Here is a 57,671-nt window from a genome sequence, read left to right as displayed (position 1 = left end):
CCTCGACACCGGCCTCTACCGGGTGCGCAGCCGCACCCTGGCCGCCAGCGCCTCGCAGAGCCCGCAGGCCCAGCCCGGCCAGTCGGAGCGGCCCGGCGGATGGCCGGGCGGCGGCGCGGGCAGCGGCGGGCCCAGCGGCCCGACGGTCGGCGGCACCTCCGGAGTGCCCGGCGGCGCCCCGCCCATGCCGTCCGGCGCCCCCAAGATGCCGAGCACGCCACCTCCGGCGGCGGGCGCGGGCCCGCTTCCGTCGAGCCAGACGCGTCGCTGGGTGGAGATCAACGGACAGCGCCACCAGGTGACGAGCGCGGCCCTGGTCATGGGCCGCTCCACCGAGGCCGACGTGCGGATCAACGACCCGGGCGTCTCCCGGCGGCACTGCGAGATCCGGCCCGGAAACCCGTCCACGGTGCAGGACTTGGGCTCCACCAACGGCATCGTGGTGGACGGGAAGCGGTCCACTCACGCTACGCTCCGCGACGGCTCACGGATCCTCGTGGGCAACACCACGATCATTTACCGGCAAGCCGAAGGGTGAAGCGGGGGCAATGTCAGAGCTGACCCTGACGGTCATGCGGTTGGGTTTTCTCGCCGTGCTGTGGCTGTTCGTCATCGTGGCCGTCCAGGTCATCAGAAGTGACCTGTTCGGCACGCGCGTGACCCAGCGCGCGGGACGGCGCGGCCCCGAGCGGCCGGCCGCCGCACGACCACAACAGGCCGCCCCGCAGCAGCAGGCGGCGAGCCGCGGCGGCGGTCGCGGCGGACGCACGAAGCGCGGAGCCCCGACCAAACTCGTCGTGTCCGAAGGGTCACTGAGCGGTACGACGGTCGCCCTCCAGGGCCAGACCATCTCGTTGGGCCGTGCACACGATTCAACAATCGTGCTCGACGACGACTACGCGTCGAGCAGACATGCCAGGATCTATCCGGACCGCGACGGGCAGTGGATCGTCGAGGACCTCGGATCCACCAACGGCACCTACCTTGACCGGACCCGACTCACGACACCGACGCCGATTCCGCCCGGAGCGCCGATCCGCATCGGCAAAACGGTCATCGAGCTGCGGAAGTAGACGAACATGACGACCGGAGGGTGGGCACCGTGCGGATGTACCCCGAGCAAACGGGCGAGGTGCGCATGAGCCTGGCACTGCGATTCGCCGCCGGATCACACGACGGCATGATCCGCGAGCACAACGAGGACTCCGGTTACGCCGGTCCCCGGCTGCTCGCGGTCGCCGACGGCATGGGCGGCCAGGCGGCCGGCGAGGTCGCCAGCTCCGAGGTGATCTCCACCATCGTCGAGCTGGACGAGGACGTCCCGGGCTCCGACATCCTCACCACGCTCGGCAGCTCGGTGGCCCGCGCCAACGAGCAGCTGCGCGTGATGGTGGAGGAGGACCCGCAGCTGGAGGGCATGGGCACCACGCTCACCGCCCTGCTCTGGACCGGTCAGCGCCTCGGCCTCGTCCACGTCGGCGACTCCCGCGCGTACCTGCTGCGGGACGGCGTACTGACCCAGATCACCCAGGACCACACCTGGGTGCAGCGGCTGGTCGACGAGGGCCGGATCACCGAGGAAGAGGCCACCACCCACCCCCAACGCTCCCTGCTGATGCGGGCGTTGGGCAGCGGCGACCACGTCGAGCCGGACCTCTCGGTGCGCGAGGTGCGCGCGGGAGACCGCTATCTGATCTGCTCCGACGGGCTCTCCGGCGTCGTCAGCCACCAGACGCTGGAGGACACCCTCTCCAGCTACCAGGGCCCGCAGGAGACCGTCGAGGAGCTGATCCAGCTCGCGCTGCGCGGCGGCGGCCCGGACAACATCACGGTGATCATCGCGGACGTCCTGGACGTCGACGCCGACGACACCCTCGCCGCGGCCCAGCTCAACGACACCCCGGTCGTCGTCGGCGCCGTCGCCGAGAACCAGCAGCAGTCCGGCGGGGCCTCGCTGCAGACGCCGGCCGGCCGGGCGGCCGAGCTGCGCCGCAGCCAGCAGGCCGTGCCCCCGCAGTCCGCGCCCACCCCGCCGGAGGGCAGCTTCGGCCCGCCCGGCAGCGGTACCGGCGCCGCCGCGCCGCCGCCGCAGGACGGTGGATACGGCGGGGCGTACCAGGACCCGCCCCCGCGCCGCGGCCGGTGGATCAAGCGCTCGCTGCTGATCGCACTGGTGCTGGCGGTGATCGGCGGCGGTCTGTACGCGGGCTGGCGGTGGACGAAGACGCAGTACTTCGTCGGCGCGGACGGCGACCGGGTCGCCCTCTACCAGGGCATCAGCCAGAAGCTGGCCTGGATAGACCTGAGCAGCGTCCAGGAGCGCACCGGCGTCGAACTCAAGTACCTGCCGAAATGGCAGCGCGACGACGTGCAGGCCACCATCACGATGGACAGCCGCGAGCAGGCCGAGGACAAGATCGGCGCGCTCCGCAACCAGGCGGAGGTCTGCAAGATCGTCACCGACGAGCGTCCGTCGGACAGCGGGAAGAACAGCGACGAGATCGGTTCGCAGTTCGGCACCGCCAACCAGGACGACAAGGACAAAAAGGACGGCAAGGACTCCGAAAGCACCGATCCCGGGCCGGAGTTGACGGAAGAGCAGCAGCGGCTCGCCAAGCATTGCCGGATGCCGTGAGGGTCACTGAGCGATGAGTTTCAATCTCGGGAACACCACCATCTCCTCCGGTGGTCCGCCCAGCCGACGCAACACCGAGCTGGCGCTTCTGGTCTTCGCCGTCCTCGTGCCCGTCTTCGCGTACGCCAACGTCGGCCTCGCGATGGACGGCACCATACCGGCGGGCATGCTCGGCTACGGTCTGGGCCTCGGCCTGCTGGCCGGCGTCACGCACCTGGTGGTGCGCAAGTTCGCGCCGTACGCCGACCCGTTGATGCTGCCGATCGCCACGCTGCTCAACGGGCTCGGGCTGGTGCTGATCTGGCGCCTGGACCAGGAGCCCGCACTCAAGCCGTACAACGCCGCCCCGACCCAGCTGATGTGGTCGGCGCTCGGCGTCGCGCTCTTCGTGGGTGTGCTGGTCTTCCTCAAGGACCACCGCATCCTCCAGCGCTACACCTACATCTCGATGGCGGTGGCGCTGGTGCTGCTGACGCTGCCGGTCTTCTTCCCGCCGGTCAACGGCGCGCGGATCTGGGTCACCATTCCGGGTGTGGGTTCGCTGCAGCCCGGTGAGTTCGCCAAGATCGTCATCACCGTCTTCTTCGCCGGCTATCTGATGGTCAAGCGGGACGCACTGGCACTGGCCAGCCGCCGCTTCATGGGCCTCTACCTGCCGCGCGGGCGGGACCTCGGCCCGATCCTGGCGATCTGGTTGCTGAGCCTGATGATCCTGGTCGTCGAGACCGACCTCGGCACCTCGCTGCTGTTCTTCGGCATGTTCGTGGTGATGCTCTACGTCGCCACCGAGCGCACCAGCTGGATCATCTTCGGTCTGCTGCTCTCCACGGCCGGCGCCGTCTTCGTCGCCTCCGTCAACACCCACGTCGGCGACCGCGTGAACAACTGGCTGAACCCGCTGGAGCTGCAGAACGGCGGTGTCACCGAGACCGCCCAGGCGATGTACTCCTTCGGCTCCGGCGGGCTGCTCGGCTCCGGCCTCGGCCAGGGCTTCTCGCGGCTCATCGGCGGTATCGCCACCAAGAGCGACTACATCCTCGCGACGGTCGGCGAAGAGCTGGGCCTGGCCGGGCTGATGGCGATCATCCTGCTCTACGGGCTGCTCGTCGAGCGCGGCATCCGTACCGCGCTCGCGGCCCGCGACCCGTTCGGCAAGCTGCTGGCGGTCGGGCTCTCCGGGGCCTTCGCCATCCAGATCTTCGTCGTCGCCGGCGGTGTCACCGGGCTGATTCCGCTGACCGGTATGACGATGCCCTTCCTCGCGCAGGGCGGCTCCTCGGTCATCGCCAACTGGGCGCTGGTGGCGATCCTGTTGAGGATCAGCGACACGGCCCGCCGGCCGGCCCCCGCGCCCGCACACAATCCCGATGTCGAGATGACCCAGGTGGTGAAGCCGTGAACAAGCCCCTGCGTCGGGTCGCGATTTTCTGCGGGCTGCTGATCATGGCCCTGATGGTCCGGGTGAACTGGGTGCAGTTCGTCCAGGCCGAGGACCTGAAGAACCACGAGGGCAACCGCCGGGTCGCCATCGAGCGCTACGCCCACCCCCGCGGCAACATCATCGTCGAGGGGAAGTCGATCACCGGTTCCGCCGAGACCTCCGGCAGCGACTTCGCGTACAAGCGCACCTACAAGAACGGCCCCATGTGGGCGCCGATCACAGGTCGCGCCTCCCAGGCGTACGGCGGCACCCAGCTCGAGGAGATCTACGACACGATACTGACGGGCAACGACGACCGGCTGTTCTTCAACCGCACGATCGACATGCTCACCGGCAAGCCCCGCGAGGGCGGCAACGTCGTCACCACCCTGAACAACGCCGCCCAGCAGGCCGCGTTCAAGGGGCTGGAGGGCAAGAAGGGCGCGGTCGCCGCGCTCGACCCGCAGACCGGCGCGATCCTCGCCCTGGCGAGCACCCCCTCGTACGACCCCTCCAAGGTCGCCGGCAACTCCAAGGACGACGAGAAGAACTGGGTCGAGCTCAACAAGGACGACGACGACCCGACCCTGAACCGGGCGCTCCGTCAGACCTACGCCCCCGGCTCGACGTTCAAGGTCGTCACGGCTGCGGCGGCGCTGGAGAGCGGCAAGTACGACGTCGACAAGAAGACCGGCATCGAGAGCCCGCTCAAGCTGCCGCAGTCCAGCACCATGCTGGGCAACGACAAGATCAACCCGCTCTGCGACAAGGCCACCCTGCGCAGGGCGATGGAGCTCTCCTGCAACGCCACCTTCGCCGGCATCAGCGACGACGTCGGCAACAAGGGGATGATCGAGCAGGCCGACAAGTTCGGCTTCAACGAAGAGGTCTTCACCCCGGTCCGCGGCGTCGCCTCCGTCTACCCGGAGGACAACCGCCCGCAGAACGCCATGGCAGGTATCGGCCAGGCGTCCAACCGCGCGACGCCCCTCCAGATGGCCATGGTCACCGCGGCGATCGCCAACGACGGCAAGCTGATGAAGCCGTACATGGTCGACCGCCTGGAGGGCCCGCGCAGCACCGTCGAGCAGTTCCAGCCGGAGGAGATCGGCGAAGCGGTCTCCGCCCCGAACGCCAAGAAGCTCCAGGACATGATGGAGTCCGTCGTCGAGCGCGGCACCGGCAGCACCGCCCGCATCGACGGTGTGAAGGTCGGCGGCAAGACCGGTACGGCCCAGCGCGGCGAGGAGAACAAGGACAACCCGTACGCGTGGTTCATCTCCTACGCCAAGGACGACAACGGCTCCCCGGTGGCCGTGGCGGTGGTCGTGGAGGACAGCGAAGCGGCACGCGGCGACATTTCGGGCGGTGGTCTCGCGGCCCCGATCGCGGTGGATGTGATGAAGGCCATTCTCGACGGCAAGCGCTGAGCACGGTACGGCAGTTGAGCGTCACAGGGGCGTAATAGGCAACCGGATCGGCCACCTGGCACGGGTACCGTATGCCCCGAGACAGCGGGTCCGGGTCGAGCGGGCCGAGACGATACGGAAAGGCCGGAGATATGGACGAGCCCCGTCGCCTGGGCGGCCGGTACGAGCTGGGCCAGGTGCTCGGCCGTGGCGGCATGGCCGAGGTGTACCTCGGCCATGACACTCGCCTCGGTCGTACGGTCGCCGTGAAGACGCTCCGTGCGGACCTCGCGCGGGACCCCACGTTCCAGGCCCGGTTCCGCCGCGAGGCCCAGTCCGCGGCCTCCCTGAACCACCCCGCGATCGTCGCCGTCTACGACACCGGCGAGGACTACGTCGACGACATCTCCATCCCGTACATCGTGATGGAGTACGTGGACGGCTCGACCCTGCGCGAGCTGCTGCACTCCGGCCGGAAGCTGCTGCCCGAGCGGGCCCTGGAGATGTGCATCGGCATCCTCCAGGCGCTGGAGTACAGCCACCGCAACGGCATCGTCCACCGCGACATCAAGCCGGCCAACGTGATGCTGACCCGCGACGGCCAGGTCAAGGTCATGGACTTCGGCATCGCTCGCGCCATGGGCGACAACGGCATGACGATGACGCAGACAGCGGCCGTCGTCGGCACCGCCCAGTACCTCTCGCCCGAGCAGGCCAAGGGCGAGACCGTGGACGCCCGGTCCGACCTGTACTCCACCGGCTGCCTGATCTTCGAACTCCTGACCGTGCGCCCGCCGTTCATCGGCGACTCCCCCGTGGCGGTGGCGTACCAGCACGTGCGCGAGGAGCCGCCGACTCCGAGCACCTTCGACCCCGAGATCACGCCCGAAATGGACGCGATCGTCCTGAAGGCGCTCGCGAAGGACCGCGACTACCGCTACCAGTCGGCCGACGAGATGCGCGCCGACATCGACGCCTGTCTGGACGGCCGTCCGGTCGGCGCCGCCGCGCTCAGCCCCGCCGGGTACGGCCACGCCGGCTACGGCGAGGACCAGCCCACCCAGGCGCTGCGCCAGCAGGACTCCCGCACCTCGATGCTCCCCCCGGTCCGCGAGGACGACGGCGGCTACGGCTACGACGAACCCCGCGGACGCAGGCGCGAGAAGAAGAGCCACGTCTCGACGATCCTGCTGGTCGTCGCGGCGGTGCTGGTGCTGATCGGTGCGGTCTTCATGGGCAAGGCGCTCTTCAGCACGTCCAGTTCCGACGACGCCGATGTGCCCAAGCTGGCCGGTCTCACCCTGGAGGAAGCGACCGCCCGGGCCGACAACAGCGGCTTCAAGGTCACCGAGGGCGACAGCGAGCACTGCGAGGAGAAGAAGGGCACTGTCTGCAAGACGGACCCGGCCGCCGACTCCAAAGCGCCCCGGGACAGCACCATCACGCTGACCATGTCCGACGGCCCCGCCCCCGTCGAGGTGCCGGACGTCACCACACAGAACGTGGACGAAGCCAAGAAGTCCCTGGAGGAGGCCGGCTTCTCGGTCGAGGAGAAGGCCGTCTCCTCCGGCACCGAGGACGAGGGCACGGTCATCAAGCAGAACCCGGCGGGCGGCAGCAAGGCCCAGAAGGGCTCGTCGATCACGCTGTCCGTCGTGCGGACCGTGACGAAGACCGTCCCCAGCGTCGTCGGCAAGGACTACGAGGAGGCCAAGCAGCAGCTGGAGGGCCTCGGCTTCACCGTCGCCCAGCGCGAGAAGGACGACGACTCCCGCCCGGAGAACCAGGTCATCAGCCAGAACCCGGCGGCCGGTTCGCAGGCGGCACCGGAGAGTCAGGTCACCCTGGACGTGGCGAAGACCCCGGCGCCCGAGCAGGTCAAGATCCCCGACGTCACCGGCAGCGCGCTCAAGGACGCCCGCAAGGCTCTGGAGGGCGCCGGCCTCAAGGTCGAGGTCCAGGGCCCCGGAGAGGACGACGCCCGGGTGCTGAGCACCGCGCCCGGCGCCAACACCGACGTCCAGAAGGGCTCGGCCGTCCGCGTCATCACGATGCCCGGTGGCGGCGACCCCGGCGGCGGTGACGACGGCGGCTTCATCGGCGGCCCCGGCTTCGGCAACAGGTCGGCCGACGGCGAGCCGGGCGGCAAGGGCTGGCCGCACCGCCGCGACCAGGACGACTGACCGGCCGAGACCGCGCCGCACTCCGACGGCGCGGCGGCCGGACCGGACAGCACGAGGGGCCGGTGCGCACTCCCCAGCGGGGGAGGCGCACCGGCCCCTCGTCGTTTCGTCCGCACCCCGGGCCCGCCCGACCCGCCTCCTCGCGTACGGCGCGTCCTCTGCGCGCAGGGCGCGCAGGGCGCGCAGGGCGCGTACGGCGCGTACGGCGCGTAGGGCAGGGGCGGCAGGGGCGGCACGTACGGCCCGCGTCCGCCGCGTTGTGCGGTGCTCAGCGGGCGTCGTACGCCTCAACCCCCGTTCGCCGTACGGAGAACGGCGTGGCGCGCCGCGTCCGGCGGCCGGGCCGCGACGGGCGGCGCGCTCCGTTCAGCGCCGCACGGGACTCAACCGGCCCTGCCGCCCTGGTCACCGCCGGCAGCGTCGGTCTCGGACTGCTTGGCGCGCACCTCGGGGTCCAGCGCCGTGCTGCCCTCCTGGGCGCCCTCGGCGAGGTCCTCGCCCACCTCGGTCGCGGCGGGCGGCTCGACCAGCCAGTCCGGGTTGGCCTGACGCTCCCACCAGCGGTAGGCGGCGTACGCGCCTCCTGCCACCAGACCGACCAGCGCGAGCCGCTTCACGGCCCTGCCGGTGCGGGCGCGCCGGGCACGGCGCCTGGTCAGCTTGTCGACCTCGGCGGCCGTGACCTCGCCGCGCAGGGCCGCCAGCGCGGCCGTGGAACGGGCCACCGCCTCGTCCTTGGCGGGGAGCGCTGCGGCTCGGGCGGCCTCCAGCCGGGGCCCGGCGTACTCGGCGGCGTGCCGGGCCGCCTCGCGGGTGCGCTCCGCCGCCTCACGGGTGCGTCCGGCCGCCCTGGTCGCCGCGTCGTCCAGCGCCGGCGGCAAGGTGTCCCGGGCATGGCTCAGTCGCGGTGCCACATGGGCCTGGTACTGCTCTCGGGCACTGAGCTGGGCCTGCCGCGCGCTCAGCTGGGCCTGCTTGGCTCCGAGCTGCGCCTGCTGCGCCGCGTGGCCGACCTTCGGTGCCACCGTGTCCTTGACGGCCTTGGCGTGCCGCATACCTTCCCTGGCGCTGCCGGTAGTCGCGGCGCGCACATCATCGATGCGGGTCACGGAACCTCCTCCTCGGTGGCGTACTTCGTCGAGCATGCCTGGCTGGAATCCCGCGGGACGTCAGACAGGGCGTCTCGATCACGTGCATCTCGATCGCCTGCCCCGCCTGCGCGGGTCTACGCAATACAGCTACCCATTGGATACCGATTGCCTCGCTAAGGGCGACAATGCCACGGTTCGCGCATAGGCGCGCTGATTCCCCCTCGGGTGCCCGCGCCCGACCCGGCATGGGAGGATCGACAGCCGCACAGAGGACTATGGAAGGTAGATCGTGGCTGAGCAGCTCTACGCCACCCTGAAGACCAACCAGGGCGACATCGAGGTCCGGCTCTACCCGGACCACGCACCCAAGACGGTCAAGAACTTCGTCGAGCTCGCCGAGGGCTCCCGCGAGTGGACCAACCCGTCCACGGGCCAGAAGACGACCGACAAGCTCTACGACGGCACGGTCTTCCACCGGGTCATCAGCGGCTTCATGCTCCAGGGCGGCGACCCCCTGGGCAACGGCACCGGCGGCCCGGGCTACGAGTTCGGCGACGAGTTCCACCCGGACCTGTCGTTCAACCGCCCGTACCTGCTGGCCATGGCCAACGCGGGCCCGGGGACGAACGGTTCGCAGTTCTTCATCACCGTCGCCCCGACCGCGTGGCTGACCGGCAAGCACACCATCTTCGGTGAGGTCACCGACGACGCGGGCAAGAAGGTCGTCGACACCATCGGCGCGACCCAGACCAACCCGCGCACCGACCGTCCGGTGCAGGACGTCGTGATCGAGTCGGTCGTCATCGAGCGTCGCTGAGCGCGCTCCGGCGCCGCCGGGAACCCTGGCGCCCCATCCGTCCGTAGGACGGGTGGGGCGCGTCCTGTCGGCGGCGGGCCACCACGGTCCGGTCACCGTCCGAGGCGAAGGAAGAGCCATGGATCACCAGCAGGGCGATCACGGTCAGGGGCAACACCAACTGCCCGGCTGCTACCGGCACAAGGAGCGGGAGACCGGCATCAGCTGCACCCGCTGCGAGCGGCCGATCTGCCCCGAGTGCATGATCTCCGCCTCGGTCGGCTACCAGTGCCCGGAGTGCGTGCGCGAGGGCTCGGGGACGGGCCACTCGCCGGCCGCGAACCAACCGCGCACGGTCGCCGGCGGGCTGCTCGTGTCGGACACCCGGCTGGTCGTGAAGATCCTTCTGGCGATCAACGTGACGGTCTTCGTCGCGGTGTTGGCGGTCGGCGACGATCTGGTGAGCCGGCTGGCGATGATCGCGTACGCCATCGACCCGGGCACGTTCTCCATGGTCGGCGTCGCGGACGGCCAGTGGTACCGCCTGGTGACCTCGGCCTTCCTGCACCAGGAGTTCTGGCACATCGGCTTCAACATGATGGCGCTGTGGTTCCTCGGGCCGCCGCTGGAGCAGGCGCTCGGCCGGGTGCGTTTCATCACGCTCTATCTGCTGTCCGCGCTCGGCGGCAATGTGCTCACCTACTGGCTGATGGCACAGAACGTGCTCTCGCTCGGTGCCTCCGGCGCGATCTTCGGCCTCTTCGGCGCCACGGCGGTGCTGATGCGGCGGATGCGCTCGGACATGCGTCCCATCGCGGTGCTGCTCGGCATCAACCTGGTGATCACCTTCCTCCCCGGCCTGAACATCGCCTGGCAGGCGCACCTCGGCGGCCTGATCGTCGGCGCGGTGGTGGCGTACGCGCTGGTGCACGCGCCCCGGCAGAGCCGGACGGCGGTGCAGTACGGCACCTGTCTGGCGGTGCTGGCGCTGCTGCTCGTCGCCTGCGTGGTGCGCACCTCGATACTGCTGGGCTGAGCCGTCGCGCGGGGTGGGGACAGCCGGGTTCGAATGGCTGTGTGAACACTCTGTGCACATCTCTCCCCAGGAGTTATCCACAGCGGGTGAGCGATCTTGTGCATGAACCTTCGAAGACGGCTGCCACCTCGCACAGTGGTGCGTTTCTCAGGGACTTTCAGGCACGAGGAAGCCCCGGCCGAGGTACCGACCGGGGCTTGGTCCAGCGTCACGCGCCGAGTTATCCACAGATCTTCGGAACTTTTCCCAGCCCTGTGGACGAACTGTGGATAACTTCAGGGACGAAGCTACTTCCACTGAGTGGAGACCACGAACCCGACACCGATGAAGCCGAAGCCGACCAGGATGTTCCAGTTGCCCAGCGGGTCGATCGGGAACTTGCCCTCCGTCACATAGAAGACGACGATCCACGCGAGGCCGATGGCGAACATCGCCAGCATCAGCGGCGCGACCCAGCCCCGTCCCGAGGAGAGATCGATCTTCGTCTTCTGCGGCTGCCTGCTCCCCTCGGACGCGGGGCGGTCCTTCTTCTTTCGGATTCGTGACTTCGGCACGAGGAGATCTCCTGTCGATGCGCTCCGACCGCGCGGGCTTCATACTGCTGCGGTCCGTTAGCGTAGTGCTTCCGGGTGGGAAGGAGACAAGGGTACGGTGACCACTTCGGCCAGATCGATCGCGTCCCTCTTCCGACCGGCGCGGCTCGCCACCATCGGCATCTTCGCCCTCGCGGGAATGATCTTCTGGGTCAGTTTCAACACCGCACAGGGCACCAATATCCGCAGCGACGAGTCCATGTTGAGGTTCTCCGACCTCATCGACGAGCGTAGCCGCGAGAACCGAAAGCTGGAATCCTCCACCGCGAAGCTTCGCAAAGAAGTGCAGGGCCTGGCCAAACGGGACAGCGGCGGAAGCGCCGAGGAGCGCAAGCGCCTCAGCGACGTCGAGCGCAACGCCGGGGCGGCGAAGGTCGCCGGCAAGGGGCTCACCGTGACCCTCACCGACGCCCCCAGCGACGCCACCGCCCAACTCCCCGGCTGGCCCGAGCCCGAGCCCGACTACCTGGTGATCCACCAGCAGGACCTCCAGGCCGTGGTGAACGCGCTCTGGCAGGGCGGCGCCGAGGGGATCAAGGTCATGGACCAGCGGCTGATCTCCACCAGTGCGGTCCGCTGCGTCGGCAACACCCTCATCCTCCAGGGCCAGTTGTACTCACCGCCGTACACGGTCACCGCGGTGGGCGACCCGGAGAAGCTGAAAAAGTCGCTCGACACCAACAAGACGATCGACATGTACAAGAAGTACGTCGACGCCTACGGCCTCGGCTGGAAGGTGGACGAGCACCGCAGCACCACCCTCCCCGCGTACACCGGTGCGGTCGAGCTCCACCACGCCGAGCCCGTCGAGTAGCCGGCCTCCGGCGCGGCCGACCGGCACCGGCCGGGCACGGGCCGGCGCGCTCCCCGGCCGACGGCCGCGCGGGTGGCGGCAGGGGGCACGCGTCCGTGACGGACAGCACGTGGTCCGTTCTGTCGGGACAGATCCCCGAGCGCCGCGCCGCCACGTACTCTGGTCCCGGCGCGACCGGCGCGCTCGGCGATCACCACGGGCGGCGAGTGAAGGGACGGACGGGGTAGCTCATGTACGGCTGGATCTGGCGGCACCTGCCGGGGAACACCCTGCTGCGATCGGCGCAGTCACTCGTCCTGTTCCTCGCGGTGGTGTACGTGCTGTTCCAGTACGTCTTCCCGTGGGCGGAGCCGCTGCTGCCGTTCAACGACGTCACCGTCGACGAGAGCTGACGCGGGCATGCGCGCCGGTGGCACGGACAGGACCGACAGGGGAAGACAGCCCACATGAGCACACGGATTCTCGTCGTCGACAACTACGACAGCTTCGTCTTCAACCTCGTGCAGTACCTGTACCAGTTGGGTGCCGAGTGCGAGGTCCTGCGCAACGACGAGGTGCGCACCGAGCACGCCCGGGACGGCTTCGCCGGGGTCCTGCTCTCGCCCGGCCCGGGTACGCCCGAGCAGGCCGGCGTCTGCGTCGACATGGTGCGGCACTGCGCGGCGACCGGGGTGCCGGTCTTCGGGGTCTGCCTGGGCATGCAGTCGATGGCGGTGGCGTACGGCGGTGTGGTGGGCCGGGCGCCGGAACTCCTGCACGGCAAGACCTCGTTGGTCAGCCACGAGGGCGAGGGCGTCTTCGCCGGGCTGCCCTCCCCGTTCACCGCGACCCGCTACCACTCGCTGGCCGCGGCACCGGAGTCCGTGCCGGCCGAGCTGGCCGTCACCGCGCGGACCGAGTCCGGCGTGATCATGGGCTTGCGGCACCGCGAACTCCCCGTCGAGGGCGTGCAGTTCCACCCCGAGTCGGTCCTCACGGAGTGGGGGCACCTGATGCTCGCCAACTGGCTCGTCCAGTGCGGTGACACCGGAGCCGTCGACCGATCCCGCGGGCTGGCCCCCGTGGTCGGCACGTGACTCACCCGCACGACCCGTACGGCGAGCCGACCGACCTGGAGGACGCGGTCGGCCGGCTGAGCGACCCGCTCAACGACCCGCTGCCCGGCGCCGCGCCCCGCCCGCCGACCCCGCGGGCTGACAGCGCCGCGCACCGGGGCGGGCAGCAGGGCGGTACGGGTTCGCCCTGGTTCCGTCCGCAGCAGGCACGGGCCGAGCAGCAGCCGTACGCGGGCGGCTACACCCCCGCAGCGGCGGCTGCCGGGTCCTCCCCGGACCACAACTCACCACGCTGGCGCGGCCCGCAGGCGGAGTACGACCCGCTCAACGACCCACTGCCGGGAACGACGGGGGCACCGGGAACGACGGAGGCACCAGGGACGACCGGGGCGCCGGGTCAGGGGCGTCGGAGAACGCCGGAACGTTCGGCCGGGCCGCAGAGCGACACCGCACCGGGCCGCTCGCCCGACCCGCTCAACACCCCGCTCAACGACCCGCTCAACGACCCGCTTTCGGGCGCCGACGCCGACCGGCCGACCGGCGACGGTCCCCCGGCCGGGCGCGGCCGACGTCGGCGCGAGTACGAGCCCGAACGCGACGGGCAGCGGCGCACGCACACCCCCGAGGACCGGCCGGACCACGAGCCGCGCCGGCGTCGGGCCGCGCGGCCCGACGCTCGGAAGAAGCCGTACGAGGGCCAACCGCCCGCCGACAGCGAGACGATGGCGCTCCGTCAGGCCGAGAAGAGCGCGACCGCAGCGAGCACCGGTACGGCCGCGAACGGTGGCCGGAAGAAGGACGGGGACGAGCCGGACGACGCCGGCGGGCGGGTCGCCCGCCGGAAGGCGGCGGCCAGAGCCGCCAAGCAGCGCAGAACCGACCTCGGAACGGTCGCGAGCCGCGCCGTGGGTGAGTTGTTCATCACCACCGGCGTACTGCTGCTGCTCTTCGTCACCTACCAGCTGTGGTGGACCAACATCCAGGCCAACCAGCAGGCGAACAAGGAAGCCAACAACCTGGAGCGGTCCTTCGAGGCGGGCGACGGCGAGGAGCCGGAGGCGTTCGAGGCGGGCGAGGGTTTCGCGATCATGTACATCCCCAAGCTGGACGTACGGGTGCCGGTGGCCGAGGGGATCGAGAAGGGCGGAGTACTCGACCGCGGCATGGCCGGCCACTACGACAAGAAGTCGGGCATCGAAACCGCCATGCCCTGGGACAAGAAGGGCAACTTCGCGGTCGCCGGCCACCGCAACACCCACGGCGAACCGTTCCGCTACATCAACAAGTTGGACGAGGGCGACGAGATCATCGTCGAGACGCGAAGCACGTACTACACGTACGAGGTGGCCAGTCGACTGGCCTCGACCTCGCCGCGCAACATCGACGTCGTCAGTCCCGTGCCCAAGGAGTCGGGCTTCACCAAGGAGGGCCGGTACCTCACGCTGACGACCTGTACTCCGGAGTTCAGCTCCAAGTACCGTCTCATCGTGTGGGGCACAATGGTCGACGAACACCCCCGGAACGAGGGCAAGCCGGACGCACTCGGCTGACCCCGGCGAAAGCGGCAGACGGACCGGCGGCACGGCAGCGCGTTCAGTCAACGGTGGGAGTGGAACAGTGACGGACGAGCGGGACGGCGCGGGGACGCCGGACGACTCCGCTGCGGACGGCCACCCGCGGACCCGGCGCAGGCGCCGCCGTCCCACCAGGAGCGCTGAAGTCCGCGCCATCGGCGGGGAGTCGACCCCCGGGCCGGGTTCCGGGCCGGGTTCCGGGCCGGGTTCCGAGGACATACCGGTCGGTACCCCGGACGGAGCCGCCGAGGACGTTCCCGAAGCCGCCGGGGCGGCCGAAGCGCCGGCCGCCGACCGTGACCGTGACCGTGACGACAACGACCGCGAGGAGAGCGGCGCGGTCGGGGGCAGCAGGGTCGAGAAGGGGCGCGTCGAGACCGCACCCGCCGCCGACGGGGACGACTCCGGCGGCGACAGCGACTCGGCACAGGACGCCGCCGTCACCGGGGGTTCGAGCTCCGACAGTGCGTCCGCTCCGGGCGACGGGGCGTCCGCTCCGGGCGACGAGGCGGCTTCCCGCGAAGAGGCGGCTTCCCGCGAAGAGACGGCGTCCGACGAAGGGACGTCCGGCGAGGAATCTGCGGCCGGCGAGGCCTCGGGCGGAACGAAGGCAGCGGCGCAGAGCGGGAGTTCGGCGGAAACCGCACCCAAGTCCCGCGCCGCACGCGGGCGTTCGCGCGGGAAGCTGGCGGCCGTGGTCAGCGTGAGCGGTGAGCTGCTGATCACCGCGGGCGTGGTGCTCGCTCTTTTCGTCGTCTACTCGCTGTGGTGGACCAACGTGCTGGCCAACCGCGAGGCGGACCGGGAGTCCGACCGGGTCCGCGACAACTGGGCCGCCGACCGCGACGTGGGCGCCAACGTCCCCACCGGTCCCGGCGAGTTGGACACCCGGGACGGCATCGGCTTCCTGCACGCGCCGGGGCTCGGCAAGAAGGAGATCCTGATCAAGCCGGGCACCGATCCCAAGGAACTGAACCAGGGGATCGCGGGCTACTACAAGAGGCCGGTCAAGTCGGCGATGCCGTGGGACGAGTCGGGGAACTTCTCGCTCGCCGCCCACCGCGACGGCCACGGTGCCAAGTTCCACAACATCCACAAGCTCAAGGACGGCGATCCGCTGGTCTTCGAGACCAAGGACACCTGGTACGTCTACGAGGTGTACTCGAGCCTTCCGGAGACCTCGAAGTACAACACCGAGGTTCTCGACGACGTCCCCAAGGAGTCCGGCGCCACTGAGAAGGGCCGGTACATCACCCTCACCACCTGCACCCCGGTCTACACCTCGAACTACCGCTACATCGTCTGGGGAGAGCTGGTGCGCACCGAGAAGGTCGACGCCGACCGCACCCCGCCCGGCGAGCTCGGCTGACGCACCCCGAGGCGCCCCGCCCGTGTCCGGGCCACCGGCGCAACGCTCCCGGCCCGATCCGCCGGAAAGCCAACTCCGTTCGCACGCCGTCGAGTTCGCCCACCCGGTCGCGTACGCCACGCGGCGCGTACGTCCCCGAGGCCGGCGTACGCCACCGAGCGCCTGTGCCAACCGGCGTGCGTACGCCACGCGACCCGTACGCCACGCTGCCCGTACGCCGGGCCCGGTCGGTTGCGGCGGGGCCCGCTGCGAGCGGGCCGGCGACGGCGGAGGCCGGTACCCGCCGCTGGGGCGGAGTACCGGCCGTTGCCCGCAGGGGCGGGAGACGCGGTCACGGGGAACGCGCGTCCCGCCTCTGCGGTGTGTGCGGGTGGATCAGGCGGTGTGGAGAGTGAGCCCGTAGCGGCTCAGGATCTCGTTCACCGGCTGGTACCAGGTGCGGCCACCGGCCGAGCAGTTGCCGTGCCCGCCGGAGGTGACGCCCTGGGCCTGGTCGCCGGAGATGAACGAGCCGCCGGAGTCGCCGCCCTCGGCGCAGACGCTGGTTCCGGTCATCTGGTGGACCGCACCCTGCGCGTAGTTGATGGTCTCGTTGTGGGCGAGGACGGTGCCGCAGTGCCAGCCGGTGGTGGATCCGGAGCGGCAGATCGAGGAGCCGACCGGGGCCACGTTGGAGCCGCGGACGAGCCGGTCCGGGATGGCGCCGTAGCCGAGCACGACCGGCTCGGTCCACCAGCCGCTGCCGACGTTCACCCAGGCGAGGTCGTCACCGGGGAAGGACGAACCCTGGAAGTGGCCGATCTGCGAGTTGTCCCAGCCGCGCACCTGCTGGCCCTGCGGTCCGCAGTGGCCGGCGGTGACGAAGCCGCCGTGCACGGAGAAGCCGATGGAGCAGCGGACGTTGCCGGTGTAGTACGGGTCGCCGCCGACCGTGCCCGCGGCGAACGTGCTCGGCGCCTCGGCCGCGTCGGCGCGGACCGTCACCGGACCGGCCGCCTTGGCACGCTTGATGAAGTCCTTGGTCGCGGCGTCCTTCTTCGCTCCCTTGACCAGGCTCACCACGACCTCGTTGGCGCGGGTGTCGACGCCCCAACCGGCCACCTGGGAGGGGGCGTTCTTCTTGGTGACGAGGGCGTCGATGTCCGCCATCGCCCTGTCCAGGGTGCGTGCGCTGTACTTGGCCGACACCGTTTCGGCGCCGGTTCCGCGTACGGCGTCGGCGCGGTTGCCGTCGGTGAGGGCGACGGTGAGCTTGCCCGTCTCCTCGTCGTACCAGCTGCCGGCGTAGGCGCTGCCCGCCGCCTTCTCCGCGGTGGGTGCGACCTCCGCCGCGGTCGCCTCGAGGGCGAGCCGGGCACGGGCCTCCTTGGCGCTGAGACCGAGGTCGGTGCTCATGGCCTCGATCAGGCCCGGGGAGTACTCGAGGTTGTTGGTGGGGGCGGCCATCGCTGCGGTGGCGGGGCCGGTGGCGGCGATGCCGCCGAACAGGAGGAGAGCGGACAGGCCGACTCTCACAACACGTCTGCGTCGCATGGGGGTTGATGCCCTTCTGTTGTTGCCGGGGGTGAGGTTGCAACAGCAGTCTGGGAGCGCTCTCAGTCCGCAGCATGAGAGTAGAGAGCGCGACTTGTCTTGTCCATACCAATGAGGCCGGTACTGCGCGGAACTGTCGGAGAGTCGAGGAACATCGCCGTATCGCATGCCCAACTCCCATATAAACGTGGTGGGTTGGGCACGAGCGACAGTAGATGGGCCCCCTCGTTCCCCGGCATTCACTTCGCCCCCTGCCGCCTCAGCAGGCACCGCGCACGCCGCTGCCTGCGTGTGCGACACGGGGTGCGCGAAGTGACCGGGGTGCGCGAGGTGCGCGGTGGACGCAGGTGCTCGGGGCGGCGCCGAAGCGGGCACAGGCAGGCGGGCAGACGCCGCCGGACACGCGCGAACGGGTCGGCACGCGCGAACGGGCGGTGTGCGTACCGGAGTTCGGTACGCACACCGCCCGTCGTGTGCGCCGCGGGGGCATCACGGGCCGTGGTTCAGCCGGGCACCTTGTCGAGGAAGCCGTACACACCCTGGATACGGCCGTCCTCGGTGGTGACGGCGACGTCGAAGCCGATGGCGATCGGCTCGGCGCCGGCCTGGGCGACGAGGCCCCAGCGGAAGCGGGCGATGTTGTGGTGCGCGTCGACCTCGCCGAGCAGCTCGAACCGCAGGCCGGCGAACTGCTCCTGGGCACCCTGGACGACGGCGCCCATGCCGTCGTGGCCGGCGACGGAGGCCAGCGGGTCGACATAGACGGCGTCGTCGGTGAACTGCTCGCTGATCGCCTTCGCGCGGCGCTCGGCGTCCGGCTCGTTCCAGATGTCCAGGTAACGCTCGACGACCGCGTTCAGATCAGCCATGGCAACTCCTTGGTGGTCAATGCCTGTTCGGCCCCGTCAGTAGTGTTTTCAGTCTGTTGGTGGGCTTATGGCGGAGCAATGCGGAGCGGCAGACTCCGTCAAGTCACGACGTCGGGCACCAGGTCCACAGCGCCCCGGCCCGCACTTCGAGGGTGGCGCGGTCGCCGAGCGTGTCCTGGTACTCGCCGTCGTGCTCCAGCGGCAGCCGCTCGCCGTCCAGCCGCTCGACGACGATGGTCCGGCCGCGCGCGTAGACGGTGTCGGGCAGCTCCAGATGCGCTGCGGTCCGGGTCAGCTCGGGCACGCGGGAGGCGGCGACGGACCCGCCGATGACGCACACGTCCAGCAGTCCGTCGTCGGGCTCGGAGTGCGGGAGCACGAGGTACTGGCCGCCCCGGTAACGGCCGCCGCCCACGTTCGCCAGCACCGTCGGCCCCTCGTGGACCACCTCGCCGTCCACGGTGACCCGGCCGGGGTAGGGGCGGTGGGCGTCGGCCGCCCGGGCGAACGCCTCGGCGTACCGGGCGCGGCCGTGCAGCGGGATCGTACGGGCGATCGGCAGCGCCTCGGCGATCACGCCGCTGCACGCGCCCAGGAAGACCAGCTGCGCGGTTTCGCGCAGCAGCGCGAGGTCGAGCCGCCGCAGCCGGGCCCGGTCGCCGGGGTGCAGCAGCAGGGCGGTGAGCGCGTCGGCCCAGGGGCGGTCTCCCCAGATCATGCGGTAGCCGGAGTTGCCCGTGCCGCCGGGTACCAGGGCGAGAGCCGCGGGCGCGGGCGCGTCGGCCATGCCCTGGACGACCTCGCGCACGGTCCCGTCCCCGCCGACCGCGACCACCAGATCGGGTCGGACCTCGGTGGACGGCACGGCGGTCCCGTCGGAGCGCTCGGCGGTCCCGTTCGAGCGAACGACCTCCGGCGCGTGCGGGGCGTACGGGCGGCGGAGTGCCCGGCCGACGGCGTCCGTCGCGTCGCGGCGGGCGGTGGTGAGGTGGACCTCCACCGCGTCGAGCCGGGCCGCGCAGAGGTCCCGCACCTCGCGCAGCAGGGTCTCGCTGTGGCTCCCGGACGCGGGGTTGGCCACGATGAGGGCGCGGGTGGGCCTCGCGCCCGGTGAGCCCGAGTACGCGGCGGCGGACGGAGAGAGAGCGGCCGGAGCGGGTCCCGGCTGGGTGGCCGTGGTGTCCATCGTTGCGGGCTCTCCTCGCGTGGTGGGTGGCGCCGGTCGGCGCCACCGACAACGGAGTTGCCCACACGGCGTGGCAAACGGAGCGGAGAGGGCAGGATTCGAACCTGCGAGGGCCATGAAGACCCGGCCAAGTGCAAAGCACCCGGACCCCGTTGGGCCGCTTCGGGTACCTCTCCACGTCTTCCCGGTTCGGATGTTCCTTCCCGGTGACAAGGACGACTCTGCCGGGGTGTGCTGACGTCCCCCTGACACCTCTCTGACTCGGGTGCGGGCCCCGTACTCCCGTACGGAAATACGCGCCGGGGCGTACGCCGGGGCGGACACTGCGGGGCTCTGCGACCGGTCCGCGCCCTGCTACCTCGTCAGGTCGGCCGGGCGGCACCGCACGGCGTACCGGGCACGACGAACGCGGCCGGCGGACACCTGACGAAGTCACCGCAATGCGGTAAGTCGCCCATGTGCGACGAAGCACTCTGGTAAGCCGTTCGAACGGGGAGGCTTCTGTGCTGAACTTCGAGATCTTGGGCGGCGTGCAGGTGCACACGCCCAGCGGCGTGCACAAAGTGAGCGGACAGTCCAGGCGGGTGCTGTTGCAGGCCCTGCTGGTGAGCGAAGAGCACACGGTGGGCCACGGCGCACTGATCGAGGAGCTGTGGGGCGAGGACGTGCCGAACGGTGTCGTCAACGCGTTGCAGGCCCACATCAGCAGATTGCGCAAGTGGCTGCGGTCGATAGACGACGGCTCCAGCGGCGTACAGCTGCTGAGCTACGCGCATGGATACCAACTTTCCCTGGGGAAAGCCCGGTTGGACGCCACGGACTTCGGCTCGGCGATCGCACGCGGCGTGGAACTCGCGGCGGACGACCCGGCCGACGCGGTCAGGACGCTGAGAGCCGCCCTGCGGATGTGGCGCGGACCGGTCTTCGGCGGCGACTGCGGCGGGTTGATGTGCGAGTGCGCGGCAACCCGTTTCAACGAACTGCGGTTGCAGGGGCTGGAGTCGCTCTTCGACGCCGAACTCGCCCTGCGCAGGGAAGGCCAGTTGCTGGGCGAGCTGAACCAGGCGCACCGGGAGAACCCGCTGCGGGAGCGCTTCTGCGGCCAGCTGATGATCGCGCTCTACCGGTCGGGCCGGCAGGCGGAGGCGCTGGAGGTCTACCACCGCACCCGACGCCGGCTCAGCGACGAACTGGGCATCGACCCGACGCCCGAGCTGCGGAAGTTGGAGGAGTGCATCCTCCAGCACGCCCCCCAGCTGCGCCACGTCGAGTCCGAACTGACGCTGCTCTCCGCCCGCCTGGCGTGATCCGACCGGCCCTGCACCAGAGGCAGCACGTGCGAAGACCCCGCACCCACGAGATCCGGCCCCCGTCACGGAGGCCGGATCTGGTGCGTACGGGGCCGTACGCAGCGCCCCCGTACGCACCAGATCCGGCCTCCGTGACGGGGGCCGGATCTCGTGGGTGCGGGGTCTTCGCACGTGCTGCCTCTGGTGCAGGGCCGGTCGGATCACGCCGGAGGGGGCGGACGGCAGTCGCCGTCCGCCCCCTCCGAAGGTCAACTCAGCTGCCGGCGCCGACCGTTCCGGCGCTCGCAGCCCCTGCGCTCGCGGGCGTCGGCGCGGGCGCGGCGTCGAGCAGCGCGTCGAGCTCGGCGAGGGCGCGGGCGCCTCCGGCGAGCGCGTCGGGGTCGTCGGGCGCCCCGATGATGCCGAAGAACGTCTCGACCACGGCCTGTTGGAAGGCGCTGACGTCGGGCAGCGCCATGGCTGCGTTCTGCGGCGTGGTGGGCGGGTTCACGATCGTCTCGGACATGGCTCTCTCCGTCTCCTCGGGCCGTCGTCGGCCCGTAGCTCGGGGCCTTCGGCAGAACGCACGCGTCAGAAGGCGTTGGCTGCGCGGAAGATGTGGGCGAAGGCGCCGAGGTCGGCGCGGCCCTGGAAAGCGACGTACTCGGGGAGCACCGCGTGCGGCGCCCACTTCTCCTTGTAGGAGAGCTGGGTCCGGGCGGGGTAGACCGCCTCGCCGTTCTCCCAGAGCCAGTGCATGAACCACTGGAACGCGCTGCTGCGGCCCGGGAGTTCGTGTTCCTCGGCCAGCCCGGTGAACGGGGTGAAGCCGAAGTGCAGCCACCGGACGCCCTCCGTGCGGAAGACCTCGATCGCGGTGGAGTTGATGGCCTCCATGACGCCGGGCGGGCCCTCGGGGACGCGCCGGCTGAGGTCGTGCATCCAGCCCTGCCTGCTGCCGAAGACCGGTGCGTAGGAGATGTAGCCGATCGGCCGGCCCTCGATGCTGCCGAGGAACAGCCGTCGTTCGGCCTGTGCCCGCCCGCCGGTCTGACCGACCAGGAACTCCAGCGGGCGGGCGGCCTCGCCCTTGGTGCCGAGCCAGGCCGCGTCGATCTCGGCGACCGCCTCGGCGTGGCCGGCCAGGTCCACCTCGGTGACCTGCAACCCGGCCCGGAACGAGCGGGAGATCTTGTTGCGCAGCTGCATGAAGCGGGTGCCGCGCAGGGTGAACCGCTCCAGGTCCACGGCGTACGAGGCGCCTACCTGGTTCACCGTGAAGCCGTTGCGGGCGTACAACTCCGCATCCGCGCGGGCGAGTTGTACGCCGACGACGGTCGCCGAACGCTCCCGGGCGTGGCCGAGGAACTCGTGCAGCAGCTCGGCACGGTCCCCTTCGGCCGCGAAGGGGCCGCCGAGCTGGACCAGGAAGCGCCCCGCGGCGCGGTAGCTGATCACCCCGTCCAGATGCGGGCGGCCGAACGACGAGGTGCCCTCGTTGAGCGCCAGGAACGAGCTCGGGTTGTCCGCTCCCGTATGGGCGCCGATGGCTTCCCGTATTTCCTCGAAGTTTGCTGTCGCGACCTGCATGGCGTTCCTCTTCCCGGCCGGCACCACATGAGCTGTACGCCTCATTGAATTCACCTTCAGTGCCCAGCAGTAGAACACCGAAGAATTTCCCCGACAAGGCCCAGATGACGAAGTATCGAGAAATCAATTCCCTGTCAGGGGCGCGTAAGCGACGAGTCAGCGAGGGCCCCAAACCTTGCGTTGCGCACGCCGCGACCGGGCGACGCGCTCCTGCCTGACCGCCAAGGCCCGAGAGGGGCGTTACGTCGTGGCCAAACTGCTGGGAAACGGTGTGGTGCACGCGCTGTGCGCGGAGTGGGGGGCACCCGTCGAGGCGGCACCGCCGGACGCCGGGCCCGCACTGCACACCATGGCCGCCTGGGGCTCGGAACTGCGGCCCGAGAACATCCCCTGCCGCGTGCTGAAGCTGGCGGCCAGCCAGGTCCTGTCGCAGATCGCTGCCGTCCGCGCCGGATCGGCGCACCCGCTCGGCCGCCGCCTGCTCCAGGCGTTCGGCGACCCCCTGGGCGACGACCCACGGATCTCCGCCGGCGTCCTGGCCGGCCTGGGCTCCTGGCTCAACCTGGACGACACGGCGTACGCGGGCCATCTGTCCAACTCCACGGTCGCCGTACCGCTGGCGTACGCGCACGCCTACCGCCTGGACGGGCTCTCGCTGCTCACCGCGGTCGTCGCGGCGAACGAGTGCGCCTCCCGGATCACCGCCGCCGCGACGCTCGGTCCGCTGCGCGGGCAGAGCGCGGTGCACACCCATCTCGCCGGCGCGGTGGCCGGCCGGCTGGCCTGCGAGGGCGCGACCACGAGCGTGTGGGAGAACGCCCTCGGGCTCGCCCTCGGAATGCCCAACTGGCCGCTCATGCGCGCCTTCCTGGCCAGCGACGCCCGGCTGCTGAACACCTTCACCCCGGTCCGCACGGCCATGGACGCCTGCGACGCCGCGCGGGCCGGGCTGCTGGGCGCCTCCGACCTGATCGAGCACCCCGACGGCTTCCTCGCGCGCTTCGCCACCGTGCCCCTGCCCGACGCCGCCACCGCGGGGCTGGGACGGCGCTGGCACACCGAGACACTGTCGTTCAAGATGCACCCCGGCGGCCCCGGAATCGACGCCGCGGTGGACTGCGCCGCCGAGATACACCGGGCGCTCGGCCCGGTGGAGCCCGAGGACGTGCGGGAGGTCGTGGTCGAGGCCTCGGTGTACACGCTGTTCGCCGGCAAGCACGCGGAGCGGTACGTGACGGGGCCCGGCTCGCCGCAGGGCGCGCTGGTCCTGCACGTCCCCTACCCGGTGGCCACGACCCTGCTGAACGGGGCGTTCACGGTCGACGACCTCGCCGCTCCCGCGACCGACGACTCCCGGCGGTGGGCACTGGCCGACCGGGTCCGGCTGGTCCACGACACCGAGATGACCAGGGAACTGCTGCGCTCGGACGCGCCGTTCGGCGAGGCGGTGCGCCAGGCGGGCGCCGCGGGACGCGGCTGGCTGCGGGACTTCGGCGGCGATCGGCTGGTCGAACTGGCCGACCACCGCGAGCCGTTCAACCGGGACTTCGCCAGCTCGACCAAGTCCACCGGGGCCCGTGTCACCGTGCGCCTGACCGACGGGCGCAGCTTCACCCGCGAACGCCTCATCCCGCTGGGCGCCGCGGGACAGGACACCAGATCGCACCATCCACGGCTGGTGCGCGAGAAGTTCGTCTCGCTCGGCGGCCCCGCCTCGGTCGCGAACGAGGCGTCGAGGCTGCACCGGATGCGGCCCGAGGAGCTGCGCCGCTGGATCGAGGCGGCACTGCGCAGCTGAGCCCGGCCCGCACCGCCCGCGACCGCCCCACAACCGCCCCACGACCACCCCGAGCCGGGCCCCGGGTCCGAGCCGGGCCCGGGGCACGCTCCGGTCGATTCCCTTCGGCTCCCCCTCAAAGGTCGGAACGAGCGTGCCCCGGGCCCTTCTGTTTCCCGTACGCAGCGGCACCGGGAATTCACGCACCTTCACACCGGTTCGCTCCGGCGATTCTCCCGACCGATTACCCATCCATTCGAGTCAGAACCGCGTCAGTCAATCGTCAGATTCTTTTGACACGGTCTGACGCGTGCTGGCCGACGCTTGCCAGGCAATGAGGAGGCAGTCGCAATGTTTCCGAAAGGGAATACCACGCTCGCAGCTGCGGAAAGCGGTGTGACCGCGCCGGAGCCGACCTCGCAGGAACGCGGGAGGCCGCTGCTCAGCTACCAGTCCTATGTGGGCGGCGAGGATCTGCCCAACAGCGCCTGGGTGTACACGATCAGCTCCCGCTCGCTCCTGGAGGACGTTTTCACCGGCGTCTCGCTCAAGCGGGAGCTGGAGCAGAACCCGCAGTCCGAGGCGGCGGAGCACCCGTACGTCGTCGGGCGGGTGGCCGTCGCGACCGACGAGGAGAACGACCGGGCGCTGCACGCGGCGGCCGAGGCGGCGCCGGTGTGGGCCGCGGTCCCGCTGGACGAGCGCATGCGTCTGGGAGAGCTGTTCCGCGAGGCGCTGCTGGAGCACCGCCAGGAGTTCCTGGACATGCTCGTCGCCGAGGCGCACCCGCTCAAGCTCGCCCGCTGGGAGCTGAGTTGCCTGTTGGAGGTCTACAGCAGGGAGAACTGCCACTGGTACCGCAAGCGAATGTACTCCGAGTGCTCCTACGCCGGCCGCACGCTCATCTCGCACCGGCAGCCCGACGGGGTCGTCTGCTTCAACCCGCCGCAGAACGCGCCCGCCCCCAGCGCCGCGCTCGCCGTCCTGGCGCTGATGGCCGGCAACGCGGTGGTCGTACGGGCACCGCGCAGCATCCCGCTCAGCACCATGTTCGTGCTGCGCGACATCGTCGCCCCGCTGCTGGAGAAGGTCGGCGCTCCGCCCGGCACCCTCAACGTGGTCTGCGGCAACGCCCGCAGCACGATGGACAAGTGGGTGAGCAGCCCGCTGGTCGACGACATCTTCTACATCGGCGGCAGCGACCAGGGACTGCGCTTCCAGGAGCAGTGCATCGCGGCCGGCAAGAAGCCGATCCTCGAACTGGCGGGCAACGACACGATCGTCGTCTGGAAGGACGCCGACCTCTCGCTCGCCGCAGAGGCGATCACCGAGTCGTTCTACGGCTCGGGGCAGATCTGCATGGTGCCCAACACCGTGCTCGCCCACCCGGAGATCGTCGAGGAGCTGATCGGGCACGTGAAGGAGAAGATCCGCGGCATCCGGCCCGGCTTCCCCGAGGACCCCGACGTACTGCTGTCCCCGGTGCGGCGCAGCGAGAAGTTCTTCGGACTGCTGTCCCAGGCACTGGAGGAGGGCGCCGAGCTCGTGTGCGGCGGCCACCGCATGGAGGTGGACGGGACCCGCTCGGACACCGGCGTGTTCCTGGAGCCGACCGTGCTGCGGGTGGACGGGCTGGAGCGCGGTCGGCGCATCGAGGCGGTCATGCAGGAGACCTTCTTCCCGCTGCTGCCCATCGTCGCGGTCGAACCGGCGCCCGCCGAGGAGCTGCGCGAGACGTTCGTCCGGTTCGTCAACGCCAACGCCTACGGCCTGCGCAACTCGCTGTGGTCCAAATCGCCGCGGGTCATCAACACCTTCGTCAGCCGCACCACCAACGGCGGCCTGCTGAAGGTCAACGACTCGCACATCGGCTTCCTGCCCTATCTGCCGAGCCACGGCGGCACCGGGATGACCGGCGGGGTGTTCGGCGAGGCCAACTACCCGATGTTCAAGACCTCGCACCTCCAGGGCGTGAGCATCAGCGAGGGCATCAGCCCCTACCGCGCGGTCTTCGGCGACTGACCGCACCCGGCCCGTGCCCGCACCCCCGCACGCACCCGGGCCACCCGCACCCGCCGACCGGCACGTCGCGCCGACACCCGCCGGCACGACGACCGGCCCGTGAAGTCGGCGCCGCCCCGACACCGTCGTACCCAGTCATCGCACCCCGGAGGTGCCCGCACATGCGCACTCTCGACAATGCCCGCGACACCTGCGACCGGCTGCATCCCGGTCTGTGCAAGGCACTTGACGCCATCCCGTTCGCCGAACGGGAGAGCCCCGGCGACGGCGGAAGCGCCGTGATCGACCTGTTCCGCCGGCACGACGGGGTGGGGCTGCTCGTACCGACCGAGTACGGCGGGCACGCGGCCGACCCGGTCGAGACCGTCCAGGTCATGCGGGCGCTCGGCTCCTACTCCCCCTCCCTCGCGGCCGGCACCGCCATGCACCACTTCACCGCCGCGATGCTGTTCTCGCTGGCGGAGACGGCGGGGCGGCTCACCGACGCGCAGAACGCGGTGCTGGCCGACGTCGTACCGGGCCGGCGGCTGATGGCCTCCGGCTGGTCCGAGGGGCGGACCGCGCAGAACATCCTCGCGCCCACGGTCAACGCCCGTCCGACGGAGGGCGGTTACCTGCTGAGCGGCGCCAAGAAGCCGTGCAGCCTGGCCCGTTCGATGGATCTGCTGACCGCTTCCACGGCCCTGCCCGGCCCGAACGGCACGCCGGGGCTGGCACTCGCGCTCGTCCCCGCGGACTCGCCGGGCGTCTCCGTCCACCCCTTCTGGGGGAACGAGGTGCTTGCCGCCGCGGAGAGCGACGAGGTGCGGCTGGACGACGTGTTCGTCCCCGAGGACCTGCTCGTGACGACCACCGAGGACGATCCGACCCGGCTCGACGATCTCCAGACCGCCGGCTTCGTCTGGTTCGAGCTGATCATCTCCTCCTGCTACGCCGGCGCCGCCGCCGCACTGGTGGAGGAGGTGCTGCGGCGAGGCAGGGGCCCCAGCACCGAACGCGCCCAGCTCGCCGTACGGTCCGAGGCCGCGTTCGCCCTGCTGGAGGGCGCCGCGCGGGCGGTGCGGGACGGGCTGGCAGGCGAGGAGGCCGTGGCCGCGGTACTGGTCGCCCGGTACGCCGCGCAGGAGTCGATGGCCGCGGTCGCCGACCAGGCGCTGGAGCTGCTGGGCGGCATGGACTTCATCCAGTCCTCCGACCACTCCCGACTCGCCCGCGCCGTCAGGCCGTTGGCGTTCCACCCGCCGTCCAGGGTCGCCGCCGCGGAACCGCTGCTCGGCTGGTTCGCCGGCGGATCGCTCGAACTGTCCTGACCCGGACTGGACCCGCGCGGCGCGAGAGCCGCGCGGCCCACCGCGCGCACCCGTCCCGCACCCCAGCGCGCACCCGTCCCGCGCCCCGCCGAGCACCCGCCGCACTCCGACCCGGAGAACCGGCGCACTCCGACCTCCGACCCTGAGAAGGAGCCAGATTCCCGTGACCACGTTTCCCGAAGCACCGGAGCTGCCGCGCCTCGGTGACCCGCCGCACAGCGCGGACACCGAGGCGGAGATCCTCGGCCTCTACCGGGCACACCTCAGCAAGGGCCGGGCGACCCTGGCCGAACTCTTCGGCAGCCACATGGAGATTGCCTCCGAGGGCGCCTGGCTGCACACGAGCGACGGCGAGCGCTTCCTGAACGCGGGCGGCTACGGCGTCTTCCTGATGGGCGCCCGGCACCCACTGGTGGTGGAGGAGGTGCAGCGCCAGCTGACGACCCATCCCACCGCCACCCGGATCCTGCTGGAGCCCACGGTCGCCCGCGCCGCAGAGGCGCTGGTCTCCACGCTGCCCGAGCAGCTGGACCGCGTGCACTTCGGCCTGTCGGGGGCGGAGGCGGTGGAGACCGGGCTGAAGCTGGCCCGTGCGAACGGCCGCCGACGCATCGTCTCGATGGAGAAGGGCTACCACGGCAAGACGATGGGCGCCCTGACGGCGACCGCCAAGGAGGTCTACCAGAAGCCCTTCCGGCCGCTGCTGCCCGACGCCGTCCACCTGCCGTTCGGCGACGCGGAGGCGCTGGAGCGCGAGCTGGCCGCCCACCCGGGCGAGTGCTGCGTGATCCTGGAGCCGGTCCAGGGCGAGGGCGGCGTGATCCTCCCGCCTCGCGGCTACCTCACCAGGGTCGCCGAACTCGTCAAGGAGTACGAGGGGTTCCTGATCCTGGACGAGGTCCAGTCCGGGATGGGCCGCCTCGGCGAGTGGTGGGGCGCCGACTTCGAGGGCGTCGTGCCGGACGTGCTGCTCGCCGGCAAGGCGCTGGGCGGCGGCGTCGCCCCGGTGTCCGCCGCCATCGCGACCCGGCAGGCGTTCCGCCCGTTCGACAAGGACCCCTACGTACACACCGCGACCTTCTCCGGGCAGCCGCTGCTGATGGCCGCTGTCCAGGGCGCGATCCGGGCGATCAAGGAGGACCGCCTGGTCACCCGGGCGATGGATCTGGGCGCGACGCTGCTGCCGCGCATCAGGGAGATCGCCGAACGCACCATCCCCGACCTGGTGGTGGAGGTGCGCGGCCAGGGCCTGCTGATCGGCATCGAGCTGATCGAGGGCGGCCTGGCCGGTGAACTGCTCATCGAGCTGTTCAACAACGGAGTCGTTGCCAACCACTCGATGAACGGCAGCACGGTCGTGCGGTTCACGCCGCCCGCGACGCTGACCGACAGCGAGGTGGAGCACCTGCTCGGCTCCTTCGAGAAGGCCTGCCGCGACCTGGTCGCCGGCAAGGCCACCATGCCGAATAACGTGAGGTGAGCACGGTGCGTCATGTGGAACTCGAAGCCCTGGTGCACGGCGAGAACGCCGAGCACGTCTTCGACAACATCCTGCGGTGGGACCGCTATCCCGAACTCGCCCCGCACGTGCGGGAGACGACCGTTCACAGCACGCTGCCCGACCCCAGGGGGAGCTCCAGCTGGGCGCTGCACTTCCGCAGCGGGCTGCTGCGCTGGACGGAGGACGAGACCTTCGACCGGGAGAAGCTGCGGATCGGGTTCTCCCAGTCCGACGGCGACTTCGACGAGTTCTCCGGGACCTGGCAGGTCGAGCAGCAGGGGGACGACGTGAGCGTCCGCTTCTCCTGCGAGTTCGACTTCGGCATTCCGAGCCTGGAGTCCATCCTCGACCCGATCGCCCAGCGCGTCATCAGGGAGACCATCGCCTGGGCCGTGACCGGGCTCTTCGAGAAGGTCGAACTCCTCGGCGAGATCGAGCTGCCGGCGACCGCGGCCCCGAGCGCGACATCCGGCGAGGGCTGAGGCATGGACCAGCGCAACGTCTTCGACACCCCGGTCACCGCACGTCTCCACCGTGCCGAGTACCTGCTCGCCTTCGCCGTCACCACGGGCTTCGTCGTCGCGCACTTCGACGAGATCCGCTGGCCGGTGGCGATCGCGCTCTTCCTCTACATCGACCTCATCGGCTACATACCGGGCGCGATCGCCTACCACCGCAGCCGCACCAAACAGATCCACAAGGCGTACTACGTCCTCTACAACACGATGCACAGCCTGCTCACGCAGGCCGCGGTCATCGGGTTGTGGTGCCTGTTCGTCGGGCCCGAGTGGGCACTGCTGGCCATCCCGTGGCACCTCTTCGGCGACCGCGGGCTGTTCGGCAACTTCCTGAAGCCCTTCGGCCTGCACTTCGAGCCGGTCGTCGACCCCCGCTTCAACCAGCTCCTGGACGAGGTCGCCGCCCGTTCGGGCCGCGCCGGCGTCGCCCCGGACCCGCTGCCGCACGTGGAGTCCGTACCGGAGGACGAGGGCAGGGGCACGGAGTCCGGTACGGAGCCCGCTGCCGCGCCGGGCCGCGGCAACGCACCGGGGAGCGACGCGCCGCGGGTGCCGGCCGCGGTGACGGGCGCGGAGTCGTGAGCACCCAGGCGGCGCCGGCCCGTCCGCAGGCGGTCCGCCGGAGGAACGCGGTACTGCGTTCGCTGGCCTCCGGCGTCGCCGTGCTCACCGTCCGGAGCGGGGACCGGCTGCACGGCACCACGGTCTCCACGCTGACCTCGGTCTCCCGCAAGCCGCTGATCATCGGCGTCTGTCTGCGGCCGGGGTCGGCCATGGCCGACCTGGTCCGCACCGAGGAGCGGTTCGTCGCCAACGTGCTGAGCGGGGAACAGCACGCGCTCGCCCGCTGGTTCGCCAATCGGGCACGGCCCGAGGGCGCGGCCCAGTTCGACGAGGTCTCCTGGATGCCGGGCTCGCGGTCCGCCGGCGGCGCGCCCCTGCTGGACGGCGCGGTGGCCCAGCTGACCTGCCGGCTGAGCAGCTGTGTGCCGGTGGGCGACCACGAGGTGCTGCTCGGGCTGGTCACCGAGGCGACCGCCAACGGCGGTGAACCGCTGCTGAGTTACGCGGGCGCACTGCACGCCCCCGTGCTGTACGACCCGGCGGCGAACGCACTCCCGCCCTCCGCGCTCCCGACCGCGGCACTCCCGACCGCAGCGCTGCCCGCTCCCGCGCTGTACGACCCGACCGGGCTGCCGCCGGCAGCGAACGCCGCCCGGCCGAGCGCCACCGCCGGCACTCCCGTACCGAGCATCGCCGCAGGCGAGGAAGGTAAGTATCGATGAACACGCCCGTCGCGCACGAAGCCGACTTCGACACCGCACCAGGGCTGCTGGACGGTGCCAAGACCCTGGAACTGACCGCCGAACGCTGCGATCTCGCCTACTGGTTCACCGAGGTGGCCCAGGGGACCCTGCGCGGACGCGGGGTCAGCGGGCACACCGGGGACGCCGAGATCCCCGCGTTCATGAAGGAACCCGGACCGCTGCGCGAGGCCATGGTGCTGGAGCTCGGCTACCGCTCGCTGGCGGAGGAGATCGCCACCCGTCTGCTGGCGCACTACGTCGACCGCGCGCCCGGAATTCCGGAGATGGAGTTCTACGCCACCCAGATGATCGACGAGGCGCGGCACGCCCGCGTCTTCCGCAACCACCTGGTCGAACTGGGGATGCCGGAGAAGACCCTGGTCGCCGACATCGAGGAGATGGCCGCCGACTACCGCCGCCGGGTGCTCGCACCGGTCGAGGAATTCACTCTCGACATCGTGCGCGACCAGGGCGACTTCGCCGGCGGCGTGGCGGTCTTCACCATCGTCATCGAGGGCGTTCTGGCCCCCGCGGCGGAGCTGAGCGAACGCAAGTGGGACCGGCTCGACCCGGCCGCGGCCGAGCTCTCCCGCACCGCGGCGATCGACGAGATCCGCCACCTGGCGGTCGGCAGCTCGCTGATGCGGGACCACCTGATCGCCCACCCCGAGTACCGGCCGCGGCTGATGGAGATCCTGCGCGCCGGACGGGAGTTGTGGGACCGGGTGCCGGACAGGGAGTTCGTCCTGCACCGCGAGCAGCTGTTCCAGCAGGGCATGGAGCAGCACGCGGACGCGGTCGGCGACTACGAGGTGTGGCCGGGCCGGCAAATGTTGGAGACCACGCCGGTCGAGCGCTACGACACGGCCGAGCGCTGGACCGACGAGATGGCCGAGGTCCGGATGGAGTACATGGGCCTGGGCGACGCCGTCGGCATCCTCTCCGGGCAGAGCTGAGGAGGCCGCGGTGTCGAACAGCGAGGCACCGTCCGGCCGGTCCGCCGGTCTCCCGACGGGGCGCGCGCCCGGCCGGTCCGCCGTACTGGCCGGGCTGGGCGGGTGGGTCCCCCCGCGACAGGTGACCAACGCCGACCTCAGCGCCCGGCTGGACACCTCGGACAGCTGGATCCGGTCCCGTACCGGCATCGCCACCCGGCACGTCGTCGCACCCGGCGACGCGACCTCGGACCTGGCCGTGGAGGCCGGACGGCTGGCGCTGAAGTCGGCGGGCGGGGCGGACGGCGAGGACGGTGCGGACGCGGTCGTGCTGGCGACGACGACTCCGGACCGGCCGTGCCCCGCGACCGCTCCCGAGGTGGCCGACCGGCTGGGCCTGGGCGGCAGCGCGGCCTTCGACGTCTCGGCCGTGTGCACCGGCTTCCTCTACGCCCTGGCGGCCGGCCAGGGGCTGATCGCGGCCGGTACGGCGGAGCGGGTCCTGGTGATCGGGGCGGACGCCTTCACGACGATCATCGACCCGCAGGACCGCGGTACGGCCGTCATCTTCGCCGACGGCGCGGGTGCCGTCGTGCTGCGGGCGGGCCGGCCGGACGAGCCCGGGGCTCTCGGGCGGGTCTTCCTGGGCAGCGACGGCAGCCGGTCGCAGCTGATCCAGGTACCGGCCGGCGGCTCCCGCCAGCGCTCCACGGGAGTGCCCGCGCGGGAGCGCGACACCTACTTCCAGATGAGCGGGCAGCAGACGTTCAGACAGGCGGTGGAACGTATGTCGGCCGTCTCCCGCCAGGCCGTCGACTCCGCCGGCTGGAAGCTGGCCGACGTCGACCGGATCGCCGCGCACCAGGCCAACGCACGAATCCTGGGCGCGGTCGGCGAGGAACTCGGCGTGCCCGAGGAGCGGTTCCTCTCCAACATCGAGCACGTCGGCAACACCGGCGCGGCCAGCATCCCGCTGCTGCTGCACCACTCCCACGCCGACCGCTCGCTCGGCACGGGCGACCGGCTCCTGCTCACCGCGTTCGGCGCGGGGCTCGCCTGGGGCGCCACCACCGTGGTGTGGCCCGACCTGCCCGGCTGACGACCCCGCGCGACCAACCCGCGCGTCCAACCCGCGCCAACCACCCGCGCGACCAACCATCCGCACAGAAGGAGATCGACATGTTCGAAACGCTGAAGGACATCCTGGTCAACAAGTTGAAGGTGTCGCCGGACACGATCACCGCCGAGGCCACGCCCGAGGAGATCGACCTGGACTCGCTGGCAATCGTCGAGCTGTCGCTCGTGCTGGAGAAGGAGCTCGGCCTCGCCGTGTCCGAGGACGAGCTCAGCGAGGCCGGGACCGTGGGAGACATCGTGCGTCTCATGGACGAGCGGAGTGCCAGGGTCTGATGTCCGGATTCGAGGCTGCGGTAACCGGGCTCGGACTGGTGACCCCGGCCGGGGTGGGCGTGCGGCAGAACTGGGAAGCGGTCTGTTCGGGAGTGTCCCGGGCGGCGGACGACCCAGCGCTGCGCGCCTGCCCGGTCCGGATCTCCTGCCGGGTCCCCGACTTCGACGCCGGGGAGCTGCTGGGGCAGCGCAGGGCCCACCGGCTCGACCCCTTCGTACAGTTCGCGCTGGTCGCCGCCAAGGAGGCGCTGGCCGACGCCGGCCTGGACCCGGAGACCTGGGACGGCGCGCGGGTCGGCGTCGTCCTGGGCACCGCCGACGGCGGCACGGTCACCATGGAGCAGCAGAACCAGACCTTCCTCGACGAGGGCGCACGCTGGGTCTCGCCGCTGCTGCTCCCGATGCACCTGCCCAACATGCTCGCCGGGCAGGTGGCGATGGAGTTCGGCGCCACCGGGCCCAACCTCGTGGTGGCGACCGCGTGCGCCTCGGGGGCGACCGCGATCGGCACCGCGAGGGACCTGCTGGCCGCCGACCGCTGCGACGTGGTGCTGACCGGTGGCAGTGAGGCGATGCTCGGCCGGGTGACCATGGCGGGCTTCGCGCAGATGGGCGCGTTGTCCCGGCGCAACGACGAACCGGCCCTCGCCTCCCGGCCGTTCGACGTGGACCGGGACGGATTCGTCGCGGGCGAGGGCGCCGGAATCCTGGTCCTGGAACGGGCGGCCGACGCCCGTGCCAGGGGTGCGCGCAGCCACGGCCGGATCATCGGCCACGGCGCCACGGCCGACGCGCACCACATGACCAAACCGCACCCCCAGGGGCGGGGCACCGAAGCGGCCGTACGGCGGGCGCTGGCCGACGCCGGCACCGACGTACGGGACATCGGCCACGTCAACGCGCACGGCACCTCCACCCCGCTCAACGACCGGGTGGAGGGGCAGATGCTCGGCCGCGTGCTGCCCGGCAGCCCGCTGGTCACCTCGACGAAGGGCGTCACCGGCCACCTGCTGGGCGCGTCGGGCGCGGTCGAGGCCGCCCTGACGCTGCTGTCGCTGCAACACCGGCTGGTGCCTCCCACCGCCAACCTGACCAACCCCGATCCGGATATCGACCTCAGGATCCCCACCGAACCGACCGCCTGTGCGGCGGAGCTGGCGCTGAGCAACTCCTTCGGCTTCGGCGGGCAGAACACCGTGCTGGTCGCCGCCGCACCCTGACGCGCCTCTTCGGCGGCGGCTCGCTCCCGCCGAAGAGGTGTACCCCGCACCCAACGTCAGCCGTCCGTCAGCACGCCGGGCAACGCTGAGCAGGCACCGCTCCGGCGGCACGCTCCGGACATCCCCGCACACGGAAAGCGACCGCCCGACCACACCGGGACGCGACCACCCGACCACACCGACCGGGAGTAAGACATGACCACCTACACCTCCACCACCACCGCGGCCGCCGCCACGGCGCCCGCCGCGGCGAAACCGCTGCGCCTGTTCCTGACACTGGACGCCGTCGTGACCGGCGGCAACGGACTCATCTACCTCGCCCTCTCCGGCCCGGTGGGCGACCTCCTCGGGCTGAACAGCTCGTTCCTGGTCGGCATCGGCGCCTTCCTGCTGGCGTACGCCGCGTTCGTCGGCTTCCTGGCGGCCAAGCCGTCGCCCCCGGTCCTCGGGACCAAGCTGGTCATCGAGGCCAACGCGCTGTGGGCCGTCGCCAGCGTCGCCGCGCTGGTGCTGTGGCTGACCCCCAGCACCGTGGGCGCCTTCTGGATTCCGATGCAGGCCGCCGTGGTCGGCGGATTCGCCCTGCTCCAGCACATCTCGCTGCGCAAGCTGCGCGAGTCCACCGGCGGCTGAGCGGAGCCAGGCACGCGACGCGAGTCCGGCGAACCCACCGGCTCGCCCGCGCGGACCACTCACGCACACCCCGGCATCACACGGGGACCCCACCTGGCGCGGCGCCGCACACCCACCGATCCACGTCGGGGTGAGGCGCCGCGCCCAGTCATGTGAGGAAGTCAGATGTACGAGTACGAGCACGACCGGCTGTGCGACGACATCCTGGCGGACACGGACCTCATCGGCGAGGCGTTGACCGTCCTCGGCCCTGACCGGGCCGTACCCAGCTGTCCCGGTTGGACCACCGGGAGGATGCTCATCCACCTGCACCAGGCCCTGAGTTGGGGCGCCACGATCGTCGAGAAGCGGGCCACGGAGTTCCTCCCGCCGAGCGCGACGGAGGAACCCGGCGAGGAACACGCCGAGACGCCCGGCGAGGCACACGCCCGGACGCACGGCGAGACGCACGGCGAGACGCACGGCGACTGGACCCGGCGGGTGGACTCGCTCGCGCACCAGGTGTCCGACTCCGACGGGAGCCTGGGCCGGGACACCGCCTCACAGGTGTCGTGGCTGCGGGCCGCGGCCGAACGTATGGTGACCGCGCTCCGCGAGGCCGGCCCGCACGCCACCGTCTGGACGACCTTCGGCGCGCAGGAGGCCCGCTTCTGGTCGAGCTGGGCGGCGGCCGAGGTGGCCGTCCACCGCGCCGACCTCGACCTGGTACGCGGCCGACGGGTACGGATCGACACCGGCACCGCGCTGGACGCCGTCGACCTGTGGCTGCACGCCATCGCCGCACCCAGCGCGGCCATGTTCTTCGACCCGCGGCTGGCCGAGATGCGCGGCCGGGGCGAGACGTTCGGCTTCAGGGCGGTCGACGCCCCGGACCCCGCTCGCGGACTCTGGCGGGTCACCCGTACGCCCGAGGGGCTGCTCACCGAGCGGCCGGCGCCGGACCGGTGGGCTTCCGACACCAGCCCCAGCGTCACCGTCCACGGCACCGCCGACGAGCTGCTGCTCCTGCTCAAGCGCCGTACACGGGTGGAGAGTTCACCGGTCACGGTGTCGGGCGAGAGCCAGCTCCTCGACCACTGGCTCGACCACGTGCTGACATGACGAAAGCTGGGCCCGGCATCCTGCCGGGCCCAGCTCCGCGGTGTGGACGGGATCAGGCGGCGACTCGCCCTACGCCTCGCCGCCCCCTGCTCCCGCGTCCCGTCCTACGAAGGACAGTAGGTCGTCGCTGAAGCGCTCGGCGTGCGTGGCGAACAGGCCGTGGGCGGCGCCCTCGTACACCACGAGGGAGCTGTCCGGCACGAGAGCCGCCGTCGGGGGGCCGCAGAGCGCGAAGGGGCTGCCCACGTCGGCGTCCCCGTGCACCACCAGGGTCGGCAGGCCGACGAGCGGCAGCTCGGCTCTGAAGTCCTCACCGAGCAGCATCCGGTACAGCGCCTCGGCCGCGTGGGGGGACGTGTCCATCGCCACCCGCGCGACCCAGGAACGGAGTTCGTCCGAGCTGCCCGGGTTCTGCGCGGTCGCCGTCGGGCCGCCGAAGAACGGCACGGACAGCTCCTCCAGGAACGCCGGGAGGTCCGCGCGCATCGCGGCGAACACCGGCTCGAACTCCGCCGGCACGATGCCGTGCGGGTTGCCCTCCGTACGGAACAGCACCGGGGTGGCGGACGCGGCGAGCACCAGCCCGGCGACGCGGTGCGCGCCGTGCCGGGTCAGGTAGCGCACCGCCTCGCCGCCGCCGACCGCGTAGCCGACCAGCGTCACCCCGGTCAGTTCGAGGTGGTCCAGCAGTGCGGCGAGGTCGTCGGCGAGGGTGTCGTAGTCGTAGCCCTCCTCGGGCCGGTCGGACCGGCCGCCGCCGCGCCGGTCGTAGGTGACGCAGCGCAGACCCCGCTCCGCGAGGGCGCCCACCTGGCGGTCCCACATACGGGAGTCGAGCATGGCGACGTTGAGGAACACCACGGGCGGGCCGCTCCCCGTATCGCTGTAGTGGAGCCGCGTTCCGTCCTTGGCCGAGACCGTGGGCACGGTTCACTCCTTCGCTCGCGTCGGCGCGAACTGACCGTCGGGCACGACGCGTTGGTGTTTTCGGACGATGGGCGTGCGCTGCCGGCCGCGGTGGTCACCAGGTGACGGGCAGCGAGTGCAGTCCGTAGAAGACCGTCTCGTGCCGGAACGGGATGTCCTTTTCGTCGCAGGCCAACCTCAGGTCGGGGAAGCGGGTGAAGAGCGATCGGAGCGCCAGCTCGATCTCCAGCCGCGCGAGCGGCGCACCGAGGCAGAAGTGGGGGCCGATGCCCCACTGGAGGTGCTCGCTGGTGTCCCGGTGGACGTCGATCCGGCCCGCGTCGGGGAAGACGTTCTCGTCCCAGTTGGCCGACGGGATGGAGATGACGACGGCGTCGCCCTTGGAGATCCGTACGCCGCTCACCTCCATGTCCTCCACGCACAGCCGTACGATCGCGTCCTGCGAGATGGACCAGTAGCGCATCGACTCCTCGATGAACGCGGGGAGCAGCTTCCCGTCGTCGGCCAGCACCTGCTGCTTCAGCTCCTCGTCGAGGAGCAGGTTGAGCGTGCTGAGCGCGAGCTGGTTGGTGGTGGTCTCGTGGCCCGCCACCAGCAGGAGCAGGGCGACCCCCACGGCCTCCTTGACCGTGATCCTCCCGCTCGCCACATGGCGGGACGCCAGCCGGCTGACGATGTCGTCCGCCGGGGCCGCCTGCTTGGCGATCGTCAACTCGGCGATGAACGACGTGAGTTCCTGGTACGCGGCGTAGGAAGCGGCCGGATCGCCCTGGCCGATGGTGATCCGCGTCAGGCGTACGAAGCGCTCCGACTCCTCGCGCGGCACCCCGAGGACCCGGGCGATGACCTGGGTGGGCAGCTGGGTGGTGAAGTTCTCGCAGAGGTCGGCCGGCCCGTCCTGGGCGGCGAGGCCGTCCAGGAGTTCACCGACCAGCTCCTCGATGCCCGGTTGGTACGCACGCACCCTGCGGGCCGTGAAGTCGGAGGTGACGAGCGTACGGAGCCTGCCGTGGTCCGGGGCGTCCATCCGCAGGAACGAGGAGGGGCGTTCGCCCGGCGGCAGCTGGATGCGTACGGGCGCGCCGGGCAGACACTCGTCCGCGCTCATCCGGGGGTCCATCAGGGCCATCCGCACGTCCGCGTGCCGGGTCAGCAGCCAGGCCCGCCGGGAGCCCACGGCCCCTTCGGGTATGCGTACCGCGCACGGCGGTTCGCCCCGCAGCCCGGCCAGCTCCGGCGGCACGGACATGGGGCAGGTCCGGGCGAGCGGCCAGTCGAGCACTTTCCCCTGTTCGTCCAACATCCAACGGCTCCTTGCGGTTCGAGGGTTCGAGGGTTCGACGGTTCGAGCTTCGGGCTCGGGGCGCCGGGGCGGGGGTGTGAGGCCCTGGGCCGGTGGCGTGAGGCCGGTGGCGTGAGGCCGGTGACTCAGGTCGGTGGCGTGAGGGCGCCTCGGGTGGGCAGGGAGGAGTGCGGCGAGTACCGCGTTCGCCGCACTGTTCGCCGCACTATGGGCACCGGTACTGACCGTTTCCTGACCGAGAGCTGACCGTTCCAGCTCCGTTTCGTCCCGACTCCCTCCGAAACGGAGGAGCCGGCATCTGTTGGGAGGTCGGCGCCGCCCTCCGGGTGGCTCGGCGGGCGGCACCGCGGTTCAGCCGGAGACGGTCGCCGCCAGCCGGTCCAGGTGACGGGCGAAGTCGGCGGTCACGGCAGCTGCGTGCTGGTCGATGTAGAAGTGCCCGCCGGGGAACTCCCGGTGGCCCAGGTACCGTTCGCCGCGGTCCTTCCAGTGCGTCATCGCGTCGTCGGTCTCCTGGAGCGGGTCGGACCTGCCGCCGTAGGAGACGAACGGGCAGTCCACCGTGACGCCGTCGTCGACGTACTGCGCCGCCACCCGCAGGTCGGCCCGGAGCGCGGGCACGACCAGGGCGAGCATCTCCGGGTTGTCGTAGACCTCCGCCGGGAAGGAGCCCAACTTCTTGATCCACTCGACCAGTTCGGGGTCCGGCATCCGGCTCTGCTCCTCCGTGGGCTGGAAGAAGCCGATCGGCGACCAGCCGGAGGTGCCGAGCAGCGCCGGCGCCGGCATCCCGTCCTCCGCCAGGCGTACGGTCAGCCGGTAGGCGAGCTGGGCGCCCAGGCAGTGGCCGAAGAAGGCGAACGGACGGTCGTCGATCTCCGCCACGACCGCCTCGTACAGCGCGTCCAGCAGCGGGTCCCACTTCTCGAAGGTCTCCTCCTCCCGGCGGTTGTGCCGGCCGGGGAGGGTCACGGCCTGCGGTGCGATGGTGGGCGGGAGGAGCTCCGCCCAGTCCCGGTAGATGATCGCCCCGCTGCCCGCGTGCGGCAGCAGGAAGAGCCGGGTCTCGGCCTCGTCGGAGGGCTCGACCGGGTGGAACCAGTGGCCCGCGGTCGACATGTCCTGTGCTGGGTTGTCCCCCACGTGTGGACTCCTTGGTGTGCGTTGGAAGTGGGCTGCCGCCGCCGGCGACCCGGTTGGCATCCGGTCACGACCGCGCTGACGCGCCGGCCCCGCCGGGTCGGCCGAGGGCGCGGACGGCAGGCAGCAGCTCCTCGGCGATCTGCTTCAACTGCGGCTCGGGGTCGAGCGATCCGATCCGCAGCACGATGTGCCGGGCGCCCTGTTGCACGTAGCCGGCGAGCCACTGCGCGCACTTGGCGGGGCTGCCCCAGCCGTACGCCTGGATGGTCGCCATCGCCTCCAGGGAGCGGCCGTAGTAGTGCTCGACGTAGTGCTCCAGCTCCGCCTTGGCGCGCTCCTCGTCGTCGTTGACGGTGAGGGTCGCGTAGAAGCCGGGCGTGACGGCGTCCGCCGGGCGCCCCTGCGCCACGGTCAGTTCGGCCAGAGTGCGCCGCGCCGCCCCGTACGCCGCGGCGGTGGGCAGGAACGGCAGCCAGCCGTCGTACTCGCGCGCCACCCTGGCCAGTACGCGCGGGGTGTCGCTGCCGGCCAGCCAGAGCGGCGGTCCGCCCGGGGTGCGGGTCCGGGGCAGCCGGTCGAGCCCTTCGGCCTGCCAGTAGCGGCCCTCGAAGTCCGTGGGAGCGCCCCGCTCGTGGCTGCGCCAAGCAGTGCGCCAGAGCCGGGTGATCTCGTCCAGACGACCGGCCCGGCCGCCGAACTCGGCTCCCACCGCGGCGAATTCGGCCTCCGTCTCGGGCACCGGGAACCCCGAGCCCAGCCCCAGTACGAGCCGCGAGCCGCAGACGTGGTCCAGGCTGGCGAGCATGTTGGCGCCGATCAGCGGGTGCCGCAGCGCGGGCGTGAGGGCCGCCGTGCCCAGTGTGACGCGGCTGGTCGCGGCGCCCGCCGCGGCGAGCACCACCAGCGGGTCCAGCCGCGGCCGGGCGACGAGCGAATCGCCGGTCCACACCGAGTCGAATCCCCACTCCTCGGCGGTGCGGGCGAATTGGAGCAGCGGATCGGCGTCGAACGTGCCGGTGATGGCCTGCTCCCTGGTCGGCAGCAGAACGCCGATGTTGACCGCCCCCGTCGGCGCGCCGCCGGAGGCGGTGCGGGGAGCGTCTGATGTGGCCATGTGCGTGGGTCCCTTCGTGGCGTCGTGGTCAGCGCGACCGGGTGCGGTCCCGCCCCGGGCCGGGGCCGGCTCGGGCCGGCCTCCGGTTCGGTGCGCGGCGGGCGCGCTCCGTGCGGTGGACGCGCGTGGTGGATACGTGCGGCGGATGTGCGGTGCGGCGCGTGCGGGATGGGCGGGATGGGCGGGTGCGCGGGTCAGGGCCGGTCGGGGACGGCCGCCGCCTGCTCGCGCAGCCGCTCGCGTATCTCCCGCCGCAGCACCTTGCCGGAGGGGTTGCGGGGCAGGGTGTCGGTGAACCGGTAGTCGCACGGGATCTTGTAGTCGGCGATGCGCCCGTGCAGGAACATCAGCAGCTGGCGGGGCGTCGCCGCGGCGCCCTCGCGCAGCACCACCACGGCCTGGACCGTCTCGCCCCAGCGCGGGTCGGGCAGGCCGACCACCGCCGAGTCGGCCACCGCGGGATGCTCGGCGAGCGCCTTCTCCACCTCGGCCGGGTAGACGTTCTGACCGCCCACGATGATCGTGTCGTTGATGCGGTCGCACAGGAAGAGGTTCCCCGCCTCGTCCAGACAGCCGGCGTCGCCCATGTGCAGCCAGCCGTCGACGAGCGTCGCGGCGGTCACCTCCGGCAGCCGCCAGTAGCCGAGCATCGCCGAGGGCGTACGGATGCACACCTGGCCGATCTCGCCCGCCGGCAGCTCCTGCCCCTGCGGGTCGACGATCCGCAGTTCGTTCCCCGGGCAGGCGCGGCCGACCGAGAGCAGCAGCGGATTGCCCGGGTAGTGCTCCTCCGGGGGCAGGCTGACCGCGACGCTCCCGGTCTCCGTACTGGCGTAGATCTGTGCCAGCTCGCAGCCGAAGACCTCCATGCTGCGACGCAGCAGCGGTTCCGAGATGGGCGCGGCACCGTAGGCGATCTTGCGCAGCGAGGCGAACGCCTCGGCGGAGGCGGCGGGTTCGTCCAGCATCATCCCGAGCATCGCGGGAGCGGCGAAGGTCGTGGTCACCCGGTGCCGCTCGATGAGCTCGACCGCCTCCTTGGCGACGAACATCCGCATCACGATGTTGGTGCCGCCCGCGTTGAAGCCGTGCAGGAACCAGCCGAGTCCGGCGATGCCGAAGCCGGGCAGCGAGATCAGGTTGACGTCCTCCGGGAGCCAGTCGATCCACGCGACACCGTCGGCACGCATGGCCCGCGGCAGCGTGAAGAAGCTCCGCTGGGCCAGCACCACACCCTTGGGCAGGCCGGTGGTTCCGCTGGTGTAGATCTGCGCGACGGGGTCGTCGGGTCCGGTGCCGGGGGAGTGGTCGGTGTCCGGGTGGGCTGCGCACCAGCGCCGGAGGCCGGCCCCACGGCCGACGCGACCGGGGCCGTCACCGTCGGCGGGCTCGTCACCGTCGCCGTCACGGTCGGTGGGGCCGTCGGTGCTGACGACCTCCCTCACTTCCGGCAGCCGGGGCAGTATCCGCCCGGCGACGGCGGCGAACTCCTCCTCCACGAAGAGGAGTCGGGCGCCCGAGTCGCGCAGGATGTGGTCCACCTCGCCCCCGGTGAGCCGCCAGTTGACCGGGACCATGACTGCGCCGGCCTTGGCGCAGGCGAGGACCAGCGCGTAGTAGTCCTCGGACTCCCGGCCGAGGAAGGCGACCCGGTCCGCGCGACCCACTCCGGCCGCGCGCAGGCCGTGTGCCAGCCGGTTGCTGTAGCGGTGCAGTTCCGCGTGGGTGAGAGTGCGGTCCTCGCAGCGAACGGCGGGGTGGTCCGGCCGCAGCGCCGCGTGCTCGGCGCTGCGGGCGGCCAGCGTCCAGCCCGTCCGCGTCCCCCCGTCGGGCCCGGGTTGGGCGCCTTCCGCCGGGAGGCCCGGGGCGCGCCGGGTGGTGGTGGCTGTCGTCTCCGTCATGCGGCTGCCTCCTGCGGTACGAGCTGGCTCTCCAGAAAGTCGCTGAGCTGCTGGACCGACGGGTGGTCGAAGACGAGCGAGGCGGGCAGCGCCAGTCCGAACGCCTTCTCCAGGCCGCTCTTGACCTCCATCCCCATCAGCGAGTCCAACCCCAGCGAGACGAACTCCGCGGTGGGGTCCAGCGGATCGTCGGGGGCCATCCGCAGAGTGGCGGCCACCCGTTCGGTGACGACGCCGGCGATGGCCGCGCCGCGCTCCCGGCCGGGCAGCGCCACCAGGGCTGCCACGTCGAGAGCGTCGCCCCCCTCGGCGTCCCCGCCGGTGCCCGGCGCGACGAGCCGGGCGTACAACCGGTTGTCCACGGGCGAGAGTTGGGTGAAGCGATTCCAGTCGACCTCGCCCACGACCCGTCGTACGGCGCCCTCGCGCCACATCCGGTCCAGGGTGCGCAGCGCCCTGGAGGGCGAGAAGAAGGCGATGCCGCCTCGGACGATCTCCTTGCCGAGCGAGTCGTCCAGCCGCGCCGACATGCCCACCGCAGCCCAGGCGCCCCAGTTGGCGGAGGTGGCCGGCAGACCCTTCCGGGCCCGCCACTCCGTCAGCCCGTCCAGGAACGCGCTGGCCCCGGCGTAGTGCGCCTGGGTGGCTCCGCCGACGACGGCGGCGATCGAGGAGTAGGAGATGAAGAAGTCCAGCTCGGGGAAGGACTCGGCGGCCTCGTGCAGCAGCCAGCCGCCGTAGACCTTGGGGCCGAACTGGGTGTCGATCTCCTCCCAGGTCAGGTTGGAGACCAGCGATTTGCCGATGGCGCCGGCCGCGTGCACGATGCCGCCCACCGGACATCCGGACGCGGCGATCTCGCCGAGTTCGGCGGTCAGCCGCTTCACGTCCTCGGGCAGGGAGACGTCGGCGCGCAGCAGCCGTACCTCGGCTCGCTGTTCCAACTCCGCGAGCACCGGCGCCGCTTCGGGCGTCGCCCGGCCGCCGCGGCTGACCAGGGCCAGGTGCCGCGCCCCGAGATCCACCAGCTTGCGGGCCGTCACCAGGCCGAGGCCGCCGAGACCACCGGTGATCAGGTAGAGCCGGTCCGGACGGACGCCGACGTTCTCGTCGCCGTCGGGGGCCGGGGTCCGGGCGGGGCCGTCCGCCGCCGCTTCCGGTCGGCGGCCCGGTTCGGCGACCGGGTGGAGGCAGACCACCACGGTGCCGGGAGCGGCGCCGCGGGCGACTGCGGCGAGCGCCTCGTCCGTCTCCTCCAGCCCGTAGCAGACCACGTCGGAACGGGCGTCGCCGCCGGCCCCGGGCAGTTCGCCCGCCGGCCGGTCGGGCCCGTTCAAGTCGGCGCCGGGCGGGGAGGGTTGGGGAGCATCGAGCTCGGCGGCGTCGAGTTCGGCGGCGTCGAGTTCGGCGGCGTCGAGTTCGGCGGCGAGGGCGGCTGCCGCCTCGGTCAGCGGGGTGCCCGCGGGTACGGGCGAGACCTCGCCGGCGGGGACCGTCACCGTGCGCCGGAGCGTGCCCCCGGTCCGCAGCAACACCTGGCTGCCGACCGGCAGGCCGACCCCCTCACCCACCGCCAGCACGACGCCGCTCGCGCCGGTGCCGAGGACGGTGTCCTCGCCTTCGGAGGACCGCCGCACGTCGGCGGCCGAGAGCCCGGCGACGTACACCCGCACCTGCACCTCGCCGGCGAGCGGCGGCCGGTCGGCGGCGGGAACCGGGACGATCTCGGCGTGCTCCCCGGCTGCTGACGGCCGCAGTTCGAAGCCGCCGGGCCAGTCCGGCGAGCGGTCGCCGGGCAGCAGCCGCCGCACGTGGCGGGAGCCGTCGCGGAAGGCGATCTGGAACTCGCCCTCCTGCGGCGCCGCCCACTCGGCGACCAGACCGCCGGGGTCGCCGCCGGCCGGCAGGTCGACCAGGGTCGGACGGTACTGCGGGTACTCGTTGAGCAGGGTGTGGCCGAAGCCCCACAGGGTGCCGGCCGCCAACTGCTCGCCCGTGCCGGGCAGATCGTCGGGCAGCCACTGGGCGCGCTCGGTCACCAGCCACAGCCGGGGAGCGCGGCCGGCGGCGTCCGCCAGGGCGGCGACGGTCTCCAGCAGTCGGCGGTAGTTGTCCTCGCACTCGGCGCGCAGGGTCGCGGCCGAGGCCGGACCGCCGGTCTCGCGCTGCTCGCCCGGCCGCCAGAACCACACCACCTCCGTCACGGACGGATCGCGCAGCGCCGCGCGCAGCGCCGCGGTGTCCTGCGCGGTGCTCAGCCGGGCCCCGGCCGCCGCGGCCCGCTCGGCCAGGGGGCCTCGCGCGGGCGCGTCGGCGGGCAGTACGGCGACCGCGTGGCGCTCCGCGCCGGGCGCACCCTCGACGGGCACCGCGGCGCGCCGCAGCCAGCGCAGCCGGTGCAGGAAGTTCCGCTGCCGGTCCGGCTCCTGGGCGCGGGCGAGTTCGACGTCCGCGAACAGGGCCACCGGCTGGTCGCCCTCCATCAGCAGCAGGTCGGCGATCCGTCGTCCGTCCGCACGCGGATCGGACCCGCTGCGGGCGCCGGCGTTCTCCCGGATGCGGGCGAGCACCCGCAGGCGGTCGGCGCGCGGCTTCTTGTAGAGCCGGATCGCACCGAACCGCACCGGCGCCAGTGCCGGCGCCCCGTGGTCGGTGACGGTCAGCGCGTGCAGGGCGCCGGAGAGCGCGGCGAGCGGCAGTTGGTCCAGTGCCCCGGCCGGCGGCACGGACAGCTCACCCGTGAGGAGGCCGCCCCGGTACCTGGTGACCTGCTCCAACGTCCCCAGCCGGGCGCCGAATTCGTGCCCGGCAGCCGTGAGGTCGGTGTAGACGTCCACGCCGTCCACGGTCTCCAGCACCTCGACGGCCTCGGCCTCGGCGCGCAGCAGCTTGCGGGTTGCCAGGTCTCCCGTCTGGCTCGGCCGCAGGTCCAGCAGCGCGTCCGCGTGCAGGATCTCCTGTTCGCCGTGCCCGCTCAGGATCTCCACCTGCACCTCGGCGCCGCTGTCGGGCAACGGCACCAGCCGGGTGCGCAGTTCGACGGTGGCGGCGGTGTCCGACTCCTCGGGCAGCCGCAGCGGCCGGTGGAGGCGCAGGGCGCGGACAGCCGCGTCGGTGCGCCCGTACACCGCGTCCTGAAGCGCGAGCAGCAGCTCGACGTGTGCCCCCGGCGGCAGTTCGGCCCCGGCGGGGGTGCGGTAGCCGGCCAGCGCGGGCAGTCGGCGCGCGCCCAGTACGGCGGTGAACTCCCGTGTGCCGGCGGCGAACCGGTCCGCTTCGGGGTCGGTCGCGGTGCCCAGCAGCGGATGGGTCGCCGGTCCCGCCGCGCCGGCGTTGTCGGCCGAGGGAAGCGCGACGGGCAGCCAGTGCCGCCTGCGCTGGAAGGCGTACGTGGGCAGCGTCACCCTGTTCGGCGCGTGAGCCCCCTGGTAGCCGTCCCAACCGACCGTCAGGCCCGCGGTGTAGTAGTCCGCGAGCGAGCGGAGCAGCACGCTCCCGTCCGGCAGGCGCTTCTGCAACGAGGGCAGCCAGAGGTGGTCGTCGGCGGGCACGCAGCGTTTGGCGAGCGCGGTGAGCGCGGTGGACGGGCCGATCTCGATCAGGGCGTGCCGTCCGCGCTTGGCCACCGCGCGGATGCCGTCCATGAAGCGCACCGGCTCACCGATGTGGCGCACCCAGTAGTCGGCGTTGCCGATCTGGGCGAGCCTGGCGGGCCTGCCGGTGACGTTGGAGATCAGGGTGATCTTCGGCTCGTGGAAGGAGACACCGGCGATCGCGGCGCGGAACTCGTCGAACACCTCGGCCATCTGCGGCGAGTGGAAGGCGTGCGAGACCGTCAACGGGCTGACCCGCACGCCCTGTTCGACGAGTCCGGCGCAGACCTCGTCGACCGAGGCGCGCGCTCCGGAGATCACGCACTGGTCGGGCGCGTTCACGGCGGCGAGCGCCAGTTCGGGGTGGTCCGCGAGCAGCGGTTCGACATCCTCCGCGGGTGCGGACACCGCGGCCATCGTGCCGTCGGCGCGCACCGACTGCATCAGCCGGGATCGGGCGGCGACCAGGGTCACCGCGTCCGGCAGCGTGAACAGCCCGGCGACGGCCGCGGCGACCACCTCGCCGATGCTGTGGCCGATCAGGGCCTGCGGCCGTACCCCCCAGGAGGTCCAGAGTCCCGCCAGCGCGTACTCCAGGGTGAAGAGCGCGGGCTGGGTGTGGGCGGTCTCGCCCAGGTCCTCGGCCGTCACGTCGTGGCTGGTGACCAGCTCCCGCACCGAACGTCCGATCAGCGGCGCGAAGAGCGCGTCGCACTCGTCGACCAGGGCGCGGAAGACCGGGTGGCGCTGGTAGAGCGCGGCGCCCATGCCCGGGTACTGCGAGCCCTGTCCGGTGAACAGGAACGCGGTCCTGCGGATGCGCGGGGCGGCCGGCCGCTTCTCCTTTGCGGCCTCCTCGTCGAGGTGCGCGAGCAGGTCGTCGCGGTCGGTGAAGGGGTGCGCGACGCGGTGGGAGAAGTGCGCCCGGCCGGTCTGGGCGGTGAAGCAGAGCGCGTCCAGGTCGAGGTCCGGGCGTGCGTCCAACAGCTCGCGGTATCGGGCGAGTTGCGCGGTCAGCGCGGCGTCGCTCTTGGCGGAGAGGGCGAACAGCCGGGGCGGCGCGGCGGCGGGGGTGGCGTCGGGCGTCCCGTCGGCGGGCGGGCGCGCGGCGGCGATCGCGTCGGCGGCAGGGCGCTGGGCGTCGGTCGCGGCGGCTGCCGGTGCGGCGGCGGCGGGGCGCTGGGCGTCGGCCAGTCGGGGGGCCTCCTCCAGTACGGCGGCGCCGATGGTCCCGGCGAAGCCGAAGCTGTTGACCAGGGCCCGCCGGATTCCGGCCGGATAGGGCGTGCACTCCTTCGGCACCTTGACGGCGTAGACGTCCCAGGGGATGCGGCCCGAGGGGTTGTCGAGGTTCAGATGCGGATAGACGGTGCCGCTGCGCAGTTGCAGCACGGCCTTGATCAGGCCGACCACGCCGGAGGCCGGCTCCATGTGCCCGAGGTTGGTCTTCACCGAACCGACCAGCAGCGGCGAGTCCTTGGAGTGTCCGGAGGCGAACGCGTCGTTGATGGCGCCGAGTTCGATCGGGTCGCCCAGCGGCGTACCGGTGCCGTGCGCCTCCACGTACTGGATGTCGGCCGGCTCCAACAGCGCGGCCTCCAGCGCGCGGCGCATCACCGCTTCCTGCGCGACGCCGTTCGGCACGGTCAGACCGGCGCTGTCGCCGTCCTGGCCGACGGCGGTGCCGCGGATCACCGCGAGGACGTCGTCGCCGTCCCGGGTCGCGTCGGACAGCCGCTTCAGCACCAGGATTCCGCAGCCCTCGGCGCGCACATAGCCGTCGGCCGACTCGTCGAAGGTCTTGCAGAGGCCGTCCGGCGCAAGCATGTTGGCGTGGCTGAACATCACCGGGATGCGCGGGTGGTGCAGCGCGTTCACCCCGCCGCACAGCGCGATGTCGGTCTCCCCGTTGCGCAGCCCCTGCGCGGCCATGTGGAGCGCGGCGAGCGAGGAGGAGCAGGCGGTGTCGACGCTGACGCTCGGCCCGCGCCAGCCCAGGAAGTAGGAGAGCCGCCCGGAGAGCGGGAACATCGTGATGCCGGACGCCAACAGGCCGTCCAGCTGGTCGTACGGGAGGGCGTCCAGCTCCAGCGCGTAGTCGATGGAGCTGGCGCCGATGTAGACGCCGCCGTTGCCGCGGCGCAGGGCGGTCGGGTCGATGTTGGCGTGCTCCAGGGCCTTCCAGGCCGTCTCCAGCACCATCCGCTGCTGCGGGTCGATGTACTGGGCCTCTTTGGGCGAGATGTTGAAGAACGGGGCGTCGAAGAGGTCGATTCGGTCCAGGAAGCCGCCGCCGGAGGTCCTGATGCGCCCCTTCTCCTCGGGGTCGGCCGGGTCCTCGGGAGTGAACTGCTCGACGTTCCAACGGTCCTCGGGCAGCGGGACGATGCCGGAGCCTCCCGTGCGCAGGAAGTCGTCGAACTCGTCCAGCGAGTCGTTGCCGCCGGGGAACCGCAGCCCGATGCCGACGACGGCGATCGGCTCGTACTTGCGCTTCAGCAGCTCGTCCGCGTCCGCCTGCTCGGCACGGGCGGGGCCGGCCACCTCCCGCAGATAGGCGTCGAGAGTGCGCTCCGGGCTCCCGTGGTCGGGCTGGTGCTGGCCTTCACTCATGCGCGGGCCTCCAGAATGCCGCTCAGGTACTCGACGAGCTGCTCGACGGTGGGCTGGTTGAACAGGGCCGTGGAGTCGATCTCAAGGCCGAGCTCCCGTTCCAGGCTCTGCTTGACGTCCATCAGGCGAAGGGACGTCAGCCCGATGTCGAAGAAGCTGGCGTCCAGGGGGAGTTCCTCCTCGTCCTCCATCAGCAGGGCCGCCTTGAAGTGCCGGACGGCGAGCGTCTCCAGCACCTCCTGCCGCTCCAGGGCGGGCAGGAGTCCTATGCGCTCGGAACTCGATGCCGCGTATGTCATGGAAACCCCCGTGATGAGTGTCAGGACGTGGTGTGTGGGCCGGAGCCTGTCGTTAGGGTCTTGCCGGATCGGGGAGCGGTGGCCACCAGGCGTCGCGAGCCCGGCGAAGATCCGAACGACAGGCAGTGGGCCCAGGCAAACAGCGGGACCTGACATGCCCCTGATGCGGTGCTGATCGCGCCACGCCGCCGCCCCGACGCCGCCCCGCGGACACCGGGCGGACGGCCGCCGGTCCCGCGACGGGGCGTACGTGTCGGGGCCGGCGCCGGGCATACGTGCCCGCTTCCGCGCCCGCGCGCAGGTGTCGGGGCCGCCGCCGGGCGCGCCCGTACGGCTGCGCGCCGGAGAGCACGACGGCGGGCGCCGCGGTGCTCGGTGCACCGCGACGCCCGCCGTCGAACGTCCCTGTCGGACCGCGCCGTTGCGGCTACCCGACCGTCTCCCGGGCCGCCGGCCGGTCGTTCTCGCCGCCCTCGGCGCCCGTACCGGGGCCGTCCGCGCCCGTGCCGCCGGCTTCCGGGCCGCCCTCGGCACCGGACGGCGGCTCGCCGGCCGCACCGCCCTCGGCGGAGGCGGGGTGCATCCCGCGCCACAGCGCCGCAGCCGCCGCGCAGAAGACGACCAGCGGGGCGAGACCGAGCACGAAGGCCTGGTCGAAGGAGTCGCTGCGGGTGAGCACCGGGAAGAACACCGTGCCGGCGATCGCCACGCCGAGCGCCGCGCCGCCCTCCTGCATGGTGTTGACCGCACCCGACGCCGAGGCCGCGTGCCGCTCGGAGACCCCGGCGAGCACCGCTCCGGTGAGCGGCCCCGTGGTCATGCCCATCCCGAGGCCGGCGACGATGAGCGCGGGCACGGTCCACACCACGGAGGTGCCCTCGCCGAGGAGCAGGACCATCGTGCCGAGCAGCGCGTATCCGACGCCCAGCGTCGCCGGGCCCAGGCCGTTCGCCCGCGGGCTCAGCCGGCCGGAGAGCATCGTGGCCCCGAAGTAGCCGACGCCCAGCGGGAAGAAGATCAGGCCCGACTCCAACGGCGAGTAGCCCCTGCCCTGTTGGAGGAAGTACGCCAGCAGGAAGAAGAACGAGCCCATCGCCATGAAGTAGGTGACCATCGCCAGCAGCCCGACCGAGAAGCTGCGCTCCCTGAACAGGGCGAGCTCGATCAGCGGCGAGCGCCCCGTGGAGCTGAGCCTGCGCTGGTGCGCGACGAACAGCAGCAGCAGCGGCACCGACGCCGCCAGCACCACCCAGCCCCAGGCCGGCCAGTTGTGCTCGTGCCCGTGCACCAGCGGCAGCACGACCGCCACCAGCGCCACGGTCACCAGGATCGCGCCCAGCACGTCCAGCCGCGCCGTGCTGTCGCCGCGGGACTCCGGCACGTACTTGCGGGTGCAGACCAGCGCGACCAGGCAGACCGGCAGGTTGATCAGGAAGATCGTCCGCCAGCCGAGCCCCGCGATGTCGCTGCTGATGAGCAGTCCGCCGACGAGCTGGCCGAAGACACCGGCCATGCCGACCGCGAGACCGTACGCGTTGAACGCCTTGCCGCGCCGCTCCCCCTCGTACGTCGAGCTGAGGATGCCCAGCACCTGCGGCACCAGCAGCGCCGCGGCGATGCCCTGGGCGATCCGGGCCGCGATCAGCGTCTCCGGGTCGGGTGCGAGGCCGCACGCCAGGGAAGCCAGGGTGAACAGGGCGAGCCCGAGCGAGTACATCCGGCGGCGCCCGTACAGGTCGCCGAGCCGACCACCGGTGATCATCCCCGCCGTGAAGGCCACGCCGTAGCCGACGATCACCAGCTGGGACTGGGAGGCGGTGGCGCCCAGATCGCTCTGTACGGAGGGGACCGCCACGTTGACGATGAAGTAGTCGAGGACGGTGATGAAGGCGCCCACCAGCACCACGAACAGGGTTCCCCAGGTAGCCCCAGCGCCGGGGGGTGGTGCGGTGTTCCGGTCTTTCGCTGCCTCGGTGGTCATCAGGAGCGCTCCAAATCGCGGCGTGGTAGGGACATTCGTTCCCTCCGCACCGTGCCCGGGTCCGCTGACACGGCGTTGACACGCAGCCGGCCACCGCCCCGTGCCCGGCGCCTCGTACGCCTCGTACGCCCCGTACGCCCGCGTGCCGCCCGGCGCCCGTCTTCCCGGCGTACGCCCCCGGCGCCCGTCAGAAGCGAGTCAGCGGCGTATCAGGCCCCGAGCGGAGCGTGTCGAGGCCTCCCATCGCTCCGCCGCCCACCGGGCGCGGTGACTCAAGGAGATCACCTGTATGCAGTCAGCGCAGCACACCACAAACACCCCAGCAGGGAGCACGGCCGACGCGAAGTCGGGCCAGTCCGCCTCGTTCGCCGAGCTGCTGCGACGGGTCAAGGCGGAGGGTCTCCTTGACCTGCAACCCCGTTACTACGCCTTCAAGTTGGCGCTCAACACCACGCTCCTGCTGGCCGGCCTGGCCGCCTTCTTCGCCCTGGGCGCCAGCTGGTGGACCCTGCTCGTCGCCGCGTGGATGGGCTTCTGCGGCGGCCAGTCGAGCTTCATGTGGCACGACGCGGGCCACAAGTCGATGGTCCGCAGCAAGACTCTCGCGAACATCGTCGGCTACGCGCACGCCAACTTCGTCAACGGCATCAGCTACGGCTGGTGGGTCAACCACCACAACCGCCACCACTCCCACCCCAACCACCTCGAGCTCGATCCGGACATCGGCCGACGGACGGCGATCTTCGACACCAAGCAGTACGCCACCCGCACCCGCCGTCAGCGCTTCATCGTGCGCTACCAGAGCACGCTGTTCTTCGTGCTCCTGGTGTGCGAGCTGTTCAAGATGCAGATGACGGCCTACCGCGCCATCGCCCGCCGCGAGGTGAAGCAGCCCGTACTGGAGGCCGCGCTCATCGCCGCCCGCGCGACGCTCTACCTCGGCCTGGTGTTCTGGATACTCACCCCGCTCCAGGCGATCGCCTTCGTCGTCGTCCAACAGGCCTGCCAGGGCGTGTACTTCGGCATGATCTTCGCGCCGAACCACAAGGGCATGGAGCTGCGCGACGGCGAGGAGGAGAGCCTCGGCTGGCTGGAGCGCCAGGTCCTCACCTCGCGCAACATCCGCCCCTCGCTGCTGATGGACTTCCTCTACGGCGGCCTCAACTACCAGATCGAACACCACCTGTTCCCCGCGATGCCGCAGAAGAGCCTGCGCAGGGCACGGGAGTTGACGATGGAGTACTGCGCCGAGCGCGGCATCCCCTATCGCGAGGTGGGCTTCTTCCGTTCCTACCGTGAGGTGGCCTCGTTCCTGCACAAGGTCTCCGCACCCGTCCGGCAGGGGCAAGTGAGCTGATGTCCGCAGAGCACCGAACGGACGTCGCCCCGGGGCCGACGCCCGTCACCACACTGGAGGCCGGTACGGGCGGGCCGTCCTCGCCTGTCGAAACCGCCTCCCCCGCCGCCCCGGGCGGCAGCTCGCCCGAGGCGATCGGCGCCCGTATGGACCGGCTGCCGATCACCCCCACGCACCGGAAGCTGACGCTGGTCATCGGCATCGGCCTGTTCTTCGACAGCTTCGACAACCATCTGTCGGGGACGATCGCACAGGTCATGCAGACCGAGTTCGCGATGGACAGCACGGCGCTGAAGCTGGCGCTCGCCTCCGCGTTCCTCGGCCAGTTCTTCGGCTCGCTGCTGCTCGGCAGGGTCGGCGACAAGCTGGGCCGGCGCCGCGCCTTCATGATCAACCTCGGGCTGTACTCGTTCTTCACCCTGGCCGGGGCGTTCTCGCCGAACGCGGCCTGGCTGATCGTCACCCGTTTCATCGCGGGCATGGGCATCGGCGCCGAACAGGCCCTCTCCGACTGCTACTTGTCGGAGACCCTGCCGGCGAGGAAGCGCGGCAGGTTCATCGCCTGGGCGTACACGCTGTGCTTCTGCGGCGTGCCGGCGGTCGGCTTCGCGGCGCTGTGGCTGGTGCCGCTCGCCCCGCTGGGGATCGACGGCTGGCGCTGGCTGTTCGTGCTCGGCGCGCTCGGCGCCTTCGTGGTGTGGGTGCTGCGCCGCGGCATGATCGAGTCACCGCGCTGGCTGGCCTCGGTCGGCCGTCGCGAGGAGGCCGACCGCCTGGTCACCACGATGGAGTCGGAGGCCGTCGCGAACGGCAACCGGCTGCCCGAGCCCGAGCCGGCGGCGGCGCCCACGACGAAGCCCAACACCCGGCTGCGGGACCTGTTCGGCCGCCGCTACCGGCGGCGCACCACGATGCTGTGGGTGCTGTGCGGGCTGTCCGTCGTCGGCTACTACGGCTTCGGCACCCTCGCCCCGCTGGTCCTGGCGGCCAAGGGGTACGGAATCCTGGAGGGCATCAGCTTCGCGGCGCTGTCCTTCGTCGGCTATCCGGTGGGCTCGCTGCTCTCGGTGCCGATCATGGACCGGATCGAGCGCAAGCTCCTGGTGGCGCTCTCCGCCGTCGCCATGGCCGCCTGCGGGCTGGGCTTCGCCTTCGCCGACACGGGTGCCTGGATCGTCGCGTTCGGTTTCACCTTCACGCTGCTGAGCAACGTCTTCTCCACCGTCTCGCACGTGTATCTGGCCGAGCAGTACCCGACCAGCATCCGCGCCACCGCGGCGGGCACCGCGTACTCGCTGTCCAAGCTGAGCGCCGCGGCCATCCCGTTCGCCCTGCTGCCGGTGCTGGACTCGGCGGGGCCGGTGTGGCTCTTCGGCACCGTCGCGGTGGTGATGGTGGTCGTCGCGGCGACCGTACTGGTGCTGGGCGAGCGTACGACGGGGGTGTCGGCCGACTGGAGCTGAGCGGACCCCCGCGAAGGTAACGAAGTCTCCGTACGGCGGTGGCGGACGCCGTACGGAGACTTCATGTTGGCCGTATGACGACTGAAGCCGCACACCACGACCGGACCGCCGGCGCGACCGACGCCGCGGGGGCCGTCGAAGCCATCAAGGCGGAGGGCACCCGCCAGCTGCACCGCAACGGCGCGCTGGTGCTCACGCCGGAGTCCGTCCGCACCGCGCTCGACATGACCGAGACCGATTTCGCCCGGCACTTCGCCTCCCGCGACGCCCTGCTCACCGCACTGGTCGTCGATGCCTACGGCGGCATGGGCGAGCGAGCCGAACAGGCCGTGCGCGAGAGCGCGGCCGGCGACGCCGCACCGCTGGCCCGCTGGGTCGCGGTCTGCCGCGCCGTACGGGACTGGGCGACGGACCACCCGCAGGAGTACGAGCTCATCTACGGCACCAACATCCCCGGCTACGACGCGCCGCCCGAGACCATGGTCGCCGGCGCCCGTACCGCCATGGCCCTGATCGGCACGCTCCAACACGCCGCCGAGCAGGGCGCGTTGGAGACCGGCACGGAGGAGGAGCTGCCCGGACCGGTGGCCGACGCGGTGCGCGGGCTGGCCGAGGGCATGGCCCAGGGCCTGCCCGAGCCGGTCGTCGCGCGGCTGCTGGTCGCCTGGACGCAGCTCTTCGGCATGACCGGCTTCTCGGTGTTCGGGCACATCGCCGCCTTCGGCGAGGACCCGGCCGCCTTCGTGGACCACGCGGCGGCGGCCATGGGCCGGTACGTGGGCGTACGCGGCTGACCCCGGCCGAGGTCGTCCGGCGTTCCCACGCCCGCGGGCAGCAGCCGACAGCGCTGCCCGCGGGCGTTTCCGCACGCCGCGGGGGCGGGGGCGCCCACGGGGGCGTACGCGTCGGCTGGGGACGAGGCATCGTCTGGGGCCTGCGCGCCGCCGTACGCGCCGGCGTGGGGCTCAGGCGAAGGCGGTGCGGTGGTCGGCGGCCCACTGTGCGAAGGACGTGGGCACGCGGCCGGTCGCCCGCGCCACTCCCGGCTCCGTACCGGCCTTGCTGCCGGCGCGCAGGCGCTCCGCGCTCGCGAGCAGCGCGACCGCGACCGGCTCCGGCCAGCGGGCACGCAGTGCGGCCTCGGCCTGGGCACGGCTGAGCTCGACGAGGGTGAGCCCGGTGTCGAGCAACCGGCCCAGCTGCTCGGTCTGTTCGGCCGCCGACAGCGCTTCGGGGCCGGTGAGGTGGTGGGTCCGCCCGTGGTGCGCGGGGTCGCCCAGCGCAGCCGCGGCGGCTTCGGCGATGTCCCGCGGATCCACGCACGCGTTGCGCGCCTGCCCCCCGTACGCCCGCACGGTGCGCTCGTCCCGGATGCCGGGGGCCCAGGACAGGGTGTTGCTCATGAAGGCCCGCGGCCGCAGCAGCGTCCACGGCAGCCCCGACTCCCGGACACGGTCCTCGTTCTCGCGCTGCCAGCGGGTCAGGAGGTCGTCGGCGTACGGGTCGGTCACCGCGAGCGCGGAGAGCTTCACCAGGTGCACGGCTCCGCCCGTACCGTCCGGTCTCTCCCCGCCGCGCGTACCGTCCCGGCGGCGCGCTGCCGCCGTGCTCTCCCGGTTCGCCGCCGCCACCAGCAGTGCGTCGTGCTCCGGACTGAGCGGATCGCTGGTCACCACCAGTACGGCGCGTGCCCCGCGGAGTGCGCGCTCCAGCCCCTGCCGGTCGCCCAGGTCGACTGGCACCGCCTCGACCCCGGCGCGGGCCGCGGGCAGCAGTTCGCCGCGCAACCGCCGCAGCCCCTCCGCCCGCCGGGCGAGCAGCCTGACCGGCCTCCCCGCGGAAACGAGCCGGCGCGCGACCTCGCGACCCACTGTCCCGGTGGCCCCGGTGATCACCACCGTCATGAGGTCGGCCGGGCGCTCACGAGGCGCTCCGCAGGGCGTCCGGAGCGCGACCCTCCCGTACGACGCGCTCCATCACCCGCTCGCCGCGATCGGGCCGCAGATCCAGTCGGCCGAGCACGGAAGGCACCGCCACGGCGGGCAGGACGCTCTGGTACAGCACCGCGGCACGCTCGGCCACATCGTCGTAGTTCGTCAGCGCCTGCGACATTCCCTGCACCCCGGCGAACGCTCCGACGAAGAGCTGGGCAACCTGGTCGACGTCCGCGTGCGGCAGCAACTCCCCGCTCTCCCGGGCCCGTTCGAGCTGCTCCCCGGTGACCTCGGCCCAGCGCAGGTACGGGCCTCTGCGGTCCGGCCCCTCGTGCCCGCCGCGCTCGATGGTGAGCCGCACCGAACCCCGCACCAAGGGATCGAACTTGAGCAGATGGGCGAGCAACATCCCCTGGTCGAAGAGGAGTTGGAGGTGGATCGGCTCGTGCGGAAGCTCCGGCACGGCGTGCACCTGCTCGTCGAGCACCGCCTGCGCCAGCTCCCGTTTCGACGCGAAGTGGAAGTAGAGCGCCCCCTTGGTGACTCCCGCCAGCTTGAGGATGTCGGCGATCGTGGCGACCTCGTAGCCGATGTCGCCGAAGACCTCCGCCGCTGCCCGCACGATCGCTGCCCTGGTGCGCACCGCGCGCTCCTGCTGTGCCATCGGCACACTCCCGTCCTTCCGACTTGCCGTGCTGCCGATCGTTCCCTACCCAGCAGTCCGCTTTTCGCTCATCCAGTATCCACCAGGGTATTGAAAAAAGACCGTCCAGTTTTTAACGTACCGATCAGCTCCATGGCAGCAACCCCGCCCGCGCATCACCGTGACGCACCTCGGAGGAGCCATGACCCTTACCGCACCCACCCAGTTCGCCGTGCCCGCCCAGCCGGCAGCCCTCGCACCGACCACCGCGCCGCACCGCACCGAAAGCGGGGCAACTCCGGTGCGAGCGCCCGGTTTCAGCGCCACCGCACCCCGGGAACTCGTCCACCGGGCAGCGATCAGCGAGGTCTTCGTCACCGACTGGGAGAGCCGGGGAGACGACACCTACGAGCTGGCCGCACAGTGGCCGCGCTGCCACAGCTTCTTCACCCCTCCTTCGAGCTCCCACCACATGCCGTCGCTTGTCGCGGAAACAATCCGACAGTCCGTTTTTGTTCTGGCCCACGCCGAGTACGGCATCCCGTTCGGCCACGCCTTCGTGATGAGCGAGCTGTCCTACCGCACCAGCCGCGACGGCATCCGGGTCGGCAGCAGCCCGACAGACGTCCAACTCCAGGCCTCGTGCACCGAGTTCACACACAAGGGAAGACGGGTGGCCGGCTTCAGAACCGAGGTGACCCTCTTGCGGGACGGCCGGCCCTTCGCCGCCGGCAGCGCCTCCTTCACCGCCGTCGCCCCCGCCGTCTACCGACGGCTGCGCGGCGCCCAGCACCGCGCGGCCGGACAGGGCCCTCTCCTCCCCGCACCGGTCTGCCCCGAGTACGTCGGCCGCAGCTCGGCGCTGGACGTGGTCCTCGCCCCGACGGGCCGGCGCGACGTCTGGCACGTGCGCGCGGACACCTCGCACCCCACGATGTTCGACCACCCCGTCGACCACGTACCGGGCATGGTGCTGCTGGAGGCCGCCTGCCAGGCCGCCGCTGCCGCCAGCCACCCCGGCTCCTTCCACGCACTGCGCGTGCACGCCGCCTTCGCCCGGTACGCCGAGTACGACAGCCCCTGCGTACTGACCGCGGACCACCGCCCCGAGACCGGGTTCGCCACGGTCACCGGAACCCAGGCGGGCCGGCTGGTCTTCACCGCGACCCTCGGCAACGACACGGCCCTCGACTCGTACGCCGCTCCCGACCCGCACCGCCGACC

At 71.7% G+C, this 57,671-nt stretch carries 48 protein-coding genes and 1 tRNA gene (1 of these 49 running past the window's edge); 31 read left to right on the top strand and 18 right to left on the bottom strand.

The window, feature by feature from the left end:
• The 6 genes from JGS22_RS09615 to pknB form a co-directional block, all read left to right on the top strand.
• A protein-coding gene (locus tag JGS22_RS09615) for an FHA domain-containing protein (RefSeq protein ID WP_211040918.1) crosses the window boundary here: on the top strand, nt 1-538 show its 3' portion. The gene continues 326 nt to the left of window position 1, outside the view; 538 of the gene's 864 nt are visible here — the last part of the coding sequence; its start codon lies off the left edge, out of view; the stop codon is at nt 536-538.
• A 10-nt stretch (nt 539-548) separates the two neighbouring features.
• Nucleotides 549-1,073: an FHA domain-containing protein FhaB/FipA gene (locus tag JGS22_RS09610; RefSeq protein ID WP_211040919.1), complete on the top strand. Its 525-nt coding sequence runs from the start codon at nt 549-551 to the stop codon at nt 1,071-1,073.
• Between the two features lie 65 nt (nt 1,074-1,138).
• Nucleotides 1,139-2,635, top strand: coding sequence for a Stp1/IreP family PP2C-type Ser/Thr phosphatase (locus tag JGS22_RS09605; RefSeq protein WP_236073093.1), 1,497 nt, complete (start codon nt 1,139-1,141; stop codon nt 2,633-2,635).
• A gap of 13 nt (nt 2,636-2,648) precedes the next feature.
• The gene (locus JGS22_RS09600; RefSeq protein ID WP_211040921.1) at nt 2,649-4,034 is read left to right on the top strand and encodes an FtsW/RodA/SpoVE family cell cycle protein; all 1,386 of its coding nucleotides are present in this window, start codon (nt 2,649-2,651) and stop codon (nt 4,032-4,034) included.
• Nucleotides 4,031-5,485 carry a peptidoglycan D,D-transpeptidase FtsI family protein gene (locus JGS22_RS09595; protein ID WP_211040922.1) on the top strand — a complete coding sequence of 485 codons (1,455 nt, stop codon included), beginning with the start codon at nt 4,031-4,033 and terminating at the stop codon, nt 5,483-5,485. The genes JGS22_RS09600 and JGS22_RS09595 overlap by 4 nt, the downstream gene beginning before the upstream one ends.
• A gap of 131 nt (nt 5,486-5,616) precedes the next feature.
• Entirely contained in the window at nt 5,617-7,647 is a 2,031-nt protein-coding gene (gene pknB, locus JGS22_RS09590; RefSeq protein WP_211040923.1) for a Stk1 family PASTA domain-containing Ser/Thr kinase, read from the top strand.
• A 383-nt stretch (nt 7,648-8,030) separates the two neighbouring features.
• Here pknB and JGS22_RS09585 read toward each other — a convergent pair whose 3' ends face one another.
• On the bottom strand, nt 8,031-8,756 hold the full coding sequence (locus JGS22_RS09585; protein ID WP_211040924.1) for a DUF5324 family protein: 726 nt from the start codon (nt 8,754-8,756) through the stop codon (nt 8,031-8,033).
• A 271-nt stretch (nt 8,757-9,027) separates the two neighbouring features.
• Here JGS22_RS09585 and JGS22_RS09580 point away from each other — a divergent pair, with 271 nt between their 5' ends.
• Both JGS22_RS09580 and JGS22_RS09575 read left to right on the top strand, forming a co-directional pair.
• Nucleotides 9,028-9,555, top strand: coding sequence for a peptidylprolyl isomerase (locus JGS22_RS09580; RefSeq protein WP_211040925.1), 528 nt, complete (start codon nt 9,028-9,030; stop codon nt 9,553-9,555).
• A gap of 118 nt (nt 9,556-9,673) precedes the next feature.
• Nucleotides 9,674-10,570, top strand: a complete 897-nt coding sequence (locus JGS22_RS09575; RefSeq protein WP_211040926.1) for a rhomboid family intramembrane serine protease — start codon at nt 9,674-9,676, stop codon at nt 10,568-10,570.
• A gap of 287 nt (nt 10,571-10,857) precedes the next feature.
• On the opposite strand, the gene crgA is transcribed toward JGS22_RS09575, so the two are convergent.
• Nucleotides 10,858-11,124, bottom strand: a complete 267-nt coding sequence (crgA, locus tag JGS22_RS09570) for a cell division protein CrgA (protein ID WP_211040927.1) — start codon at nt 11,122-11,124, stop codon at nt 10,858-10,860.
• A 178-nt stretch (nt 11,125-11,302) separates the two neighbouring features.
• On the opposite strand from crgA, the gene JGS22_RS09565 reads away from it, so the two are divergent.
• The 5 genes from JGS22_RS09565 to JGS22_RS09545 all read left to right on the top strand — a co-directional run bounded on the left by JGS22_RS09565 (nt 11,303) and on the right by JGS22_RS09545 (nt 15,975).
• The gene (locus tag JGS22_RS09565) at nt 11,303-11,977 is read left to right on the top strand and encodes a DUF881 domain-containing protein (RefSeq protein ID WP_211040934.1); all 675 of its coding nucleotides are present in this window, start codon (nt 11,303-11,305) and stop codon (nt 11,975-11,977) included.
• A 230-nt stretch (nt 11,978-12,207) separates the two neighbouring features.
• Nucleotides 12,208-12,369: a hypothetical protein gene (locus tag JGS22_RS09560; RefSeq protein ID WP_211040928.1), complete on the top strand. Its 162-nt coding sequence runs from the start codon at nt 12,208-12,210 to the stop codon at nt 12,367-12,369.
• A 54-nt stretch (nt 12,370-12,423) separates the two neighbouring features.
• Complete coding sequence (locus tag JGS22_RS09555; protein ID WP_211040929.1) at nt 12,424-13,053, top strand: aminodeoxychorismate/anthranilate synthase component II; 630 nt, start codon at nt 12,424-12,426, stop codon at nt 13,051-13,053.
• Nucleotides 13,050-14,582: a class E sortase gene (locus tag JGS22_RS26180; protein ID WP_308405592.1), complete on the top strand. Its 1,533-nt coding sequence runs from the start codon at nt 13,050-13,052 to the stop codon at nt 14,580-14,582. Before JGS22_RS09555 ends, JGS22_RS26180 begins: the two co-directional genes overlap by 4 nt.
• 709 nt (nt 14,583-15,291) lie before the next feature.
• On the top strand, nt 15,292-15,975 hold the full coding sequence (locus JGS22_RS09545; protein ID WP_216815077.1) for a class E sortase: 684 nt from the start codon (nt 15,292-15,294) through the stop codon (nt 15,973-15,975).
• 375 nt (nt 15,976-16,350) lie between these two features.
• Here JGS22_RS09545 and JGS22_RS09540 read toward each other — a convergent pair whose 3' ends face one another.
• From JGS22_RS09540 to JGS22_RS09525, 4 genes are all read right to left on the bottom strand, one after another.
• Entirely contained in the window at nt 16,351-17,508 is a 1,158-nt protein-coding gene (locus JGS22_RS09540; RefSeq protein WP_211040930.1) for a S1 family peptidase, read from the bottom strand.
• 503 nt (nt 17,509-18,011) lie between these two features.
• Nucleotides 18,012-18,377, bottom strand: coding sequence for a nuclear transport factor 2 family protein (locus JGS22_RS09535; RefSeq protein ID WP_211040931.1), 366 nt, complete (start codon nt 18,375-18,377; stop codon nt 18,012-18,014).
• A 103-nt stretch (nt 18,378-18,480) separates the two neighbouring features.
• Nucleotides 18,481-19,563 carry a diacylglycerol/lipid kinase family protein gene (locus JGS22_RS09530; RefSeq protein ID WP_211040932.1) on the bottom strand — a complete coding sequence of 361 codons (1,083 nt, stop codon included), beginning with the start codon at nt 19,561-19,563 and terminating at the stop codon, nt 18,481-18,483.
• 83 nt (nt 19,564-19,646) lie between these two features.
• Nucleotides 19,647-19,739, bottom strand: a tRNA-OTHER gene (locus tag JGS22_RS09525).
• A 327-nt stretch (nt 19,740-20,066) separates the two neighbouring features.
• Here JGS22_RS09525 and JGS22_RS09520 point away from each other — a divergent pair.
• Complete coding sequence (locus JGS22_RS09520) at nt 20,067-20,870, top strand: AfsR/SARP family transcriptional regulator (protein WP_211040933.1); 804 nt, start codon at nt 20,067-20,069, stop codon at nt 20,868-20,870.
• Nucleotides 20,871-21,126: 256 nt separating this feature from the next.
• On the opposite strand, the gene JGS22_RS09515 is transcribed toward JGS22_RS09520, so the two are convergent.
• The gene (locus JGS22_RS09515) at nt 21,127-21,378 is read right to left on the bottom strand and encodes a hypothetical protein (RefSeq protein WP_216814914.1); all 252 of its coding nucleotides are present in this window, start codon (nt 21,376-21,378) and stop codon (nt 21,127-21,129) included.
• A gap of 65 nt (nt 21,379-21,443) precedes the next feature.
• Nucleotides 21,444-22,442, bottom strand: coding sequence for a bifunctional lysylphosphatidylglycerol flippase/synthetase MprF (locus tag JGS22_RS09510; protein WP_211042186.1), 999 nt, complete (start codon nt 22,440-22,442; stop codon nt 21,444-21,446).
• A 349-nt stretch (nt 22,443-22,791) separates the two neighbouring features.
• Between JGS22_RS09510 and JGS22_RS09505 the strand changes: the two genes are divergently transcribed.
• The 13 genes from JGS22_RS09505 to JGS22_RS09445 all read left to right on the top strand — a co-directional run bounded on the left by JGS22_RS09505 (nt 22,792) and on the right by JGS22_RS09445 (nt 36,176).
• Nucleotides 22,792-24,240 (top strand): MmgE/PrpD family protein, encoded by a 1,449-nt coding sequence (locus tag JGS22_RS09505; protein ID WP_211042185.1) that lies wholly within the window; start codon nt 22,792-22,794, stop codon nt 24,238-24,240.
• Between the two features lie 375 nt (nt 24,241-24,615).
• Nucleotides 24,616-26,241, top strand: coding sequence for an aldehyde dehydrogenase family protein (locus tag JGS22_RS09500; RefSeq protein WP_308405591.1), 1,626 nt, complete (start codon nt 24,616-24,618; stop codon nt 26,239-26,241).
• Nucleotides 26,242-26,402: 161 nt separating this feature from the next.
• Nucleotides 26,403-27,551, top strand: a complete 1,149-nt coding sequence (locus JGS22_RS09495) for an acyl-CoA dehydrogenase family protein (protein WP_211042179.1) — start codon at nt 26,403-26,405, stop codon at nt 27,549-27,551.
• Between the two features lie 163 nt (nt 27,552-27,714).
• Nucleotides 27,715-29,031 carry an aspartate aminotransferase family protein gene (locus JGS22_RS09490; RefSeq protein ID WP_308405590.1) on the top strand — a complete coding sequence of 439 codons (1,317 nt, stop codon included), beginning with the start codon at nt 27,715-27,717 and terminating at the stop codon, nt 29,029-29,031.
• Nucleotides 29,032-29,045: 14 nt separating this feature from the next.
• Nucleotides 29,046-29,534 carry an SRPBCC family protein gene (locus JGS22_RS09485; protein ID WP_372454216.1) on the top strand — a complete coding sequence of 163 codons (489 nt, stop codon included), beginning with the start codon at nt 29,046-29,048 and terminating at the stop codon, nt 29,532-29,534.
• Between the two features lie 3 nt (nt 29,535-29,537).
• Entirely contained in the window at nt 29,538-30,152 is a 615-nt protein-coding gene (locus JGS22_RS09480) for a hypothetical protein (protein WP_211042178.1), read from the top strand.
• Entirely contained in the window at nt 30,149-30,856 is a 708-nt protein-coding gene (locus JGS22_RS09475; protein WP_211042177.1) for a flavin reductase family protein, read from the top strand. Before JGS22_RS09480 ends, JGS22_RS09475 begins: the two co-directional genes overlap by 4 nt.
• On the top strand, nt 30,853-31,833 hold the full coding sequence (locus tag JGS22_RS09470) for a ferritin family protein (protein WP_211042176.1): 981 nt from the start codon (nt 30,853-30,855) through the stop codon (nt 31,831-31,833). Before JGS22_RS09475 ends, JGS22_RS09470 begins: the two co-directional genes overlap by 4 nt.
• A gap of 85 nt (nt 31,834-31,918) precedes the next feature.
• Entirely contained in the window at nt 31,919-32,911 is a 993-nt protein-coding gene (locus JGS22_RS09465) for a beta-ketoacyl-ACP synthase III (RefSeq protein WP_236073646.1), read from the top strand.
• Between the two features lie 80 nt (nt 32,912-32,991).
• Nucleotides 32,992-33,222: an acyl carrier protein gene (locus JGS22_RS09460; RefSeq protein WP_211042174.1), complete on the top strand. Its 231-nt coding sequence runs from the start codon at nt 32,992-32,994 to the stop codon at nt 33,220-33,222.
• On the top strand, nt 33,222-34,442 hold the full coding sequence (locus tag JGS22_RS09455; RefSeq protein ID WP_211042173.1) for a beta-ketoacyl-[acyl-carrier-protein] synthase family protein: 1,221 nt from the start codon (nt 33,222-33,224) through the stop codon (nt 34,440-34,442). The genes JGS22_RS09460 and JGS22_RS09455 overlap by 1 nt, the downstream gene beginning before the upstream one ends.
• 195 nt (nt 34,443-34,637) lie before the next feature.
• Nucleotides 34,638-35,075 carry a hypothetical protein gene (locus JGS22_RS09450; RefSeq protein ID WP_211042172.1) on the top strand — a complete coding sequence of 146 codons (438 nt, stop codon included), beginning with the start codon at nt 34,638-34,640 and terminating at the stop codon, nt 35,073-35,075.
• Nucleotides 35,076-35,240: 165 nt separating this feature from the next.
• The gene (locus JGS22_RS09445; protein ID WP_211042171.1) at nt 35,241-36,176 is read left to right on the top strand and encodes a maleylpyruvate isomerase N-terminal domain-containing protein; all 936 of its coding nucleotides are present in this window, start codon (nt 35,241-35,243) and stop codon (nt 36,174-36,176) included.
• A gap of 69 nt (nt 36,177-36,245) precedes the next feature.
• On the opposite strand, the gene JGS22_RS09440 is transcribed toward JGS22_RS09445, so the two are convergent.
• The 8 genes from JGS22_RS09440 to JGS22_RS09405 all read right to left on the bottom strand — a co-directional run bounded on the left by JGS22_RS09440 (nt 36,246) and on the right by JGS22_RS09405 (nt 51,050).
• Nucleotides 36,246-37,103 carry an alpha/beta fold hydrolase gene (locus tag JGS22_RS09440; protein ID WP_211042170.1) on the bottom strand — a complete coding sequence of 286 codons (858 nt, stop codon included), beginning with the start codon at nt 37,101-37,103 and terminating at the stop codon, nt 36,246-36,248.
• 94 nt (nt 37,104-37,197) lie between these two features.
• On the bottom strand, nt 37,198-38,406 hold the full coding sequence (locus JGS22_RS09435; protein WP_211042169.1) for a cytochrome P450: 1,209 nt from the start codon (nt 38,404-38,406) through the stop codon (nt 37,198-37,200).
• Nucleotides 38,407-38,757: 351 nt separating this feature from the next.
• Nucleotides 38,758-39,525: a thioesterase II family protein gene (locus JGS22_RS09430; protein WP_211042182.1), complete on the bottom strand. Its 768-nt coding sequence runs from the start codon at nt 39,523-39,525 to the stop codon at nt 38,758-38,760.
• Between the two features lie 88 nt (nt 39,526-39,613).
• On the bottom strand, nt 39,614-40,663 hold the full coding sequence (locus JGS22_RS09425) for an LLM class flavin-dependent oxidoreductase (RefSeq protein WP_211042168.1): 1,050 nt from the start codon (nt 40,661-40,663) through the stop codon (nt 39,614-39,616).
• A 194-nt stretch (nt 40,664-40,857) separates the two neighbouring features.
• Nucleotides 40,858-42,564: a long-chain-fatty-acid--CoA ligase gene (locus JGS22_RS09420; RefSeq protein WP_211042953.1), complete on the bottom strand. Its 1,707-nt coding sequence runs from the start codon at nt 42,562-42,564 to the stop codon at nt 40,858-40,860.
• Complete coding sequence (locus tag JGS22_RS09415) at nt 42,561-48,770, bottom strand: type I polyketide synthase (RefSeq protein ID WP_216814913.1); 6,210 nt, start codon at nt 48,768-48,770, stop codon at nt 42,561-42,563. Before JGS22_RS09415 ends, JGS22_RS09420 begins: the two co-directional genes overlap by 4 nt.
• Nucleotides 48,767-49,069: an acyl carrier protein gene (locus tag JGS22_RS09410; RefSeq protein ID WP_211042832.1), complete on the bottom strand. Its 303-nt coding sequence runs from the start codon at nt 49,067-49,069 to the stop codon at nt 48,767-48,769. The genes JGS22_RS09415 and JGS22_RS09410 overlap by 4 nt, the downstream gene beginning before the upstream one ends.
• 427 nt (nt 49,070-49,496) lie before the next feature.
• Entirely contained in the window at nt 49,497-51,050 is a 1,554-nt protein-coding gene (locus tag JGS22_RS09405; protein ID WP_211042830.1) for an MFS transporter, read from the bottom strand.
• 289 nt (nt 51,051-51,339) lie between these two features.
• Between JGS22_RS09405 and JGS22_RS09400 the strand changes: the two genes are divergently transcribed.
• The 3 genes from JGS22_RS09400 (at nt 51,340) to JGS22_RS09390 (ending at nt 54,664) form a co-directional block, all read left to right on the top strand.
• Entirely contained in the window at nt 51,340-52,407 is a 1,068-nt protein-coding gene (locus tag JGS22_RS09400; protein WP_211042828.1) for a fatty acid desaturase family protein, read from the top strand.
• A complete protein-coding gene (locus JGS22_RS09395) occupies nt 52,407-53,870 on the top strand; it encodes an MFS transporter (protein ID WP_211042826.1) in 1,464 nt (487 codons plus the stop codon). Before JGS22_RS09400 ends, JGS22_RS09395 begins: the two co-directional genes overlap by 1 nt.
• A gap of 74 nt (nt 53,871-53,944) precedes the next feature.
• The gene (locus JGS22_RS09390) at nt 53,945-54,664 is read left to right on the top strand and encodes a TetR/AcrR family transcriptional regulator (protein WP_211042824.1); all 720 of its coding nucleotides are present in this window, start codon (nt 53,945-53,947) and stop codon (nt 54,662-54,664) included.
• Between the two features lie 171 nt (nt 54,665-54,835).
• Here JGS22_RS09390 and JGS22_RS09385 read toward each other — a convergent pair whose 3' ends face one another.
• Together JGS22_RS09385 and JGS22_RS09380 are read right to left on the bottom strand one after the other, a co-directional pair.
• Nucleotides 54,836-55,774, bottom strand: a complete 939-nt coding sequence (locus JGS22_RS09385) for an SDR family NAD(P)-dependent oxidoreductase (RefSeq protein ID WP_211042822.1) — start codon at nt 55,772-55,774, stop codon at nt 54,836-54,838.
• A 16-nt stretch (nt 55,775-55,790) separates the two neighbouring features.
• Nucleotides 55,791-56,468 (bottom strand): ScbR family autoregulator-binding transcription factor, encoded by a 678-nt coding sequence (locus JGS22_RS09380; protein WP_211042813.1) that lies wholly within the window; start codon nt 56,466-56,468, stop codon nt 55,791-55,793.
• A 181-nt stretch (nt 56,469-56,649) separates the two neighbouring features.
• Here JGS22_RS09380 and JGS22_RS09375 point away from each other — a divergent pair.
• A partial coding sequence (locus tag JGS22_RS09375; RefSeq protein ID WP_216814912.1) for a ScbA/BarX family gamma-butyrolactone biosynthesis protein occupies nt 56,650-57,671 on the top strand: 1,022 nt, incomplete at its 3' end.

The organism is Streptomyces tardus, assembly GCF_018101125.2.
GTDB classification, from domain to species: domain Bacteria; phylum Actinomycetota; class Actinomycetes; order Streptomycetales; family Streptomycetaceae; genus Streptomyces; species Streptomyces tardus.
The sequence above is the reverse complement of the archived record's forward strand: the minus strand, read 5'-3'. Positions and strand labels throughout refer to the sequence as shown.

Excerpts from the sequence above, each read along its gene's own strand:
- JGS22_RS09610 (WP_211040919.1), top strand. The coding sequence starts at position 549 with ATGTCAGAGCTGACCCTGACGGTCATGCGGTTGGGTTTTCTCGCCGTG.
- JGS22_RS09605 (WP_236073093.1), top strand. The coding sequence starts at position 1,139 with ATGAGCCTGGCACTGCGATTCGCCGCCGGATCACACGACGGCATGATC.
- JGS22_RS09600 (WP_211040921.1), top strand. The coding sequence starts at position 2,649 with ATGAGTTTCAATCTCGGGAACACCACCATCTCCTCCGGTGGTCCGCCC.
- pknB (WP_211040923.1), top strand. The coding sequence starts at position 5,617 with ATGGACGAGCCCCGTCGCCTGGGCGGCCGGTACGAGCTGGGCCAGGTG.
- JGS22_RS09575 (WP_211040926.1), top strand. The coding sequence starts at position 9,674 with ATGGATCACCAGCAGGGCGATCACGGTCAGGGGCAACACCAACTGCCC.
- JGS22_RS09565 (WP_211040934.1), top strand. The coding sequence starts at position 11,303 with ATGATCTTCTGGGTCAGTTTCAACACCGCACAGGGCACCAATATCCGC.
- JGS22_RS09560 (WP_211040928.1), top strand. The coding sequence starts at position 12,208 with ATGTACGGCTGGATCTGGCGGCACCTGCCGGGGAACACCCTGCTGCGA.
- JGS22_RS09555 (WP_211040929.1), top strand. The coding sequence starts at position 12,424 with ATGAGCACACGGATTCTCGTCGTCGACAACTACGACAGCTTCGTCTTC.
- JGS22_RS09540 (WP_211040930.1), bottom strand. The coding sequence starts at position 17,508 with ATGCGACGCAGACGTGTTGTGAGAGTCGGCCTGTCCGCTCTCCTCCTG.
- JGS22_RS09535 (WP_211040931.1), bottom strand. The coding sequence starts at position 18,377 with ATGGCTGATCTGAACGCGGTCGTCGAGCGTTACCTGGACATCTGGAAC.
- JGS22_RS09530 (WP_211040932.1), bottom strand. The coding sequence starts at position 19,563 with ATGGACACCACGGCCACCCAGCCGGGACCCGCTCCGGCCGCTCTCTCT.
- JGS22_RS09515 (WP_216814914.1), bottom strand. The coding sequence starts at position 21,378 with ATGTCCGAGACGATCGTGAACCCGCCCACCACGCCGCAGAACGCAGCC.
- JGS22_RS09510 (WP_211042186.1), bottom strand. The coding sequence starts at position 22,442 with ATGCAGGTCGCGACAGCAAACTTCGAGGAAATACGGGAAGCCATCGGC.
- JGS22_RS09505 (WP_211042185.1), top strand. The coding sequence starts at position 22,792 with ATGGCCGCCTGGGGCTCGGAACTGCGGCCCGAGAACATCCCCTGCCGC.
- JGS22_RS09495 (WP_211042179.1), top strand. The coding sequence starts at position 26,403 with ATGCGCACTCTCGACAATGCCCGCGACACCTGCGACCGGCTGCATCCC.
- JGS22_RS09480 (WP_211042178.1), top strand. The coding sequence starts at position 29,538 with ATGGACCAGCGCAACGTCTTCGACACCCCGGTCACCGCACGTCTCCAC.
- JGS22_RS09470 (WP_211042176.1), top strand. The coding sequence starts at position 30,853 with ATGAACACGCCCGTCGCGCACGAAGCCGACTTCGACACCGCACCAGGG.
- JGS22_RS09460 (WP_211042174.1), top strand. The coding sequence starts at position 32,992 with ATGTTCGAAACGCTGAAGGACATCCTGGTCAACAAGTTGAAGGTGTCG.
- JGS22_RS09455 (WP_211042173.1), top strand. The coding sequence starts at position 33,222 with ATGTCCGGATTCGAGGCTGCGGTAACCGGGCTCGGACTGGTGACCCCG.
- JGS22_RS09450 (WP_211042172.1), top strand. The coding sequence starts at position 34,638 with ATGACCACCTACACCTCCACCACCACCGCGGCCGCCGCCACGGCGCCC.
- JGS22_RS09445 (WP_211042171.1), top strand. The coding sequence starts at position 35,241 with ATGTACGAGTACGAGCACGACCGGCTGTGCGACGACATCCTGGCGGAC.
- JGS22_RS09435 (WP_211042169.1), bottom strand. The coding sequence starts at position 38,406 with ATGTTGGACGAACAGGGGAAAGTGCTCGACTGGCCGCTCGCCCGGACC.
- JGS22_RS09430 (WP_211042182.1), bottom strand. The coding sequence starts at position 39,525 with ATGTCGACCGCGGGCCACTGGTTCCACCCGGTCGAGCCCTCCGACGAG.
- JGS22_RS09425 (WP_211042168.1), bottom strand. The coding sequence starts at position 40,663 with ATGGCCACATCAGACGCTCCCCGCACCGCCTCCGGCGGCGCGCCGACG.
- JGS22_RS09420 (WP_211042953.1), bottom strand. The coding sequence starts at position 42,564 with ATGACGGAGACGACAGCCACCACCACCCGGCGCGCCCCGGGCCTCCCG.
- JGS22_RS09415 (WP_216814913.1), bottom strand. The coding sequence starts at position 48,770 with ATGAGTGAAGGCCAGCACCAGCCCGACCACGGGAGCCCGGAGCGCACT.
- JGS22_RS09410 (WP_211042832.1), bottom strand. The coding sequence starts at position 49,069 with ATGACATACGCGGCATCGAGTTCCGAGCGCATAGGACTCCTGCCCGCC.
- JGS22_RS09405 (WP_211042830.1), bottom strand. The coding sequence starts at position 51,050 with ATGACCACCGAGGCAGCGAAAGACCGGAACACCGCACCACCCCCCGGC.
- JGS22_RS09400 (WP_211042828.1), top strand. The coding sequence starts at position 51,340 with ATGCAGTCAGCGCAGCACACCACAAACACCCCAGCAGGGAGCACGGCC.
- JGS22_RS09395 (WP_211042826.1), top strand. The coding sequence starts at position 52,407 with ATGTCCGCAGAGCACCGAACGGACGTCGCCCCGGGGCCGACGCCCGTC.
- JGS22_RS09390 (WP_211042824.1), top strand. The coding sequence starts at position 53,945 with ATGACGACTGAAGCCGCACACCACGACCGGACCGCCGGCGCGACCGAC.
- JGS22_RS09385 (WP_211042822.1), bottom strand. The coding sequence starts at position 55,774 with ATGACGGTGGTGATCACCGGGGCCACCGGGACAGTGGGTCGCGAGGTC.
- JGS22_RS09380 (WP_211042813.1), bottom strand. The coding sequence starts at position 56,468 with ATGGCACAGCAGGAGCGCGCGGTGCGCACCAGGGCAGCGATCGTGCGG.